This is a genomic window from Paraburkholderia sp. RL17-373-BIF-A, assembly GCF_046030175.1.
Taxonomy (GTDB): Bacteria; Pseudomonadota; Gammaproteobacteria; order Burkholderiales; family Burkholderiaceae; genus Paraburkholderia.
Map to the genome: position 1 here is coordinate 1 of NZ_JARESO010000063.1, position 48,757 is coordinate 48,757.

General features: G+C 59.2%; 49 protein-coding genes and 3 pseudogenes. 27 read left to right on the forward strand and 25 right to left on the reverse strand.

Features of this window, described 5'->3' with window-relative positions; genetic code table 11:
* Positions 1-294: 294 nt before the first annotated feature.
* Complete coding sequence (locus P0D80_RS40910) at positions 295-1,017, forward strand: cytochrome b (protein ID WP_408292247.1); 723 nt, start codon at positions 295-297, stop codon at positions 1,015-1,017.
* A 253-nt stretch (positions 1,018-1,270) separates the two neighbouring features.
* On the opposite strand, the gene P0D80_RS40915 is transcribed toward P0D80_RS40910, so the two are convergent.
* Positions 1,271-2,569: an ISKra4 family transposase gene (locus P0D80_RS40915; protein WP_408292249.1), complete on the reverse strand. Its 1,299-nt coding sequence runs from the start codon at positions 2,567-2,569 to the stop codon at positions 1,271-1,273.
* A 745-nt stretch (positions 2,570-3,314) separates the two neighbouring features.
* On the opposite strand from P0D80_RS40915, the gene P0D80_RS40920 reads away from it, so the two are divergent.
* From P0D80_RS40920 to P0D80_RS40930, 3 genes are all read left to right on the forward strand, one after another.
* Positions 3,315-4,502 (forward strand): ParA family protein, encoded by a 1,188-nt coding sequence (locus P0D80_RS40920; RefSeq protein WP_088176778.1) that lies wholly within the window; start codon positions 3,315-3,317, stop codon positions 4,500-4,502.
* Between the two features lie 2 nt (positions 4,503-4,504).
* Positions 4,505-5,488, forward strand: a complete 984-nt coding sequence (locus P0D80_RS40925) for a ParB/RepB/Spo0J family partition protein (RefSeq protein ID WP_408292252.1) — start codon at positions 4,505-4,507, stop codon at positions 5,486-5,488.
* A gap of 308 nt (positions 5,489-5,796) precedes the next feature.
* Positions 5,797-6,879, forward strand: coding sequence for a Replication protein O (locus P0D80_RS40930; protein ID WP_408292254.1), 1,083 nt, complete (start codon positions 5,797-5,799; stop codon positions 6,877-6,879).
* 79 nt (positions 6,880-6,958) lie between these two features.
* Here P0D80_RS40930 and P0D80_RS40935 read toward each other — a convergent pair whose 3' ends face one another.
* From P0D80_RS40935 to P0D80_RS40950, 4 genes and pseudogenes are all read right to left on the reverse strand, one after another.
* A complete protein-coding gene (locus P0D80_RS40935; RefSeq protein ID WP_408292256.1) occupies positions 6,959-7,411 on the reverse strand; it encodes a hypothetical protein in 453 nt (150 codons plus the stop codon).
* Positions 7,408-7,833, reverse strand: coding sequence for a hypothetical protein (locus tag P0D80_RS40940; RefSeq protein WP_408292258.1), 426 nt, complete (start codon positions 7,831-7,833; stop codon positions 7,408-7,410). The genes P0D80_RS40935 and P0D80_RS40940 overlap by 4 nt, the downstream gene beginning before the upstream one ends.
* Positions 7,834-7,857: 24 nt before the next feature.
* Complete coding sequence (locus P0D80_RS40945) at positions 7,858-8,139, reverse strand: hypothetical protein (protein WP_408292260.1); 282 nt, start codon at positions 8,137-8,139, stop codon at positions 7,858-7,860.
* 180 nt (positions 8,140-8,319) lie between these two features.
* Positions 8,320-8,517: pseudogene (locus P0D80_RS40950) on the reverse strand (transposase domain-containing protein); the annotation flags it as partial.
* A 22-nt stretch (positions 8,518-8,539) separates the two neighbouring features.
* Between P0D80_RS40950 and P0D80_RS40955 the strand changes: the two are divergent.
* Positions 8,540-8,758: pseudogene (locus P0D80_RS40955) on the forward strand (transposase domain-containing protein); the annotation flags it as partial.
* Positions 8,759-9,613: 855 nt separating this feature from the next.
* Here P0D80_RS40955 and P0D80_RS40960 read toward each other — a convergent pair.
* Positions 9,614-10,450, reverse strand: a complete 837-nt coding sequence (locus tag P0D80_RS40960; RefSeq protein ID WP_408292262.1) for a hypothetical protein — start codon at positions 10,448-10,450, stop codon at positions 9,614-9,616.
* 510 nt (positions 10,451-10,960) lie between these two features.
* Here P0D80_RS40960 and P0D80_RS40965 point away from each other — a divergent pair.
* The 14 genes and pseudogenes from P0D80_RS40965 (at position 10,961) to P0D80_RS41030 (ending at position 25,508) form a co-directional block, all read left to right on the forward strand.
* Positions 10,961-11,671, forward strand: a complete 711-nt coding sequence (locus P0D80_RS40965) for a VirB8 family type IV secretion system protein (protein ID WP_408292264.1) — start codon at positions 10,961-10,963, stop codon at positions 11,669-11,671.
* 5 nt (positions 11,672-11,676) lie between these two features.
* Positions 11,677-12,304: pseudogene (locus P0D80_RS40970) on the forward strand (TrbG/VirB9 family P-type conjugative transfer protein).
* 83 nt (positions 12,305-12,387) lie between these two features.
* Positions 12,388-13,566, forward strand: a complete 1,179-nt coding sequence (locus tag P0D80_RS40975) for a TraB/TrbI/VirB10 family type IV secretion system protein (RefSeq protein WP_408292338.1) — start codon at positions 12,388-12,390, stop codon at positions 13,564-13,566.
* Positions 13,559-14,365, forward strand: a complete 807-nt coding sequence (locus P0D80_RS40980; protein ID WP_408292266.1) for a transglycosylase SLT domain-containing protein — start codon at positions 13,559-13,561, stop codon at positions 14,363-14,365. The genes P0D80_RS40975 and P0D80_RS40980 overlap by 8 nt, the downstream gene beginning before the upstream one ends.
* Positions 14,362-15,609 (forward strand): TrbG/VirB9 family P-type conjugative transfer protein, encoded by a 1,248-nt coding sequence (locus P0D80_RS40985; RefSeq protein WP_408292268.1) that lies wholly within the window; start codon positions 14,362-14,364, stop codon positions 15,607-15,609. The genes P0D80_RS40980 and P0D80_RS40985 overlap by 4 nt, the downstream gene beginning before the upstream one ends.
* Complete coding sequence (locus P0D80_RS40990) at positions 15,606-16,031, forward strand: lytic transglycosylase domain-containing protein (protein ID WP_408292270.1); 426 nt, start codon at positions 15,606-15,608, stop codon at positions 16,029-16,031. Before P0D80_RS40985 ends, P0D80_RS40990 begins: the two co-directional genes overlap by 4 nt.
* A 146-nt stretch (positions 16,032-16,177) precedes the next feature.
* Complete coding sequence (locus P0D80_RS40995) at positions 16,178-16,636, forward strand: toxin co-regulated pilus biosynthesis Q family protein (RefSeq protein WP_408292272.1); 459 nt, start codon at positions 16,178-16,180, stop codon at positions 16,634-16,636.
* 3 nt (positions 16,637-16,639) lie between these two features.
* Complete coding sequence (locus P0D80_RS41000; protein ID WP_408292276.1) at positions 16,640-18,244, forward strand: type II secretory pathway protein; 1,605 nt, start codon at positions 16,640-16,642, stop codon at positions 18,242-18,244.
* Positions 18,245-18,251: 7 nt separating this feature from the next.
* Entirely contained in the window at positions 18,252-19,532 is a 1,281-nt protein-coding gene (locus P0D80_RS41005; RefSeq protein WP_408292278.1) for a hypothetical protein, read from the forward strand.
* Positions 19,486-20,100 carry a hypothetical protein gene (locus P0D80_RS41010; protein ID WP_408292280.1) on the forward strand — a complete coding sequence of 205 codons (615 nt, stop codon included), beginning with the start codon at positions 19,486-19,488 and terminating at the stop codon, positions 20,098-20,100. The genes P0D80_RS41005 and P0D80_RS41010 overlap by 47 nt, the downstream gene beginning before the upstream one ends.
* A 2-nt stretch (positions 20,101-20,102) precedes the next feature.
* Entirely contained in the window at positions 20,103-22,487 is a 2,385-nt protein-coding gene (locus P0D80_RS41015) for an ATPase, T2SS/T4P/T4SS family (protein WP_408292282.1), read from the forward strand.
* A 14-nt stretch (positions 22,488-22,501) separates the two neighbouring features.
* The gene (locus P0D80_RS41020) at positions 22,502-23,620 is read left to right on the forward strand and encodes a type II secretion system F family protein (protein ID WP_088176747.1); all 1,119 of its coding nucleotides are present in this window, start codon (positions 22,502-22,504) and stop codon (positions 23,618-23,620) included.
* Positions 23,621-23,681: 61 nt separating this feature from the next.
* The gene (locus P0D80_RS41025) at positions 23,682-24,275 is read left to right on the forward strand and encodes a hypothetical protein (protein ID WP_408236193.1); all 594 of its coding nucleotides are present in this window, start codon (positions 23,682-23,684) and stop codon (positions 24,273-24,275) included.
* A gap of 15 nt (positions 24,276-24,290) precedes the next feature.
* Positions 24,291-25,508, forward strand: coding sequence for a hypothetical protein (locus P0D80_RS41030; RefSeq protein WP_408292284.1), 1,218 nt, complete (start codon positions 24,291-24,293; stop codon positions 25,506-25,508).
* Positions 25,509-27,167: 1,659 nt separating this feature from the next.
* Here P0D80_RS41030 and P0D80_RS41035 read toward each other — a convergent pair.
* From P0D80_RS41035 to P0D80_RS41060, 6 genes are all read right to left on the reverse strand, one after another.
* Positions 27,168-28,202 (reverse strand): CAP domain-containing protein, encoded by a 1,035-nt coding sequence (locus tag P0D80_RS41035; protein ID WP_408292286.1) that lies wholly within the window; start codon positions 28,200-28,202, stop codon positions 27,168-27,170.
* A 200-nt stretch (positions 28,203-28,402) separates the two neighbouring features.
* Entirely contained in the window at positions 28,403-28,771 is a 369-nt protein-coding gene (locus P0D80_RS41040; RefSeq protein ID WP_088176751.1) for a hypothetical protein, read from the reverse strand.
* Between the two features lies 1 nt (position 28,772).
* Positions 28,773-28,943 carry a hypothetical protein gene (locus tag P0D80_RS41045; protein WP_408292289.1) on the reverse strand — a complete coding sequence of 57 codons (171 nt, stop codon included), beginning with the start codon at positions 28,941-28,943 and terminating at the stop codon, positions 28,773-28,775.
* Between the two features lie 13 nt (positions 28,944-28,956).
* Positions 28,957-30,144 (reverse strand): FlhC family transcriptional regulator, encoded by a 1,188-nt coding sequence (locus P0D80_RS41050; protein WP_408292291.1) that lies wholly within the window; start codon positions 30,142-30,144, stop codon positions 28,957-28,959.
* 57 nt (positions 30,145-30,201) lie between these two features.
* The gene (locus P0D80_RS41055) at positions 30,202-31,521 is read right to left on the reverse strand and encodes a hypothetical protein (protein ID WP_408292293.1); all 1,320 of its coding nucleotides are present in this window, start codon (positions 31,519-31,521) and stop codon (positions 30,202-30,204) included.
* Positions 31,522-31,897: 376 nt separating this feature from the next.
* Positions 31,898-32,572: a nuclease-related domain-containing protein gene (locus tag P0D80_RS41060; RefSeq protein ID WP_408292295.1), complete on the reverse strand. Its 675-nt coding sequence runs from the start codon at positions 32,570-32,572 to the stop codon at positions 31,898-31,900.
* A 388-nt stretch (positions 32,573-32,960) separates the two neighbouring features.
* Here P0D80_RS41060 and P0D80_RS41065 point away from each other — a divergent pair, with 388 nt between their 5' ends.
* The 5 genes from P0D80_RS41065 to P0D80_RS41085 all read left to right on the forward strand — a co-directional run bounded on the left by P0D80_RS41065 (position 32,961) and on the right by P0D80_RS41085 (position 36,280).
* A complete protein-coding gene (locus P0D80_RS41065) occupies positions 32,961-33,272 on the forward strand; it encodes a hypothetical protein (RefSeq protein WP_088176754.1) in 312 nt (103 codons plus the stop codon).
* A 108-nt stretch (positions 33,273-33,380) separates the two neighbouring features.
* The gene (locus tag P0D80_RS41070) at positions 33,381-33,815 is read left to right on the forward strand and encodes a hypothetical protein (RefSeq protein WP_408292298.1); all 435 of its coding nucleotides are present in this window, start codon (positions 33,381-33,383) and stop codon (positions 33,813-33,815) included.
* 11 nt (positions 33,816-33,826) lie between these two features.
* Positions 33,827-34,606: a hypothetical protein gene (locus P0D80_RS41075; protein ID WP_408292300.1), complete on the forward strand. Its 780-nt coding sequence runs from the start codon at positions 33,827-33,829 to the stop codon at positions 34,604-34,606.
* A gap of 269 nt (positions 34,607-34,875) precedes the next feature.
* On the forward strand, positions 34,876-35,955 hold the full coding sequence (locus tag P0D80_RS41080; RefSeq protein ID WP_408292302.1) for a primase-helicase zinc-binding domain-containing protein: 1,080 nt from the start codon (positions 34,876-34,878) through the stop codon (positions 35,953-35,955).
* A 103-nt stretch (positions 35,956-36,058) separates the two neighbouring features.
* Positions 36,059-36,280 carry a hypothetical protein gene (locus tag P0D80_RS41085; RefSeq protein WP_408292304.1) on the forward strand — a complete coding sequence of 74 codons (222 nt, stop codon included), beginning with the start codon at positions 36,059-36,061 and terminating at the stop codon, positions 36,278-36,280.
* Between the two features lie 68 nt (positions 36,281-36,348).
* On the opposite strand, the gene P0D80_RS41090 is transcribed toward P0D80_RS41085, so the two are convergent.
* The 3 genes from P0D80_RS41090 to P0D80_RS41100 form a co-directional block, all read right to left on the reverse strand.
* Positions 36,349-36,582 (reverse strand): hypothetical protein, encoded by a 234-nt coding sequence (locus tag P0D80_RS41090; protein ID WP_408292306.1) that lies wholly within the window; start codon positions 36,580-36,582, stop codon positions 36,349-36,351.
* Between the two features lie 232 nt (positions 36,583-36,814).
* Positions 36,815-37,198 carry a hypothetical protein gene (locus tag P0D80_RS41095; protein WP_408292308.1) on the reverse strand — a complete coding sequence of 128 codons (384 nt, stop codon included), beginning with the start codon at positions 37,196-37,198 and terminating at the stop codon, positions 36,815-36,817.
* 8 nt (positions 37,199-37,206) lie between these two features.
* A complete protein-coding gene (locus P0D80_RS41100) occupies positions 37,207-38,220 on the reverse strand; it encodes a PRTRC system protein D (RefSeq protein ID WP_408292310.1) in 1,014 nt (337 codons plus the stop codon).
* A 1,264-nt stretch (positions 38,221-39,484) separates the two neighbouring features.
* Between P0D80_RS41100 and P0D80_RS41105 the strand changes: the two genes are divergently transcribed.
* Positions 39,485-40,612 (forward strand): integrase domain-containing protein, encoded by a 1,128-nt coding sequence (locus tag P0D80_RS41105; RefSeq protein WP_408292312.1) that lies wholly within the window; start codon positions 39,485-39,487, stop codon positions 40,610-40,612.
* A 572-nt stretch (positions 40,613-41,184) separates the two neighbouring features.
* Here the strand turns inward: P0D80_RS41105 and P0D80_RS41110 are convergent.
* The 8 genes from P0D80_RS41110 to P0D80_RS41145 form a co-directional block, all read right to left on the reverse strand.
* A complete protein-coding gene (locus tag P0D80_RS41110) occupies positions 41,185-41,322 on the reverse strand; it encodes a hypothetical protein (RefSeq protein WP_408292314.1) in 138 nt (45 codons plus the stop codon).
* Positions 41,323-41,403: 81 nt separating this feature from the next.
* Positions 41,404-42,072, reverse strand: coding sequence for a hypothetical protein (locus tag P0D80_RS41115; RefSeq protein ID WP_408292316.1), 669 nt, complete (start codon positions 42,070-42,072; stop codon positions 41,404-41,406).
* 98 nt (positions 42,073-42,170) lie between these two features.
* The gene (locus tag P0D80_RS41120) at positions 42,171-42,563 is read right to left on the reverse strand and encodes a DUF7682 family zinc-binding protein (RefSeq protein WP_408292318.1); all 393 of its coding nucleotides are present in this window, start codon (positions 42,561-42,563) and stop codon (positions 42,171-42,173) included.
* A 590-nt stretch (positions 42,564-43,153) separates the two neighbouring features.
* The gene (locus tag P0D80_RS41125) at positions 43,154-43,453 is read right to left on the reverse strand and encodes a hypothetical protein (protein WP_408292320.1); all 300 of its coding nucleotides are present in this window, start codon (positions 43,451-43,453) and stop codon (positions 43,154-43,156) included.
* Positions 43,454-43,508: 55 nt separating this feature from the next.
* A complete protein-coding gene (locus tag P0D80_RS41130) occupies positions 43,509-44,723 on the reverse strand; it encodes a DUF1173 family protein (RefSeq protein ID WP_408292322.1) in 1,215 nt (404 codons plus the stop codon).
* A gap of 3 nt (positions 44,724-44,726) precedes the next feature.
* Entirely contained in the window at positions 44,727-45,017 is a 291-nt protein-coding gene (locus P0D80_RS41135; RefSeq protein ID WP_408292324.1) for a hypothetical protein, read from the reverse strand.
* Positions 45,014-45,283 (reverse strand): hypothetical protein, encoded by a 270-nt coding sequence (locus P0D80_RS41140; RefSeq protein WP_408292326.1) that lies wholly within the window; start codon positions 45,281-45,283, stop codon positions 45,014-45,016. Before P0D80_RS41140 ends, P0D80_RS41135 begins: the two co-directional genes overlap by 4 nt.
* A gap of 5 nt (positions 45,284-45,288) precedes the next feature.
* Positions 45,289-45,717, reverse strand: a complete 429-nt coding sequence (locus P0D80_RS41145) for a hypothetical protein (protein WP_408292328.1) — start codon at positions 45,715-45,717, stop codon at positions 45,289-45,291.
* Positions 45,718-45,957: 240 nt separating this feature from the next.
* Between P0D80_RS41145 and P0D80_RS41150 the strand changes: the two genes are divergently transcribed.
* Positions 45,958-46,383 carry a hypothetical protein gene (locus P0D80_RS41150; RefSeq protein ID WP_408292330.1) on the forward strand — a complete coding sequence of 142 codons (426 nt, stop codon included), beginning with the start codon at positions 45,958-45,960 and terminating at the stop codon, positions 46,381-46,383.
* A gap of 19 nt (positions 46,384-46,402) precedes the next feature.
* On the forward strand, positions 46,403-46,612 hold the full coding sequence (locus tag P0D80_RS41155) for a hypothetical protein (RefSeq protein ID WP_408292332.1): 210 nt from the start codon (positions 46,403-46,405) through the stop codon (positions 46,610-46,612).
* Positions 46,613-46,914: 302 nt separating this feature from the next.
* Here the strand turns inward: P0D80_RS41155 and tnpC are convergent, their stop codons facing one another.
* The gene (tnpC, locus tag P0D80_RS41160; RefSeq protein ID WP_408292334.1) at positions 46,915-48,471 is read right to left on the reverse strand and encodes an IS66 family transposase; all 1,557 of its coding nucleotides are present in this window, start codon (positions 48,469-48,471) and stop codon (positions 46,915-46,917) included.
* A gap of 30 nt (positions 48,472-48,501) precedes the next feature.
* Complete coding sequence (tnpB, locus tag P0D80_RS41165) at positions 48,502-48,720, reverse strand: IS66 family insertion sequence element accessory protein TnpB (protein ID WP_408292336.1); 219 nt, start codon at positions 48,718-48,720, stop codon at positions 48,502-48,504.
* Between the last annotated feature and the right edge of the window lie 37 nt (positions 48,721-48,757).

The window sequence follows — 48,757 nt, forward strand, 5'->3', positions numbered from 1 at the left end:
ATCTGGCCCTCGGCGATCTGAAGGTTGGTGACAGCATCAGAGCAGACTACATCGAAGCGACTGCGGTCCAGGTGACTCGTGACGGCGCTCCATTGCGGTAGCTAACGCTGACTCTGGAGTCGAATACATTTGCGACGCCCGGCGTATCCAGTATGAAGACTCATTGTGGAACATCCGTATTCCCGCCGAAATCTGGCTGCACTGCAGCATGCTAGTCCAGAATGACACGCAAGCCAGTGCTCCCCCGCGAGTTGCGTCGGCGATTCGGCGCCGAAGACGAGGACGAAACCATCCTTGAAACGAATTTTTCTGGAGACGTTGCTAGTCTGCGACGACGGCGAGGTGCCCCCGAAGCAATCCGAGTCAGCCGAACCCGTGCGCCCGTCATTCGTCGTGACGCGACGTCACCTACTTCGCTGGCCAGCCCGTCTGCAGCGCCTGCGGGAATGGCGCATCAATGAATGGAGGGCGTGGTGTGGTGTTCTGGCTACGCGGCTCGTCGTCTGCACTAAAATGCTGATTGCCCATTTGACGCTCGCTGATCAGCAAAGGGGAAGCACCATGGGGAAAATCACTGACACCCGCTACGGTTCGATCGCCCAATTCTTCCACTGGTGTACGGCAATTCTTGTCCTCGTGGCATTCATGTATGGGCCCGGCGGACCTGAGCAGCGCGTGTACTCCTCCGTCCACGAGTTCGACCGGCGACTCCACGAGACATTGGGATTGTGCGTGTTCACGCTGGCCGTTATCCGCTTGCTTTGGCGGACTATCGATGCCCGACCCGAGGCTCCTCCGGTTTCGCGCTGGATGCGTGTCATGGCAACTGTCGTCCAGGGGCTTCTGTATATGCTTCTCCTTGCACTTCCGCTGACCGCCGTCGCTGGCGCGTGGCTCGAAGGACATCCTCTGACGCTCATCGCCGGGGTCGAAATTCCACCGTTACTCGGCGCTTCACATAATGCGGGCGGAACCTTCGCATCGGTCCACAAGTGGCTCGGCGACGCGATCATGTAGGACGACATGATGGTAAAGAGCAGCGAGCGCATGAAGTCCTGCAAGCCACTCAAGGATGACGTCCTGACCACCATGCTTCCGCGCTTGTTTCCAGCAGGACGGGCAAGAACTGACCGGTTAGCCCTGAAACGTGGCTCTCAGAAGCGCCTGGAAAATCCGACAGACGTCAATATGACGACCGGACCAAATGCCATAAGGCATCTGAATGGACTGCGGGTAGTGGAGATGAGTGCAGTCAAAACCGGAGGCAGGGCTAGGCAACACGTCGGCAGCGATCGTCACGTTTCCGCTCTACGGGTAATTGTGGTGGTGGCGGCATTTCCCGCATTTGAAGATCCCCGTTTAGCACGGCGACCCGGACCTGAACGAGCAGGTGCGCGCCCTTATTGGTCCAGCGCATCTGCCGCTTCTTCGCACAGCGCAAGCTCACGACTTCGTTGACCGCCGATTCCGCGATACTGCTGCTGATTGGCATGCCGCGTCGATAGCGCCATCCGTAGTTGACCAGGTATCGGCCATTGGCTTCCAAGTACCAATACGTCCCACGAAGATTCCACCATAACGCCATGTGCGCCGAGTCTTCAGGTACAAGTCCGAACATGTCATGAATTTGCTTGAGCCTTTCGACGGCATTGGAACCCTTGCCGTGCCATGTCAGCCATTTCGCCGACGCGACTTCGTCTTTTACAGGCATCCCGTTTGGCGCCAAGAGATCAGGAAATTTCTGTGCCGATTGCTCGATCGCCCGAAACTTCATGGCAATGTGAAACCAATCTAAAATCCGGCTCAACGGCCTTTTGGATCCATCGACGGCTTTCTCAAATTCGCCTGCGCCGTCAGAGACGATCGTGATTTTCTGATCGCTCGCGACGCCCTGCTCCGAGAGAAAATGATCAAGTCGGGTCGCGGCCGACGTGACTTCGCGATTGACGTATCCATAAACCTTGCAACAGCCATCGTCGCGAACCGCACGGCCCGCGATGATGTTCACGTGTCGACCGGTAGACGGTGGGCGCTTTGAAGGGAAATACTGCCAGAGCTTGGCTTCATCCTGTTCTTTACGAGAAGGCCGGTGGCGCAACCATGCAGAATCCACCGCAAGAGCGGTTATGTTGACGTGGCTATCGGCCGGCGGATAGTCTCGTTCACCGCGAATCGCGCTTTCGGCGCGATCGTCGAGTTCTTGGCCAACCGTTAATACGCGATTCCTCAATCCTGAGGTGGAGATCGCTTTATCGACGGGTAAAGCCTCCTTCAGCAGCGTCGTCGCTACGGCATAGGGAAGATGCGCTGCCCACTTGACTTGCAAGTATTCGAGCTCGGGACTAACGCGCAGCGGCATAGCTAGTGCGAGCGGGCTGAACGATTTTGCGCTTTGGTCTTGAGCGCATTTGCACACGCGCACCTGCGGACTGTCGATCGTTACTTTGCCGAAAACCGTCTTGTATCGGATCGCATGGGTTGCTTTGATCGATAATGCCCTGCCACATTGCGGGCAATTCAGGGAGGCCGAGACAACAACACGGGTGTCTGTGCGCAGACCAATGCACACTGTGCTTCGTGTAACAGGCTTCTGCCTTCAGCCAAGTTTAGGCCCAGTTGCTTCAGATCGCCCTGGAGTCGTTCAAATTCAGCCAATCGTATTGCCTCGCCGCCGCCGACAGCGTCGTCAATTCGCGCCTCAATGATCATCCGCATGACAGCCTCCGCAATTGATCGCAAGGCAACAAATATATCGCTACCCTACCTTGCTAGCTGCCTCCGGTTTTAACTGCACTCGTCTCTACGCATGACTCAATATCACCCTCCTCCTAAAAGACTTCAGTGTACTGCGGTGCTACTGCCCCAGAAAACCAAAGGAACCTGACGGTTAGTTGCGCTCGGATCGGAAACGTAAAAAACACTACGATTCACGTAATGATTAGTACGACACGGTGGTCTTTGCGGCTTCGGTGTCGCACTTATGCCGGTCGGGAGCTGAAATCGTTCTCCGAGCGCGCGATACGCAGGAATGAGCGTGAAACATTCAAGCGGTTTGGCCCTTAAGTGCCCGTCCGAAAAGCTATTTGGTGACGCTTAGATTTGTGAAGGGGATGTTCCACGGACGCCATTTTGTTCCACGACTTGAGGCGCTGTCGAGAAATTCGGCACAAACCACCGGCACACGGGCAATTGCGCAAGGACAACCATCGCAAAGTTAACTTGCGTTTACTTTTAACAGGGACTAATCTGCGAGCAGTTCGACCGGTTGGGTCGAAAACTTCTCAACCGGTCCACTGGACGCTATGGGTAGAACAATGGACACTAAAACGAAGCTCAAGTCGGGTAAAACCACGGGCGAAGACCTCATGCGTCTTGCGCAACTGTCAGACGGCATGCTGCAGAAGATCCGCGACGAAATGCTTGAGCCCTTCCCTCGCAAGGTCCCGCCGATTATCTCATCGGCGCGCCTGCAGGAGATGTGCGGCATCGACAAGCAACGCATGGGCTATGTGCTCAAGAAGGGTGAGCTGCCCGGTGGCACGCAGAGCAAGCCCGGGGCACCTCGTCAGTTCACCGTTGCAGAGAGCATCGCTTGGATTCAATCCGAGCGCAACCTCCTCCCCCGCAAAGGCCCCGCCAAGGTCATCGTCGTCGCCAACTTCAAGGGCGGTGTCACGAAGACCACGACCTCTACCCTACTCGCGCAAGGTCTTGCGATGCGCCGCGGCCGTCGGGTGCTTCACATCGACCTCGACCCTCAGGGCAGTGCAAGCACCCTCTACGGGATCAACCCCCATGCGGAGGTCGATTCCTCACAAACCGTGATGCCCCTGATTGAGGCCTACTTGGCGGGCGAACCGTTTGACATGACCACCCTCCCCGTTCCGACCTACTGGCCGAACGTGGACATCATCCCCTCCTCCACCGAACTTTTCAATGCTGAGTTCATGCTCCCAGCGCGGGCAGCCAGCGATGAGTCGGTGCGCTTCGAGCAGGTGCTGCATGACGGCCTCGCCCAGCTGAAGGATGCGTACGACTACATCATCATCGATACGGCACCCACGCTGAGCTATCTGACAATCAACGCCATCTTCGCCGCGGACGGCGTCCTCGTGCCGGTCGTGCCGGACATGCTTAGCTTTGCCTCCATGGTGCAGTTCTGGCACCTGTTCGGCGATCTGATCAATGGGATGCAAGCTTTCGATGACGGGCGCGCCAAGGAGTTTGACTTCGTGGATGTGCTGGTCACGCGTATGACGTCAAAGCCCGCCGCACAGATCCTACAAGGCTGGATCACCCAGATCTACGGTTCCCGCGTGGTGCCCATCGAGATCCCGGAATCTGATCTGGCGCGCAACACCAACATGCGCTTTTCTACTTTTTACGATCTTGGCCCGAACGACGTTGGGGCGGAGACACTACGCCGCATTCGCACACCCGTTGACCAGCTGGTTGACCGCGTCGATGACAAGGTGTGCGCCATCTGGGCACAGGAGGGATGACGATGGCGAACTGGATGAAAGAGCAGGCTACTAAAGCCAAGAATATTCAGGTCACAGCTGAGGATCAGCAGCGAGCGCTCGATGCGCCGCCCGTTCAGGCTCGCACTGCACCAGGTCAGCTGATGCAGCTGCAGGCAACAGCCGAGCGACAACGCAAAGAGATTGCCGACCTCAAAACCCTCCTAGACAAGGGTGCCCGAGCAAAGCGGCCGATTGCCAAGATGCATGAGGTACCCGGTCGTCGCCGGAAGCTCACAGCTGAGCAATACGCCGAACTGAAAGCGAATCTTGCCCAGTACCCACTGGTGTATCCGGTTGTGCTGGAGGCTCGCGGTGACGGTGAATGGAACATCAACGCTGGTAACAACCGCGTCGCCATCTACGGCGAATTGGGCATCGATGAGATCGATTCCATCGTCTCGGACATCGAACCCGAGCAAGCAGAGCGGCTGGCGTTCTTCTCAAATCTCTTTGCCCCTTCCCTCTCGGACTACGAGAAGTACTGTCACTTCCAACGGTTGCAGGCGACAGCCGACGCTCTCTCCCAGCAGGAATTGGCGACCGCAGTCGGGTTGTCGGAATCGCACGTGAGCAAGATCTTCGCGTTTGACGGGTTACCAACTGATGCGAAGGCAATCCTAGAAACGCGTCCTGAGCGACTGGGTGCTGACGCCGCTGCGCATCTGACTCGGGCGCACATAGAAGGTCGTACGAAGGAAGTGATCGAGGCCGTGAATCGACTGGTGAATGAAGAGCGTTTCACGCAGAAAGAAGCTGTCGCGAGCGTGCAAGCCAAGCCTGCGAAAGCCACACCGACCGGCCAAACACTCATCGTGAAGCAAGGCAAGAAGAACTACTGCGAGATCACCGCGCGCAACGGCATCATCGGTGTGCGACTCAAAGTGGATGCTGAGCGGGCCAATGAGTGGGCAAAAGAGATTCAAGCACTGATCGAATCGAAGCTTACCGAGAAACAGGTTTCGTGAAGAAACCGTAGCGTTTTCAATGACTTAGATTTTAGAAATTTAGACTGGAAACCAACCAAATTTCTAAGTCGTTGTTTTTATTGAACTTTCGTGACGAAACTTGGTGAAGTATATGACACGGTAACGCCAGAAAGACAAAGGCCCCCAGCTGGAAACTGAGGGCCTTTGCGTAAGTGGGCTTGGCTGGAAACCTCGCACCACACTCCCCAGCTGGAAACTGGAAAGGGTACAACGTCAACCCGGAGTGTAGCGCAACGAGATAGCCAGTCAAGCGAATTCAAATCCATTTTTGAGAATGGACGCTCGACATGTCTATCGCGCAACGCTTCGTTGCTGGCGAGGGTGAAACTCACCCCGAAGACTCAACCGCCCTCACCGCCTTCCGTTCTGATGACACCAACTTGCCTTGGATCATCTTCCGCGCCGCATTTCGCGCGTCCCACATCGACGCCCTTCCCCAACGTGCGCGTGCCGTTCTCGCTGCTCTCGCACGAACCGTAGATCAAGCCAAACCGTTCGCAGCCATCTTCGCGCGTCGCGAGCTGCTCACTGGCCGCGCTCTTCAATCGATGCGCACCTTCTATCGCAGCCTGGATGACCTCGAAGCCGCTGGTCTGCTTGAACGTCGCCCTCAGTCCCGCTATGTTGAAGCAGGTCTCTTTGGTCGCGCGTATCTCCACCTCACTCAGCGTGCCGCTGAACTGCTGGGTCTTGTCGAAGCCCCGGTTCCTCACAACCCGGAACCCCAGCCTGACTCCTTGCCCAGTCCGTCTGCCACCGTGGCAGACGGTGGTATATATGAGGATCTTTACCCTGCTTCTTCTCAAAAGAGACAACCCGGGCAAGTGCCTGCTGACCTTCAGCGTCTGCGGTCCCTGGGGTTTCTTGATTTCCTCATTTTCAAATTCATGCGTGAAGCGCGTGAGAACGGCAAGCTCCTCTCCGACGTCGTCGAGGCTACGTGGGAACATCTAAAGGCAGCCGCAAAGCCCATCTGCTACCTAAGCGCTCTGCTCCGCAGCCCGGTCGATTTCCGCTACCAGCTGCGCCGAAAGTCTCAGGCTGCTGTCGAGCAACAGGTCAAGGTAAATGTCGAGGCTCAAGGCAAGCGCGTGGCTCGTGAGAGTGCTGGCCAGACATTCGTAGACGCGAGCGGCGAGACGGCCTACGTCGTGAGTGCGGACGGCGAATCGATGACCGTGTACAAGGCAGGCGAGGGAATTGGGCGTCAGGCAACCAACTGGAAGACTGACTTTGCGCAAGCCAAGGAGCGTGGCTTCATCCGTCCAGCCACGACCTCCCGCCACATTGTCGCCGCGGCGACGCGGTCACACGAAGCGCGGCAGCACATCGCTGGTCTTCGCGACCTTCTGCGGCCGCGTCTCGCTTAAAAAAAAGAGGATTCGGACGATCCTCGTTTATGCTCGTGTCCGGTCCCACCTACGGGCCGCGGGGCCGAGGGCATGCAGGTCAGAGGGGTAAGGTCAGCGAGGTCGAGAAGCCAAGCGGTGCGTCAGTATCAGTCTCGCCGCAGAGCGCGAACTTGACGACGACCATTCGTTCAGCGACCAGCCTGATAGAGAACTCGGTCCCGTATCGACGACCAACGATCAACGGACTCTCCATCTTGCGCCCCACCTCCTGCAGGAACCCTGTAAGTTCTCGCTGGTTGGTCGCTGACACGACAGTGACGCCTTCTGCATTCAGCTCCGTGCCCGGAATGCCGTCCGCGGCGAGCGCCTCCATATACGACTGAAAGTCGAGGAAGTCGGTGCCACTCACATCGAGCGTTCGCTTCTCGCAGTCATAGTAGACCTTGCCGTCCATGTACCCCTCGCCCGAGCCCGTCACGGTCAGCATGGCCTTGTGGATGACGCCGATGAAAGTCGGAAAACCGATCGCGCTCCCTGTCAAATTGCTCATACCTTCACCCCCAACTTCTTCAATACAGCGGCAATCACCTTGATCTCGTGATCGGTCGCGGCTGTCGTGTCCGCAAAAGTTTCCCCGAACGTTTCGTTGATCAGCCGGATCAGAGCCGGACTTGGCTCTTCCGCGCTCTGATCCGGCGCTGCCAGACAGCGCGCGTCGCTGTGGTACTGCTCGATCTGGTATTCCACCCAGTCCCAGTAGCCGATCACGGTGTTCTCACCAGCAACTTGCTGGCGCCACTCCGCGCGACGCAACGGCGTTGCCCGATGCTCGCCATCGCCGTTCGGGTTGTACTTGTTACCCAGTTGAGCAGCGCTCAGATGTTGGTCTTCCACCATGATCGCGTGAAAGCCGGCATTGGCTGCCTGAGCATGTTGGGTATTGAGGTCATGCGTGGTTGGACCGATCGACACGTTTCCTTTCCTTGTGTATGTTCATTAGGATTGCGAAACGAATTCATAGCGCGGGAGTCCCTTGAGCGGCAAGCTACCAATCTGGCGACCCGTGCTGAAGCCTGCGATCTCGCGCAACAGTCGTAGGTAGTTAATATCGATACCCTCAAGTTCGCACCAGTCGAAAAAGTCCGCTGGCGATACGAGACCCTTGGTATCCTCGGAGTGACGCCATTCGCGATGGTCGCGCCGCACGACATGGACGCGCTCGTTGCTGTGACCGATCACGAGCGACTGGATCGTCGTCCGCAATATCGAACGTGACAATCGGCTTCTCGTCGTCCATCGACAGATCAGGCGGGACCACACCGTTGATGAGGTAACACGCCATGACGCCCGTCCAGTAGGTGGACTCGAGGTACCTAGCGAGTGCGAGAATCTGTCTCGCTGCCTTCGACACGTCTGTAAGCGCCCGGCAATGGCACCCTGGGGAGTGCCTACCAGCGCTCAGGCGGTGATCGGCGCCCAGCGATGAGGCAGTAGCTGAGCGATGTCGTCGGCGCGATGCGTTGGTAAGCGATTCAGTACGTCTTTGAGATAGACGTATGGATCATGGCCGTTGAGCTCCGCTTATCGAATCAGGCTCATGATGGCGGCTGCACGTTGCCCCGCACGCAAAGAGCCCGCGAAGAGCCAGTTCGCCCTCTTATGGAATTGCTTCTCTAAGAGGGCCTCATGGCTGTTCAGTGACACGGTTGCCGGAGCGAAAGCGAGCGCAATCGTCTACAGCCTGATGCTCACGTGTCGGGCCTGCAATGTCGAGCCATACGCATACCTCGTGCATGTGCTGACCGAATTGCCGCAGCGCGCACCGGATGCCGATGTCACCGACCTGTTGCCCTTCAACTTCGCGAAGCTCACGGCTGCAGCACGCAAGCCCGCTTGATTCAACCAGGGCATTGGCGCGACGTCATCGATCGACGCGGGTGTCGTGCGGCGCAATCTCTCAACCGTCCCGGGATATCAATTCCGTGCGCTAGATTGCGCGCTTACGAATATATCGACCGCCGCGACCTACAGACATCCTAATTTGTTGCGGTAGATGGCTTGGCGTTTCGGTTCGTACCAAGGTCTCTAGGATCATCTGATTGGCAGTCAAATCAGGGCGCTGCCCCAGTAGGATGGCGCGCATCGTCAGCGTTTCCACGCCTACGACCTTAACAAGTTCCGCCAAAGCCTCTGCGACTCTAAACGAGACATGAGCCTCTGAGCCGAATGCGCGTAAGAGGGCACTCTTGAGCGCTTTGGAGACATGCCCCTCAGGTACGGACAAAGCGATGGACAATTCTCGCTGAGGTGCGAAAACCCGCGCTTCGAGTAGCCGATGGTAGAAGCGGCCGTAGTTCAGGGCTGATGTCTCTCGCTCCCGCAGAAGATGGTGGTATTCGATGGCCTTTTTGGGCGACTCGACGGGGCAAGGCATGTGCGAATTCATTGGTGACCTGATGTGAGATAGCTGAGATATACAACTATCGAATTTTCTCAAACGCACACCCTTGTCAAGCGCTCAGGATCACAGGCGGATACTGCAAAAAACATCGCACCTAGTTGCACCTGCAGGTGTCACTGTTTCGATTTCCCGCAATAGGACCGTCAACCGGTTGACGGTCTTGAGCCTTTGGCGTTTGGCCCAACGTATTGGCCAGAAACAACAAATTCAGTGCGACGCTTCCGCCAAACTGTGAAACCGTGAAACTCTTCGGCCACGATCGTAACGCCAATTCCGGCTTCAGATTCTCCTTCACTCCATGCCAAACCTTGTCTTCAGCATTTCAATCATGAACTCGAGCGCCGCTACGCTGTTAGCGTCGGACTCGTGAAGGTGCAATTCAACGACTAGGCGCCGCTTTGCATTCTTTCCTGGCGCTTTCCTAACCCTCGCATCGACGCCGGGGATATCGATACCCGCCAGGCGGTTCAGTATCAGTTGGGGTGATGGCCTACGCGGCGAGCAGGCCGCCTCGGCTGCGAGCGCGCGAACGTTCTTCGCCCCCTGCAGCGCTATCAGCCTCACTATTTGCTTGGCGGCCGCGAAAGTAAGATCGTCACCCGGAAAAAGCATTTTTACCTCAACGGGCAGCACCTTTTCAATGGCAAGAGCCTCGCTTAGCCGGGATTGCGGTATGCCCATGTGTACCGCCGCGACCCGCTGATTCGGAAATGCGCCTCGCATGTAATACGCTGAAATGGCGAGTGGTCCCTTCAATCCGGGAAGGGCCGCACGTGAGCGTACTTCACCGCCTAATCGTAAGGCGCGCACAATGCCCTTTGCATCCATGCCAGTCGTGTCTATGGTTGCGGCGCTGGCCGCGAGCACGCTTTCTCCGCGTTGACTTGCCAATCTCAGGAGCGCGCGCGCGTTGCCAGTGCTTAAGCCCGGTCTGTCGAACAGTCCTGTAACTACGCGAGGCAATCGCGACACGGCGAGGGCCTCGGCAATCCTCGGAGGCGCGAGGTTGGTCTCAAACAACCTCGACAGCTTCTCTGCTGCTTGACGATATGTCTTCCATTGTGTCCCCACGCCGGCCTTGTAAATTACTGCTAGCCGCAAAGCATCGTCCACGACTTTTTCCGTCATTCGGCTTTCTCAGTAAAGGCGCTGCTAGAAAAGTGCTTCTATCAATTGACTGGCGAAGCCTTCCACTGAAAAGAAGCGGTGGCTGTGCTCTACGATCGCTTCAAATCGACAGTTTTCTGGCAGCGTTCCGATTGCTATTGCCTCTTGCGGCGCAACCACGCGTAGAATTCGCTTTTTTAACCGTGGTTAATTTTTTCGGTAGTGTCATAGTGTTAACTACCTGATTTTTAAGACCAAAAATTAAGCGATCTTGTTCCAAAAATGTAAATTTGTAACAAAAGTTGGAGCGAGAAGAAAGCATTGCAGAACCTGCATGCGCGATGGAGACGAAAGAGTACCGATTTCGTATCTCTTTCCGCCTGAGACCCGTAACCATGGTTAAAGTTTTCAAAAGCCAGCAAGGCTGACAGCCAACCGGCCTGCCCACAAAGGCGCTCAAATCTCTGTGCCTTTTGCCTCAAAACCCTTGTTAGAAATTGTTTCAATGGTACCCATTCATCAAGGGTTGCCATGCGCATTTTCAGGAACAAGCGGCAGGCCGCGCTATCCACGGCCCCCGGCATGTATGCCGAGGAAGATCCATCGAAAGTCATTTTCGAGACAAGCACGCGGCTGAAGGTTGAGAGCAACCGCTGGATGCTCATTGCCTTCGCCTGTGCTGCGGTCGCAGCCAGTGCCGTCTGGACACGGCAGCCGCCGCCTTCGGTCACGCGCGTGGTGGGTGTCTCGGCCGACGTGAGCGGTCACCCGGTCGTGACGGAACTCGTCGCCTACAAGCCGGACTCCCAGGCGCTGCGCACGAGCATGCGCGACATGGCGGTGCGCTGGTTCACGATCGAGCCAGTGCTGACCGACAGCCTGCAGACGTCGCGCATGTCGCCGAACATCAATTCGGTAAAGGCCCAGATGATCGGTGCCGCAACCGACCAGTTCAAGAGCTGGCTGCGCGACGACGCCCCTTTCCAGCAGATCACCGCAAATCCCAAGCTGATCCGCGAAGTGAACGTGCGCAACATCGCGCTGCTTGAAGATCAGACAGTTCTCGTTGAGTTCACAACGACGACCTCGCAGGCGGGCGCGACCGGCAAGCCCGACGTGAAGTCTTATGCGCTGACGCTTCGCTACCAGATCGTGGCGCCAACCGCCGACGCCGCACTCACCGCAAATCCTTTCGGCATTTACATTCCGTTCTTCCGCCTTGAGCGGACCGGTGGAGCTTGACCAGGATGACTTCCCGATATCACCGTCCGACGCTCGGCGTTCTCGTTCTGCTTGCGGCGACGGCATTGCAAATGACGGCGGCGAATGCCAAAAAACCTGCTGACGCTAACTCGTTCAACGCAGCGATGATTGCGGGAGACCCGATGAGTCCCGTCAATCCGTTCAATGGTGGCGCGGACCCGCTAACGATGCCTGGTGACGCAAGGATCGGCGTGTTTCCGTACAGCCGCGACCAGATCTTTCGTGTGCTCACTGCACCGCTGAAACTGACGACCATCGAGCTGGAACCCGGCGAGAAGCTGATTGCCGACCCCGCTATGGGCGACAGTGTCCAGTGGGAGATTGACGACGACAAGATGAACCATGTCTTTATCAAGCCGCACAAGGCAGACCTGGTGAACACTCTGCACCGTATTCGACGACGGCCACTCGATCTGGATGCGCATGCCCGCCAAAGCGCAGACATGGCCAGTGCCCATGTACAAGGATCACGGCGATCGTGTCGTCGGCAACTTCATCCGCCGCGGCGACTTCCTCGTGTTTCAGCGTCTGGCCGACGAGATCGTTCTTGTGTCGGGCAAGGACGAGGTAACGGTGACGCGCGGTCGCCGGCGCATCTTCGGAGTGTTCTGACCGTGGCGAAGAAAACCGAACAGGCGACGCCTAACGCAGAACAGGCAGCACTCGTCAAAGGCAAGACGCCCCGCAATGCGATCATGAGCATTGGCTTGCTGGCCGCCGTCGTGATCGGTGTGCTCGGTTTTTACTACGAGCTGAAGGCAAGCAATCAGGCGCAGGAAGAGGCCCGCCTGAAGAAGGCGTCGGCTCTGAAGAGCAGCACAGAGGCCCCCGGAGCGAGCAACTCCGACATCGACAAGATGATCAAGCAGCAGCAGGAGGCTGCGGCGGCTGAAGCGGCCGCGCGCGCCGCGTCGGATGCATCCGCTGCGCAACGTCCGGGCGTCAAACCAATGCTGACGGGCAATGACTTCCAGCGCGACGTGGGAGCGGACGGTGCCGACACTCGTGCGCTTGCTGCGAGCAACAAGCTCGATGCGATCTATACTTCGTCAGTATTCAAGCAGTCTGGCGCCTCCCGGAATGCCACCCAGCAGGCGTCGGCCGTGCCGGCAGGCGTACCGTCGCTGGACGATTTCCGCGCCGCTCGCGCTGCCGCAACGTCGGGCATGCAGAACCCGGCCGACGCGATGGCGCTCGCGCTCGGCAAACAGGGACAGGCGCCCGAAGACCGCGATCGCGCTTTCCTCAAGGATGCAGCGGGGCAGGGCGGCATCGAGCGGACGACCTTCAACGGACAGGCTAGCGGCTGCACGCTCACACCGCCCCACAACATTCACGTAAAGACCGTCGAAGGCCTGAACTCGGACAAGCCCGGCCGCGTTGCGCTGATGGTCGATCAGGACATCTATGACAGCGTGCGTGGCGACTGTCTGATGATACCGAAGGGTTCGTTCATCAACGGCGCGTATAGCGCGGACGTCAAGGTCGGACAGGAGCGCCTGCTTGTCGCGTCGACCAGTCTGCGGCTGCCCAACGGCAAGAGCGTGCCGATGAACGGCATGCAGGGTGCGGACCAGAATGGCGCCGCCGGCTTTTCGGGCGATGTCAACAACCACTTCCTGGCGATCTTTGGCGCAGGCTTCATTACCGCAGTCCTGCTGAAGAGCTTTGACAATGGCTCAAGTACCTCGACGACGGCAAGCCCGATCGGAATAACGACCACGGGGAGCACAGCAGGGCAGGTTGCCGCGACGACTGCGCAGGCCGTGCTTCAACGTAACCAGAACATTCCGCCGACGATCACAGTGCCGGCCGGGCAGCAGTTCCTGGTCCAGGTGACGCAGGACATCGTCATGGAGCCGTACCATGACTAGGCACGTCGTTGCAGCGCTGCTGCTAACGGTCGCGTACTCGTCGGCGGGCGCCGCAGTGATCGAAACGGTGATCAGTCCGACCCGCTTCGTCGTTGAGGAAAGCGGCGAGCGCACCGTGCTCGAGCTCCCGGGTACGCCCGTGTATGCCTGTGGCCTGCAGCGCTTTCTTACGTGGGCGCAACCCCTGAAAGGACAGAGCATCAACCCGGGGTCGCACGGCTTCGCATCGGTGCTCGTTGATGGCGCGCCTGAAAGCCTTCAAACGATGCTCGTGAAGAATGGCTGGCTGCAACCGGCAGTGCTTGACGACGACGCGCAGGCCGCGTTAGCCGAGCGCCGGGGTGGCTGGGCTTGTGCCTCCGCGCAGGCGCCATTCGACGTCATGCATACGAGCGTCGACGCCAAGATCCTCGCTGGCGTCGCGCTGAATGAGTCGGCTTATAAGGGTCGTGCATGGCCGTGGACGCTCAACGTCGCCGGACGCGGCTTCTTCTTTCGCGCGCGCGATGACGCCTACAAGGCGATCCGCTTTCTTATCTCCGATGGTCGTTGTGATTTTGATGTTGGCCTGATGCAGGTGAACTGGTGCTATCACCGGCAGCGCTTCGCGTCGCCATGGGATGCACTTGCTCCGGCAACGAACATCCACGTGGCCGAAGACATCCTCAACGAGAACTATCGCAAGACGCATTCGGCGATGAAAGCCGTGGCTTACTACCACAGCGCGAACCCACAGCTAGGCCGCGAGTACCTCGCGCGCTTCATCCAGCATCTCTCCCAAATCGACCGCGGTCTATGAAGCAAACGCTAACCCTTATCGCGCTGTCAGTGCTATCACTGTCGGCGTGGGCTGCGAGCACGGATCCCCTTGACTTTGACTATCAGGTCAACGGGAACATGACCGAGCGGCCCGCGCTTATTTTCAACGACGGAACGGACACGTATCTTCAGCCACGAGCCGGCCAGAATCTGAAAGTAGACGGCGGTCACGCTGAAGGCCCATACATCGTTGTGTCAGGGACGCCCGAAGTCGTTTCCTATTCGGTGGGTGGGTCGAGCGCCACGGCCCGATGGAAAAAGGCGAACACCTTCACCTCCGAGGCGAGCAACCGCAGTGGCGACATGCCTGCCGGTTTTGCTGGTTTCTCGAACCGCCTCGCACTGATTGGTCCGCGACCCAGTCTGGAGACGACGCGTCCGATGAGCGCAACGTTGCCGCTTGCACAGATGGTCAAGTCGCTGGTACCGCAAGGTTGGAGCGGTTCGGCGCAAAAAGACGTCGACCTGACGAACGCGCAGAGTTTCGCAACGCGAGACGGCGAGAACTGGATGCAGTCGCTCGACCGCCTGTTGGGGGCAGTGAATCTCTACGCCGACGTTGATTTCACCGCGCACCACGTGACGTTGCGTCGCGCGGCCGCCAAATCGACCGGGGTGAACTATGTGGCAAGCGCCGCGCCTGCGCAGGCTGCAATGCAAACAGCGGCAGCAAGCTTATTGCCCGCGTCGGGGGTAGTTGTCAGCGCGAGCGACAAAGTGCAGCCGCAGGACGGTGGTCTCGCCGCCAAGTTCGGCGCGCTAGCGATCCGGGACGGCGACGACACGCACATCCAGATCCGCTTCTCACAAAGGCCTGCAAAAGAGCTCGTCTTTCGGGACATGGAGGGGCACTCCCTGAGGCCAAAATGGGACGACTCAAGCAATGTCGTGACGATTAACCGGGCGGATCGGTTTGTTGTGTCCAATGGCTCCGATAGCGTCGAAGTGGCGCGCGTTGCCGGCCTCGTCTACGGATTTGACGCGAAGAACACCGCAGGCCTTGAAGCCGTGTTCGACAAGGAAGGATCGACGTACTTCAAATTTGCCGACACGGTCGGCAACGTCAAGGTCTCGGATGTCGCTCACATGGGCTCAGGTGAGCAGCAGGGCCGCTATTACAAGTTCAACGGTACCGCGGACCAGTTTATCGTCAACGCCGACGGCAATGTGGTGAACGTGACGCGTAAGCATGACGTCCGCTTTTTCGACCGGACGAAATCATGAGGCGTCGGGCCGTCGCCGCGTTTGCGGGCGCGCTGCTGTGCGTGCAGCCGGCGCTCGCAGACTGCCTCGATGATGCCGCACGGTTCCATCACGTCAATGTGGTGCTCGTGCGCGCAATCGCGCAGCAGGAGTCAGGCATGCGCGCCAACGCGGTGAACCGGAACACGGATGGTTCTGAGGATATTGGCCTCATGCAGATCAATTCTTCGTGGCTTCCGAAGCTCAGGCGCTATGGCGTCACGCGGGAGTCGCTGTTTAACCCGTGCGTCAACGGATACGTCGGCACATGGATCCTCGCGTCGAATATCAGGCAGTTCGGCCCGACGTGGAAGGCGGTTGGTGCGTACAACGCCGTCTCGACCAACAAGCAACTGGTGTACGCGAACCACATTTATCGGCGCGTTGTGCGCGCGGCCCACTGAATCACATGAAGCCAATGATCATCATGCCCACCCGCCGTCGCGCCTCGCTCCTTGCGAAAGTCTTCGCGTTACTCGCTATGGCGGGTTTGGCGAACGCTGCGTTTCCGCAATCCGACCTGTTGCCGCCTGCGGGTGGCGGCTGGCAGATGCTGAGCGCAGATTCACATCCCGCTGGCGGAGCGGCTTCGCTGGCGATGGTCGAACCTGCTCATGGTGCACCGGCTTCGTCCCACGCATCGCAGCCGCTGCTGACTCCCACACAAGCGGCGTCACCAACCCTAGCGTCGACTGCCGTGACGCCTGTCGTCCTGCCGGGTGCACCGGCTGTTGCGGGCTCCAGTTCCCTGTCGCTGTCAATCACCCCGCAGGACATTAATCTGCGCAACGCGCTTGATCGCTGGCTCCAGCAACAGGGCTGGCAACTGGCCTGGAAAATCGACGATGACCTGCCGCTCGAATTCAATGCGACGTTCAGCGGTGACTTCGATTCCGTACTGACACAAGTCATGCGCGCGACCAACCACATGCGCACCCCGACTCGCGTCTGCGAGCACAGCAACAACGTTATTCGCGTGGTCGCCCGCGCGGCAAATTGTCAGGACTAAACGATGCGAGCAAACCGCTTCCAGGCCGCTGTATCACTCCTTGCTGCAACCATGCTGACGGGTTGCGTTGTGTCGCAATCGGACGTCAATCAGGCCTATGACGCAGCGACACACGACGCAAAGCGGGCGATGGCCGGCATGGGCGATTCGATGCCGCTAGTCGAGCACGTCTCTACCGCGTTTCTCGGCGATCGCCTCGTGCCCGTTGCCTATGAAGCGACGCTGCCTGCAGTGTTCCGGGACAAGAACGTCACGCTTCCGGCGAATCTGCCCATCACGAAAATCGCGACTCTCGTTTCCGATGCGTCGGGTTACCCGGTCCATCTGAGTCCCGATGTCTTCATTCCACGTGAGGCACTGGTCGATCCCGTTACCGGCGGCAAGGCGGGGATGCAGGTACAAAGTGCATCGACGAACATGGAGCCGGTCTACCGCCAGCCGGGCAATGCCCGGATCGGCCAGTACCTTCACAGCGTGACGGAAGACCTGGGCCTTGCTTGGAACTTCGACGGCGCGACCATCAACATTTCGCGCTTCGTCACCCGGACTTTCCAGATAGCGGCGATTCCAGGTGCGGTGAACATCAAGTCGTCCATGTCAAAAGGCACGGACACGTCGACAGGCAACCAGTCAAACGGGGCGGGCGCAACGAGCGCCAATACCGGTTCGTTCGGGGCAGTGACGTCAACTGGTCGGGAAGGTACTTTCGATCAGATCGCATTGATCACGAAGGAACTCGAAAGCCTGAAGACGCCGATGGGGAAGGTGAATGTCAATCCGCATAGCCGTCTGGTAATGGTGCGCGACACCAAGGAAGCCGTCGATCGCATGAACGATGTTCTGACCCGCGAGAACGCCATCTCGACGCGTCAGGTTTCAGTCCGCGTGCGCACGCTACAGATCGCGCTTAACAACGGGTCGCAGGCGGGAGCGAGCGCAGACATTATTTTCAACCGTATTTCGAACGGTTTGTCGCAGTACGCGATCAGCGTGGTCTCGCCTACCTCGCTGGCGACCGCCGCGGGCTCGGTTGGTCTCTCCATCCTGAAGCCCAACGCGCCGCTCACTGGCACGAACGCCGTGATCAACGCACTGAACACCTACGGCAAGACGGTTTCGGACAACACGCAGACCAAGATGACCCTCAACGGCCTGCCGATGTCGATAGGCTCGTTCGAAACGAAGGGCTATCTGGCGGCAACAACGCCCGCCACAGGCTCAATCAGCAGTAGTGCTGGCGCGCCGGGCCTGACGCCGGGCTCGGTCACGGTCGGTGACTTCGTGAACATCCTCCCGTCGGTGAATGATCACAACCAAATCATCCTGTCCTACTGGAGTGACAACTCCAAGCTCAACGGTCCATTCACGACGATCGGTACGGGCTCGGGAGCGTCGGCCCAGCAGATCCAGTTGCCCGACATCGTGGGCAGCAAGGACGATCAGACGATCGCGCTGTCCGACGGTCAGACTGTGGTCATGTACGGCGCTGTAACCAACAACTATGACGGCTCGAGCAACAACGGGATTCTCGGTGCGAGCGGCGCATGGAACAAGGGGAAGACGTTCCAGGTAATTATGCTGACGGCCTCCGTCGTGCCGTCGATGTGAGCGGCGCATGCACTTCGAGACGATTCCCAACGAAAAAAAGGCGCGCCTTGTCTTCGGACTTGACTGGCGGGCCTATGCAACGAAAGGTGCGGCGGGCGAGCGCCGTCGCTACGCCGGCGAGCTCGACGCGACGCACTTTGTAGAGATTAAGGGTAAGGAAGAAACCGTCGCCGGCTTCTGTGCGCCGGAACCTGCCGAGAGAAAAGGGCTGAAGCTGTATTCGGCGGCCGCTCGGGTGGCCGGTCTCGACCGCGTGCGCTCGAAGGCCGCCGTGCTTGTCCTGGTTCAGGACGGCCAGCGGGTGCATCTGATTCTCATTGTCCGCGGCGCAGTGCGCGTCGACCAGACTGTGGCGCTCAATGCACTTGAGGACCGCCGTGACGCGCTCGAGGACGAGTGCGCAAAGGATCGTGTCCGCCTAGTCACAATCGGCTACGGCCCCGACGTCACTGATCTGGACGAGCCCTTCACGCCCGCCGAGTTGTTGCGAGGCAAGAGCGTCGGACTGATCAAGAAGGTACCCGTGAAGGTGCCGAAGATCATTCCGCTGGCTGTCATTGCCGTCACGTCGATCTATCTCGGTAGCGAAGCGCTCACCTATATCAATCCACCGCCGCCACCGCCTGCACCGCCGCCGACCTACATGCAGGACTATCAGGCGGCGATCGAGCGCACCTTCAACGGCGCGCTACCTCTCGCGTCGGCGCTTGCGCCGGCACTGGTCGACACGATGGGGAGGCAGGAAACCAACGTAGCAGGCTGGCAGTTCCAGAAGGCGTCATGCGGTGCAACCGGTTGGTGCTCGATCACCTACAAACGCGAGGGCGGCACCTACAAGGAATTCGACGCACGTGCACCGGCAGAGATGCGGCCAGTGGTGTTCGATCCCAACGGTTTGCTGTTGCAGGTTAAGGGGCCGGCCGTGCCACACGTCCCGAAGCTCGCGCTTACTCAACAGAAGCAGTGGCCGAACGCGCAGGCTCTTATCAAGCAACTTCAGACGGACCCGCAACGGCTGTCGACAAAGCCCGACCAGTTGATGAGTCACGGCTACGTGGTCACGCTGCGCCCGCCCCAGCGTCTGCTCGCCCGCCAGCCGAACGCCGGCGAGATCAACGGACCGATCCTTCAGGCGGGCGATTGGACCATCGAAGGCTATATGTGGCAGAGCCGGTTACTGGGGAAGCTGCCGGACAACATGGCTCTGGACACGCTCGACGTTGAGCTTAAGGACGATGGCAGTGGCGTTCATTTCACCGCGAAGGGTAAATACTATGTTCTCCAATAAGTCCGGCCGCTTCGCGGCAACATCGCTTTTCGTGTTCTGTGCCGCTGGCCTTGCACACGCTGATGAGAAGCATCTGACGCTCGATGACATCGATGGTCTCGCGCGGCAGAACCTCGTCAACTCGATGCGCAAAACCGATGGCGCCCCGCCGCCCGCGGGTGGTATTGCATTGAACGCTCCGATTATGGCTCCGCCCGCTGCGCCTGTCGCCGCGACAACCGTTGTTGCAAAACCTCCGAAGCGTTCAGACTCACCGGCGCGAAAGGCGATACCAGTGTCGTTCGTTGGTGCCTATAGCGACTCGGCAGGCTCGCACGTGCTGTACGAGTATCAGGGCGGCGTCTATTCAGCCGGTCGCGGCGAAAAGCTGCTGAACGGGTGGGTCGTGACGCAAATAGATGGGTATCGGGTGACCGTGGCAGAAGGAAAGCGTACGTGGGCGGATGTGATTTCGGTGCCAGCAGGCGTCGGTTCGGGGGGCGATAACCCCGCCATCCAGGCGATTACGGAGCTTGGTGGCCCACTTCCGGTGGCGACGAACGTTGGCGCGTTTGGTGGAGTTCGGTAAGCATGGGCATTTTTTCAGGTGTTGAGACAGACGACGCTCAGGCGAGCGGTGGATTTCTGAAGCGGTTCCGCGGCGTGAGGCCATCGGCATTCGTTGAAGCTGGGCAGGGGACAGCGCAGCCAGCGGGTCGGCCGGGACAGGAGCCGACGTTCCGCGAACCGACTCGCGCTATCAATCCCACGGTCTCGTTTCTTGGGCGCAAGCTTTCCGGCGACGACGTCGAGGACGTCGAGTCATTCACGGAGTTGGGCGTGTCGGGCGCAGAAGTGGTCGCTGCGGCGGTCATTCAGCCAGCGGTAACGCACGAGCAAACGGATGTGGTGAAGTCGGTGCAGGTTGGCGAGGCCGCACGCATGCCTGCTCAAGATGTGGTGGCTAGCCCGGCCGCGCACGTAGCCAGCGGCCTGGGCAATGCGTACGCCGAAGGCGAAAAGGCTCTGCGCGAATTGGACTCTCTGATTGCGGCGCAACGTCGCTCGGCAGAACAGCCAACCGCCCCTGACGAAGCGCCCGGGACGGTCGCGGCTGCTGAGCCAGACATTGCCGCGCGACCGCAGCCGGCACCGCAACCACAATCGGTACCTGATGGCGTGACGGCAACAGCGCCCCGGAAACAGGCCGCCGAAGCTGTCGCATCGGTGGAAGTGTCCCAAGTCGCCCAGGCACCGGCGCCGACGGAAGAATCAGTCGACGACGAGGACGATGACAGTCAGGAGCCGACCAGCGATCTAAACGGCAGACCCGTTCTGGTGTCCGCCGATGCGCTACCCGACTTCAAACGGATCGTCACAGGTACGGATAGCGACGCAACCTTGAGGCTGTCAGCTGCCGCTCGCAAAGAGTTTGTAGCCGTAGAAATTCAGCCGGGCGTCGCTATTGTTGCCGCGACCGCGCGATTCAGCGAGCGGGCCCAGTTCACGACGTTCGTCAAAGACCTCGCCGCGCGCGACCTGCTCGTCCAGGAAGAGATGATCGCAACCGAGGAAGTGATCGCGGCCATCTACGAAGGAAAGAAGCGCGAAACATCCGGCAACGTCGAGCGTGAGGCGTCGCGCGCCATCGGCAACTTCCGCGATGTTATCGAAGCCGCGCATGGTTATGGCGCAAGCGACATTGCAATTGAGCCGAGAGACTTTCGCGGAGAAGTGGAAGTGCGGTTCCGCGTGAATGGCGACGTGTATACGTATCGCCGGCTGCCGAAGAACATCGTGCGTCGTGCGTTGTCGGCCGCTTATTCTGACCTGGTGCAGAAAAACACTAACTCGGGTAACTCGTTCCAGCCGAGCGCCCCACAGTCCGCAATGATCCCGCTTGTCGTCGGACGCGACACCATCAACCTTCGCTGGCAGTCGGCGCCGACGGTAGGCGGCTACGACGTTGCTCTGCGTTTGCTGGACGGCAACTTCAAGAATTACTCGGTGCTCATGCCTGCGCAGATGGGGCTGGCACCGAGCCAGTTGGCCCTGATCGACACGCTCAACCACGTGAGCGGTGGCATTACCGTCCTGACGGGGGAGACCGGTTCTGGTAAGACAACACTGCTACGCGCCCTGTCGTTCATGCTGCCCGACCGCGAGTTGAAAAAGCAGTTTGCCGTGAGCGAGCCTTCCGAGTATCCGCTGCCGTGGCTCTCAGAGATCTCGATCATCCGCCGGCCGGATGAGTCAGACGACGAAGCCAACCGCAAGTACGCGGAAGTCATCCGTACGCTGATGCGGATGGACCCTGACGATGTGACGATCTCGGAAGTGCGGGATCGCGTGGTCATGGGCCTTGTGTCCGAGCTCGCGCTGACCGGGCACCCGGTACGGTTCTCATTGCACGCAGGCGACATCATTTCTGCCTTCATGCGTATGGCGGGCGGCCGCCTGATGCTGCCTATCGATGAACTCGCTGCTGAAGGGTTTGTGAACGCCGTCGGCAACCAGAAGCTGATTCCGACGCTTTGCCCCCACTGCAAGCTGCCCGCCGATGAGGCAATGCCGCAGGCCGATCTGGAATTGCTGCGATCGAAGTTTGGACTCGACACCTCACGCATGGCATGCCGCAACCATGCCGGTTGCCAGCACTGCCGGCTCGACGGCCTTTTCTCACGGGATGGCAAGGTTGCTGGTGGCACGAAGCGGCCCACGCTAGTAGCCGAGTTGTACCGGCCGACTGAGGCGTTCCGCGAGCGTATCGCGGCTCGCGACTGGGCCGGCGCACGTCTGGTTTGGCGCGGCGAGCGGAAGACCGGTTTCGACAACGAGGACATGACTGGAAAGACGGTATATGAACACGCTCTTTTCAAGGCTTCCCGTGGCGAAATAGACCCACAATTTATCAACCGTTCGATGCAGTCGTTCGGGCAATACCGCGTGTTTCCAGGCGCGGACGGAAAACTTTAAGAGGCTGACGGGTCATGTTTAGTTCGTTGATTGCGCTGCTCCCCGAAGCGACACAGATGCGTATCGCGCGCTGGCGCTTCCAGAGCGTGCGCGAGACGTTCTACAAGGAAACGCGCCTCGACATCGAGAAGAAAGGCCTGCGCGACGTCGAAACGCTGCGCGAGCGGCTCGAGACGTATGAAAACCGCAACCGGAAGCGCGACCGCATCGTATGGAAAGTCTTTGCCAAGGTACGGGAGCGGCTGGTGAAGGGCGACTCGTTCTCGGCCGCAATCAAGCCGTTCATACCGGGTGACGAGTACACGCTGTTCGATATTGCTGACGAGTCGACGCAGAGCGACGCAGTGGTGCGGGGATTCGAGCTTGCTGAAATGGCAGCGTTCGCCAAGCGCACTCTGTCGTCACAGACCGCGCTACAGGTTGCTTATCCGACGTTTCTGCTTGTCTACCTGTACGGCTTCTGCATGATGTTCGGCGGGATGATCTATCCGCAGGTCGTGGAGATCAAGCCGCTGGCGCAGTGGCCTGATGCCGGGCGGCTGCTGTACCACATCGACACATTCGCCTACGACTACTGGTGGTTATCCACGTCGGTCGTCGTCGGAACCATAGCAGCCTACTTCTATACCCTGAAGCGCTGGGTCGGGCCGCTGCGCATCCGGTTCGACGGCTTCCCATTGATGTGGCGCAACCGGCGCGACATGCGCGCAGCGCTGTTGATTGTGTCGCTCGCTGGCCTGTTCGATTCAAACCTGACGTTGCGCGCGGCGATCAACCGGGTCGCCCATACGGCCGATCCATGGATGCGGTGGCATCTGACGACGATGAACAAGCGGCTCACGCAGCGACCCGATCAGCCAATGCGTGCCCTTGACACGGGCATCTTCTCGGAAATGATCGTGGACACCATCACCGATGCCGCCGGTCGGGATCAGTTTGAAGCGGCGATCAAATCGCTCGGGCGCGATTCGCTTGGCAGAGTCGTCGAAGCGGTGAAGCGCAATGCGCGAATGACTCACTACGTGCTTCTTGGATTAGCTGTGGTCGTTTTTCTGACGATTGGAGTGGGCTCGTACGTCGTCACGGGAGCGGTCAACATGAGTGGTGGCATTCCGGTAGCAGGCGCCCAGTAAGCGCTCAACGAGCAGTCATATCTAGGCACGCTGATACGGCGTGATCTTCGGGAGAAATCTGATGCAACAAAAAAACACCAACGCTGTGCGTCGTTTGAGTCTTCTTCGGATGGGCCGACGAAAAAAGCAGTCAGGCGAACTGTCGCTGATCGAGGCGGGGGCATACATGGCGGGCGCTGCGCTGCTGGCCATAGCGGTCATTAAAGGCAGCACATATGTCTACACGCTGATCAAGTCCTCCGAGTTCACCAGTGAAGCGCAGATGTTTCACACCGGCATCCTCAATGCGACGCAGAACGATGCTGACTTTTCTGCTGAGACGCTAACGACGTTGGCGACGAACCGGGCGTTCGACTCGGCCGGAGCGCGTCTGGCTAGCGACAAGTCGTCGCTGAAAGGGATCTTCAATCAGGCCGTCACTGTCAGTGTCGGAACGCTCAGCACGGCGAACGACTCTCTGATTCTTAGCTATCAGGTGCCTGCCGCCGTATGCGCAATGAGCATTGCCGCGTTGACCAACACGTTCTCGCAGGTCGGTGCGAACAGCACGACGCTCTCGGGACCGACCACAACCTTCAGCAGCACTACGGCGGGCACTGCGTGCGCATCTGCGGGCGCCTACGCGACGCTTCAGCTTTACACGTCGCGCACGTAACGGGGCGATAGGACCATGGGCAGCTTGCTCGAAATGATGTTCGTCCTTTTGGGTTCAGCGATCCTGACAGTGCAGGGCATCAAGCTAGACATTGAGCATCAGCGCGCGACGATGCTGGCGCTGGAAGGACAGAACGAAGCGACGTTGGTGACCGCGTTTCAGGGGTACATCTCTGACAACTTTGGGGCGATCCTGACGCAGTACACCGCCTCAGGTAATAACGCGACCATCACGCCTCCGACGATCGCTCAGCTCGTAGCGGCGGGCAATCTCAAACAGGCACACAAAAGCGGGCCGTATTGGGGTGGTGCGTACGTCACAACTATGACGATGGTGCCATCAGGCTGCACGCAGACAGCGGGGAACTGCCACGTCGCCTTCACGATGTATCCGACCACGCAACTTTTGAAGGGCGGGAAGCCGGACGTCGCTGGTGCTGCACAGGTCGCCCTGGCCGGCTCGAAGCTGGCGGGCACGAGCCAGTTTGGCTATTCGAACGCACAGAGCCCAGCGCAGATCACGGGCATCAACGGGTCATTCACGGCAAGCAACCCGCTCGGCTCGAAAGCTGCGTCGATCATGGCGACCAACGGACCTGCGACCGACGGGGACTCGGTCTACATCCGGCGCGACGGTAGCCTGACCTGGACCGGCGATCAGAACGTGAACGGTGTATCGCTGCACAACGTCCAGAATCTGGACGCCACGGGCACGATCAGCACAGGCCGTTTAACCGTTTCTGGCTCATCGAGTCTCGGCACGGCGACGGCCACGACGCTTAACACTACGGGAAATACCACGGTCGGCGGAACGCTCACAGTTGCGCGTACGATCCAGGCCGGGGCCATAGGTGCGCCGCGCGCGTCCTGTAGTCCATTGGGTGCGCTAGCATCGAATAGCGACGGGCGAGGGCAGGCGCTTTCCTGCCAGAACTTGAATGACGGCGCGGGTCCGATCTGGATGCCGGTCGGCGGTCCTACGCAAACCTATAACTTTTATCAGGTTTGGAATGGTTCGGTGGTGCCGTCCCCGTCATGCTTCGCCGGGGGCTATCCGCAAATGCGATTGGTGCCGCAGACTTTCCGGGTCGATACGACTGCGGCGGTGAATTTCGCTGGCCCTGGTTCGGGACCGTGGACGATTTCGATCACAAACGGTTCGGGTTCAGGTACGTCAAATGTGGATGGAGGCGCTATGGGTACAGGCGAAGTTGAAACCTACTGCTCGTACTAAATATCGATTGAACGGTGAGAAAAATACTTAATTTTTTGATCCTGTGCGTGGGTCTTCTTGCTGGATCACACGCATGGGCACAGCGCGAGCATTGCTCGTATGGTTTTCAGGACTCATCTTGCGGGCCAACAATCTCGACTTCGGCACAGACGCCTCCGCAGTGCTCTACTGGCCCAGGTCGGACGACTGGTGCGGCGGCGCTTTGGCAGGGCTCGCGCTTCTCGTCGCCGCAGTGTAATTACCAAGCGCCTCCGCAGTGTCCGAGCGGATGGCAGGAAATGTCTGGTCCGTCATGGACTGGCTCATCGTGGGTCGGTCTGTCATGCCAACCGCCGCCACCGACGCAGGGTACTTGTCAGTACGGATTTCTGAGCGGTCCAACGTGGAATGGCAGTACATGGATTTATAGCTGCAATGCGCCTCCGCCTCCGGTTTCTTCCGATCCCACGGCCCACTGCAAAGCTAACGCTGCCGCGGCTGGGTACAGCGTCCCTGCCGGTTTGACTGCGACGTTGACGAAGATTGGCAGCTACACGCAGGTCGCGATGTGCTACGTCAACGGTCCTTACTATGCGGGCGGTGGACCTAGCGGGGGCACACAGTACGAGTATGCGTGCTTCTTCGACAATGCAACTGGCAATCAGTACATGGCCGACCGGACGATGGTTTGGTCCTTTTGCCAAGGGTATTCCGGTAACTGAGGCTGCAGCATCGGCAATAGAAAAAAGCGCCCGGAGAGGCGCTTTTTCTAATGAGTTTCGAAAATTTGGAGATTTATCGCGATGAAAGAGTTTTTGAAGTTACTAATTGTGTGTGTGGGTCTCTGCATCGGTAGTCACGCATGGGCACAGGCGCAACGTACGCACTGCGCGTACGGCTTTCAGGACTCATCTTGCGGCACCAAGATCGCGACTGCGGCGCAATCGCCTCCCGCGTGTTCTACTGCGCCGGGATGGACGACGATTGCAGGAGCGCGCTGGCAAGGTTCTCATTACTCGTCGCCGCAATGCAATTACCAGGCACCGCCGAGTTGCCCTGCCGGTTGGGCGGTGTTGTCTGGTCCGGCGGGGAACGGTAGTTCGTGGGGCGGTCTCTCATGCCAACCGCCGCCACCGACGCAGGGTACTTGTCAGTACGGATTTCTGAGCGGCCCAACGTGGAACGGGAGTGAATGGATATACACATGCAACGCACCGCCCGCGCCTACGGTAACGTGTGCAAGTGAAGCGCAGGCGCAGGGATATACGTTAACGAATGGTTATGGCAGACAGGGCCCCTTCACCGGATACTATACAAATTTCGATGGCTCGTATGGTCATGGCACCTACTACCAGCAACAGTATGGTGCCACGGGGCCCGTCTGGACCGACACTTGCGGCACGTCTGGCAACACATACATTTTGTACTGTCCTGTCAGTCCAACGGACGGAAGCGCGATGGGACAACTCACGGGAAATACAACGTCGCCGGGGCCTGCGGCTTGTGGCGGGCCAAATTAAACCTGACCTAGACAGGTTGTAGCAGAAAAGGGGTGCAGCCTTTGCGGGTTGCATCCCTTCTTTTTTGGAGCGTGTCAAAAACGATTTTCGGAAATAAAAAACCGCCAGTGTGATGCTGGCGGTTTTCGATCAAGGGCCGCGTGAGCCCTTTGCGATGGCGTTAGCCGACGATATTCCCGGTCGTGAACGTGAACGGCCTCGTGAAAGCAGTGCCGTTCACCGTGCCCGACACGTTCACCGTGTACGTGGTGTTCGGAGCCAAAGGCGTTGCCGGGTAAGCGACCGCTGCATACGGCTGCGTCAGCTTGTTCGGATCGTTGGCCGAATCGATCAATTGCAGGTTGATGATATTGCCGGACGGGTCCGTCATCGTGCCCGAACTCAGTACAAGCGTATCGGTCGCGTTGCCCATGACAATAACCGGCGTGCCCCACGGACCCGAAGTATTGGGCGGCGTCGGGGATTCCGAAACAGCCTTGTACGGAACGCCGGTCGTGCCTTGGCATGGGAACGTAATGGGTCCGCTCGTGGTGAGTTGCTGCATTTCAGTGTTCAGCAGGCTCATCGAGCCCCACACTTCCGGCGAACCGTTGAACGCGGTCTCATACTCACCGATGCCAATCGTCTTAACCGGCGTCAAGATGGCCTGCGAGTGATACACGGTCGAAATCCATTCGTTCACCAACGTCTGGCCGTATTCCGCTTCGGAAAGATTCGACGTGGTGTAGTAGGCAGCGCTCACGCCTGCGCCCACGACGCCGGTAGAGGGAAATCCGAAATGCACGGCACGATCAAGGTAGCTCACGCCGGTAAAGCCTTGCTGACCAGCCGTTTCGTTGTCGGCCACCGTGTTGTTCAATCCTTCCCACATCGCATGCGCTTGCGCAGCTTGATCGAGAACCGTGTTTTGCTGAACTGCCGGGAAACCGCATTGCTGACGATAGGCGTTCACCTGATTAAACATCGCAAGCGTGGCGCTGTTCGCTGCGTATTGCGGGGTGGGTTGAGTGCCCGTTACCGGAGAGCTGGCCGAACTGGGAGCGCTGGCCGAACCCGGAGCGCTTGCGGGTGTGCCCGCAGCGGGCGAGCTGCTTCCACCACCACCACCACCACCACCACCACCACCGCATGCAGCGACGAGGATAGCAGCCGCAACTACGGCGGAAGTCAGTGTAAAAGTGCTTTTGATGGTCATTTTTCTGGCCCTAGTCGTTAGTGCAGTCGCCCCCGCGATCTGCTTACTTTCATCTTATCGAGCGCATTCCAAAGTCAAGGCAGCGTCGGCCGCAACTCTCGGAAAGCGTGAATGCTTACCCCAAATTTCGCGTGCGCTGGCATTGTAAAGAGCGGTAAGCCATTGCGGCGAGAGTGTCGTTGCGTAGGCGCAACCGTTTGCTACCGCCGTCCGGAGCGGTTCCTTCGCCGGTTTATGCGTATTGCAATAAAAAGCGCGGCGAGCAGAGTGCCGGCGACCGCTGGCTGCTGTTGTCCAACCGTCGAGAGCATCAATGAGCCTCCCCAGGCCAGCGCGAGAAAGAACACAAGGTGCTTGAATGCCTTGCTGTCCAGCACGCGCAGAATCCGACCGCCCGATCGCGCGCACTGCTTCGCATACTGCTCGTTGGATCTTTCGAGGTCGAACGTCTCAGGCGTCGCCTGCCGGTCCGCTCTGTAATGCCGCTCGTACTGATTGAAGCGAGCGTCGCCGCGGCCTCTGAGCCAGGCCGCGACGCTGTCGCCAAAGAGATAAGCGAAGTCCTGCATATCAGTGCATCACGTCCGAGCAGAACTCCACCGCGCCAATCACACCCGAGATGCATTGGCCGTCGGCTTCGGCGTGGAACTCGCCAGTCTCAATGTCGCGCCAGCCGAACTGGACCCGGCCATCGTGAGAAAAGACCACCAATCCGATCTGAACCGCGAAATCGTGATGCATGGCGTGACCTCCGTTAGTGTGATTGCTTGCGCTTGGCCACCTGACTCTTCGGCGCGAGAAGGTAGTTGCAACCGGGGCAGCTAAAGTCCTTCGCGAGCTCGATCTTGCCTTCGCCGTTGGACAGAACGTAGTCGGTCCCACAGGCCCGGCACGGCGCCATCGTGAGACGGGAGTCCATGGCCATCGAGCGCGTCAGGTAGTTGGCCCTGTCTGCGGTAATCACCAGGTTCCTGCCGAACATCTTCGCCATGACGTCATTTGCAGCGATCAGCGCCTGCGGAATGTTCGCCTCGTTTTCGAGGCCGTTGCGGTAGAGCCAGACATAGACCGAAGCTTGGAGTCGATGAACGGCTGTCTCGATGAACCAGGTCAGGGAACTCGCCCGACACCCGCACGGTGAACTAACACCGTGGATCTCGCGGTACAAAGCGCGAGCCTTGTTCTGGTTAAGGCCAAACAGGTCGATTGCCGTCGCTGATCGGCAACCTTGAGCCATCATCAGCCGGGCGAAATCTTCACGCTGGCTTCGCTCAAGCCGAAGATCGGTCCACAAATGCTTGTAGGGCAGCGAGCCTGCCCTTACCGGCGAGGTGGCCATGATGTAATGAGCAACGGTTTCCTCGGTCAACCAACCCGCGCTGTATTCGAGCCAGAAGTTCTGATCGTGGAATCGCCACTGGAAAAGCGGAAAGCTGATGGAGCCAACCGCTTTTTCAAGCCGTGCCATGGGCACCTGCTTCAGGTAAGCAGCCATTTCGGTCGAGATGCCTAGCAGCGGCACGGCGACGATGCTCATGTGCAGCACGTCTTTCAGCAGCTGCACGTATGACAGGTTGTAGTGGTAGACGTCACGGCTGGTGACCTGGTCTAGCTTGGGCATCGCCGCGATGAGGCTTTCTACTTTGGGCGAGTACATTACTCCGTCGACAAAGCTTTCCCAGTCTCGCGGATCGTCGAGGACTGGTGACAGCGCGAGGAACGGCATGTTCATCAGGGTGGCCTTTGCCCCGATGTGTTCATCGAATGTCGCGACGTTGTCGAGCGAAAGCGAAAACACGGATTGCATCCGGCCGTTCGCGCCGATCGAACGGCGCATGAAGTCGGTCAGAGCGAAATTGCCGCGCTGCACTTTCTCCGTCAACCAATCGGAGAGAAGAAGGTTTTGCGGCTCACTGTGGCCGTAGAGACTAACTTTAAGCATTTTTCTTTTCGTAATCTATGTGAGCGGCATGACCCGCTCATCCCCGTTAACAGCGTCTTAGCCTTGCGTGCGCTGCAGAGCCGCCTCGATCTCCGACACGTACTTGCGCATCGTCGCGGCGATTGCCTCGAGTGTCGAATTGAATTCGGTCGGGTCAGCCGACGCCTGGACCGCCAGTTGCACGGTCGCCATCTTTGCTGCGATCGATGCCCACGACGTGGTTAGATCTGCTACAGCGTCTTTGACCGCAATACGAGCATCAAGCGCCGCTAGCTTTTCACGCAGGCTGGCCTCAAGTTCCGCGTTCCGCGCGTCCAGCAACTGCTTTTCCCTCACTTTTTCGTCTAACTGGGTCGAGAGACGGGCCAGCGCTTCTTTGAGCGACGTGTACGGTAGGGGGAGCGTCTCAACCGGAACTTCGACTCGCTCTACCTTTGGCGGAGCGCTTTCCAGCGCCATAAACCTGTCAGCCAATTCCTTGTACTCTTTGTTCTTGTCGGCCAACGCCTTCTCAAGGGCCGGATATCCGGCTGAGTTCTTAGCGAGCATCTCGGAGAGAGTGGCTATGCTCTCCCTTTGTTCGAGGATCGCCCGTTCGTGGTCGGCAATCGTGTGCTTCAAATGGCCGTTTTCCCGCGCGCTCTGGTCGAGCGCTAGCTTGCTGTCAGCGAGCAAACCTTCGATGTTAGCCACGTGAGTTTCTTTATCCGCAATCTCTTCTTCTTTCAGCCGGAGCGCTTTTACGAGCTTCGCGACATCCTCGCGGGACATATCCGGCGTCGCCTGCTTCTGCTTAACGACAGCTTCGATCTGCTCGTCCGTTACGTCATCCGCGGCCAGTATCCGTAGCTCGCCAAAGCTAAAAATCTGCACAGCTTCGGCTTTGTCTGCAAACTTCATGTGACAGCGCATGTAGTTGTATGCAGAAGCGCGCGTCAGCTTCATGGCTCGTTCGAAAAAAGCAAAGCACAGTTGCGCGCCTCGTCTCTGACTCTTTGGGCTGTCACCTACCACGCCGGTGTGATGGTTGATCGCTATCGTCATCATTTGCTGGAGATGTCCGCCCAGAATGATCAGTTCTGAGACGACTTTCTCCCGCGACTCGGAGACGGCCATCATGTGTTCGACGAGGTTGCCCACCAGTTCGGTGGTTTCTGCGCCGCCGCCGAATACGTCACGTGCCGCAGCCGCGATCTTGTCGCGGGTAGCGGCTTTCGGGTCCTGCATGCTGAAAACTAATTCGTCCAACGGGTCGAAGGGCACCATTTGCCCAGCGTTGGCGTCGGTCGGAGGCAGTGAGCCCTTGGTTACGAACCCCGGCACCAGCCCGCGCCCATTGGGCCGGCCATCGGGACTGGACGTCTTGCCATTTTGCATTCTTCTCTCCAGAAGTTAATAGGAACGACCACCCTGGTTGTCGTCGTCAGATTGAGCAGATTGCTCGTGAGACTGGACGGCGCAAATGCCGCGCTGTCACTTAATGGGTTGCGCTTGGACCTTTGGCGCTGTTGCCGCCTCGATTCCAGCTCCCCGTGAATGCTTCCCGCGCCATCTCAAATTTGTAAGAGAGAGTAACGCTAACGATTTGAGGTCCAGCCCTTGAAAGGCGCTCATTTTGTACCGCCTTTCGCGAGAGCGACCCGCTTTGGTCGCTCCTTAAAAGAACCTCAAGATTTAGTTATCGGTCGCATTCATGAAACATTTAGTGACATGTGAGGAACATCTACACTAGACAATTTGCGACACGTAAAAATTACCTGGATACGCGGACTCGGTGCGCCTCCATCGCGGCGTGGGACGTGTCGACCAGAAGGGCTATTGCTGCGGTCGCCTTCCCCACGTCCACGGGCGGCATCCCGCCGTAGCTGTCGCGTCTCGCGCGCAGCCAGTGCGAAAGGTCGCCAAGAGAAAGAAGGTCCGAATGCAGCGCCGGGCTGAGATGTGCATCCTCAGAGACAAGCAACCCTGCGCCGGCGACTGGCCACAGCGAGGGAAAGCGGCTGCGGAAAAACGCAACCTTTGTCCGGTTCTGTTCGAGCGGTGATCGACGGTCCTGCGCTTTACCGTCGCGATCTGTCCTCGTCAGGAATCCGGGGGCCGACGCGGGACTGATGTAGCCCGACCAATTTTTGGTCTCGAATACGAAGATGCCGAACGGGGTGACGGCGAGGTGATCGATCTCCGCGGTGGGGAAATCGGTGCCAGGCGCGTGCTCGATGATGATTGGCCCGTTGAAGAGAGAATAGTCGGCGCCGCAGAGTGCGGTCAGGCCGTCGCGCAGCTTAGCCTGAGCTTTGGCTTCGCCAGCCTCGCCGAGCGCCGCGCTGAGGTCCTTTGGCTTGTGCCGGAATAGGTCGCCAATCGACGGACGTTTCTTGCGGGTGAGTAGTTTCCATGCGGCGACGCCCAGAAGGATCTCGAAGAACATTGCTGCCCCAATGCGTTGTTGATGGGACCAGCTTGACACGTCCTCATGGAAGTCAAGGAAGCGAAAGACGTCGAATTCGCAGTGCAACGCGAAAGCGCACATGTTTTTTGGAGCTTTACCCCCGCTGAGTCGCGAGGCGATGCGTAAAGTGATTCCTATCCCCGCGTCTCCGACGCATCGACCTGAGTTTTTGGCCCTTTCTGTACCAGCGGCCGACCTCTACCCATCTGTTTACTTCCGCCGATAGCTGCTTTTGTCACGACTCAACAGAGCCGTGAGGAAAGCGTCTCTCCGCGCGCCCGATTTCCCTGCTCGAATGAGCATCGAAATGGTCCAGTGCCTTCCAGCCTGGACATCCCCTAGTGCGTTAATTTTTCTGGAGAGAAAAATGCCGAAGCTGTTCTTGATGAAGGCGACGCGTTCGCCGATGTGGTTCTTTGCTGTGTGCTTCGGCCTTTGGTTTGCGATGCACTCGTTTTTCGCCGCTCTTTTCGTCGGTTTCGTTGCTTACCAGTGGGTCAAAGCATCCATTCGCAAGACGATGAAAGACGAAAAAGAATCGAGCGACAAAAGTTCAGCAACGCCGGCGACTGCCCAGCCTCAGGCTGAAGCAGTCCCGACGGCGTCTGTAACCCCTATCAAACGACAGTACGCCAAGTCGCCTGTCGTTGTTCCGCTTAAAACCGGCACCGACGAATAGTCGGCCCGCCACTGACCGCAAAGATGCCCTTCGGGGCGTCTTTGCAACTTCACCCCAACGGGAACCGACCCGTTGCGGGCATGGGTTCCCGTTCACCGGAGATACCCCATGGAAACCGAAATCACGGCATGGCAACTCGATATGTTTGGCGGGGAATTGCCAATCCTTTCCAGTCCGCCTCTCAAGCCTGAGCCGCTTCCCGATCCGAAGTTCTGGAGCGAAGCGGTGCGCGAAAAAATGGTCGACGCACTTGTCGGCTTCGCCACTGACAGTCGTCGCGGCGACAACATGCCCGAGTCGCTGATGGATTGCTGCACGCTCCTGAGCGACAGGCTTCGCAACCGCAAAAAGCTTGAACTCGACGACTACCGGGCAACGCTCGGCTGGGTGATGGAGTTCTGGAACGGCGCTCTGCCGTACCGGTACGTTTGCCTCATCAACGGCGTCGACCCCGAGATCCTGCAGGACGTCATCGTCAGTAACCCGCTGCTGAAGCGTGACATGGAAGACGTTCGTCGCTGCTGCTTCGGCTCCTTGCTGTAGGAGAGCCGAAAATGACAACGACCACATTCAGCAAAGTCCTGGGCGGCATCTTTGGCATTGGCGAGCCGGTATCACCGCCGGCAACTCCCGCGCCAGTAGTAGTAGGGCAAGGGGGGCGCAACGAGCGTCAGCTGGTGATCGCTGGCGAAGCCCGGCTTTTTCGCGATGAGGGCGACGTGGTGGTGCAGTTTCGCCCGGCCTTCGATTACGAATTGCGTGACACGCCGGTCGGCATGAAGCTGGTCCCGTCACTCGAACCTCACTGGGCCGTCGTTAGCGAACATCCCGGCCCGCTAAGGGACGCGATCGCTGCAGCGATCATGGCAGCCGCTCCGCCAGTTACCCGGGAGCGTGAGCCTGCGGAGGCAGAGCGTCCCCGTGCACGCGCGCAAGTCAAGCCAGCTACCGCACCGGTCGTGATCGAGAATGCGGTACCGGCGTTGGCATCGCCCACGAAAGCGCCGGGCACCCCTCGCACGGAACGTTCGCATTACGGCGTCGTAACGGAGTGGGGTGAGCGCGAGTTCCCGGATGGCAAGCGACCCGGCAAGACCTATGAGTCGTTCTGCCTGACGCTGGAGCACCGTGGACAGACCCGCGTGTTGCAGGGCGAAGGCCTGCGTGACGCGATCGCGGAGACGCACTGCCGCATTGGAGATCGCGTCGAGGTCCGGCGACTTGGCAAGACGAAGGTGCCCGCAGTCAATTCGCGCGGGGAGCCCATTCTTGATCCGACAGGCGCTCAAGTCTTGTGGGACAAGTGGCTGTGGTCTATCAAGAAGAAATCTTGATCGCCATTCAGCACGTCTGATCCCGAACCTCCTCACCTTTGTTCCTGTATCGGCTCACCTTTTCGCTCCTTGACCATCCCTTACGGGGCGGCAGGGCGCGAAGGGTGAGTTTTCCCTCCTCGCACCTTTCCGTAATCCCAACCGGCAGCGCCGTCCTTGCTGAGAAAAGCCGTTTCGCGTGCCTCGGGCGTGACAGACGGCTTTTCTGAGCAACGGTTTCACCGCCTGTAAAGGCATCGACCTCAACCACACCACTACTGGAGTGACATATGAATGTTAAGGACCTGAAGCTGTCCCCGGAACAGTGGGTAGCGTTGCTCCAGAAGTACGGAGTGCCCGCAACCTCATTGACCGGGAAAGGCGCACCTTGTCCCATCTGCGGCGGCAACGACCGCTTTACTTATGACAACAAGCGCGGCCGCGGCGACTGGGTGTGCCGCAAGTGCAATGAAGGAAGCATGAAGGCCGGAGACGGCTTTGAGCTCATCTGCAAAACAGCCGGGATCACCTTTCGCGAGCTGATGCTGGAGCTCGACGGCGGCATTCCGATGCCGGCGCGTGACACACCGGGTTCCTCGGTGCCTTCGCCCGGCCGCAAGGCCGATCCGGTGTGGGCGCGAAAGCGACTCGAATCGATGTGGGGCAGGGCGGTGGCGCACGGGCGCGGCGATCTCATCTCGGGATATCTGCGCGCGCGCGTGCCCGGCCTTGACCTTTCTCCGTCGCCGGCACTCCGGCTGGCAATGCTCGAGTACCGGCATGAAAAGAAGGTGATCGGCAAGTGGCCTGGCGTTCTCGCCAGATTCACGCTACCGGACGGACGCCTCGGCACACTTCACCGGACGTTCCTTGATCGTTCGAAGCCCGCAAAGGCGGCCATCATCACTAACGATGGGGAAGTACTGCCTTCAAAGATGAACGATGTGACGTTGCACAAGCTGAACGGCGGCGCAGTCCGGCTGATGGAGCCGGTCAACGGCGAGATCGGCGTGGGGGAAGGCCTCGAATCGGTGCTTGGCGCACACATGCTCTTTGGTGTGCCAGTCTGGTACTGCCTTAACCGCGTGCTGCTTTCCGACTTCGTTGTTCCTGATGGCCTTGGAATCCGTGTCGTGCATATCTTTGCTGATTTCGATGCGGTCGATCCGAAAACGCGAAAGTCGCCCGGGATGGCTGATGCGCTGGCGCTTGCCAGGCGCCTGCGCACCGACGGCTACACCGCAATTGTTCATCGCCCAAAAGTCCGCGGGACGGACTTTGCGGACGAATGGCTGACGTTATGTAACAGGCCTCGCGTTCCTGCTGCGCCCGTCGGGAGCGGCGCGACGCGCGAGGCACTGCATGTCTGATTAACGGCGGCCTGGCCCGCCCAGTAGTTCTTCTTAACCGCCCGGTGGGGATTCGTCCCCGCCGGGGCCGCAATCCGTCCGGGCCTTTCCCGTGGAGAGAAGCATGTTCAGGATGATTGTTGGCCGGTTCGACATTGTCGCTACGTCGGGCGTCAAGAATGGTTCGGTACGAGTCGGCAAGTCGGAAGCGCAGGCTTACGATGTGATTGACCGGCGTCGGGCAGTGAATGCGAAGCCTGAGCAGACAGGCATGGAACTGGACGACGCGTGGACTTATTGCGTTCGCTACCAGGGTCGAGCTCGCGGTATCGCCTTATTGCATTGACTCAACCCCATAACGACAAACCCGGCCATTGGCCGGGTTTTTTTTTCGCCCTGAGTCGATGAATTGGTTCACCACGGAGAGGTCTTGATCCGGAAGACGATCTTCAACAGCAGAAACATCATGAAGAGGAAAGGGCGCAGTATGCCAATCGCCCACAGAAATGCGATGCCGCAAATGATAAAGACCGAAACGGTGATATCGCATTTGGGCAATAAAACGTCGATGGCAATGAAGCCGAAAAGCGCGGCGGCAACGATCGCACGGCGCGCGAGGGGATCCAGACTCCAGAATTTGTTAAGCATGATCGCTGTCCTTGTGAAGCCACGACAGCACCGCACCGCGCAGATGATAGGAAGACTCTAAGGCAGCAACGCCCACAGCCACCAGGAGCCAGAAGCGCGCGGCCCGAGTCCAGTCCGCGTTAGTTAGTACGTGCAAGAGGTCCATTGTTCCTACTCCATTGGTAAGGCCCGTCATGCAGGCCGATGACCTATCTTCGCAAATGTACCGCGAAGTCAAGGCCATCGGACTACCCTAGAAGTCGGCGAACTGCTCGCCTATCGCGTCCGAATTCCACCGGCGAACTGCGGGATCAATGGAAGCGCCGTTCGTCAGTTCGCGCGAAGGGGCCTTCTGCTGAACAGGTTCCGTCGCAAGGTCCGGAGAGGAACGCACCAAGTCCCGCCGCCGCTGTTCACCCATCGCGGTTTCCGGAATCGGGGGCATTCCAGTGACAAAGGGCAAAGCTGGCGCCGCTCTGTCCTGTGCCGTCGGGACAGCGTGCAAGCGTTCGCCACGGACGGAAGCACCTGCGGCGGCTTTCAGGACGCCCGCTCGCAATCTTGCGTTGTCGAACTTGGCAAGATGGGCATAGAGGTCAGGGTCCGTTGCTTCGTTGAGCGTCAGCTTGATAATCATCTTCCCATTCACGCGGCTAGCGCCTTCCTTTCGCGCGCAAGGGTGGACTCGCCGACGATCAGGAACCCCTTCGCGTTGGCGAAGCACGGCGAGTCAAGGACATCCAGATCTACGCGCGGGAATGCCGCACGAATGGCTGGTTCGTAGAGACTTGCACCGCCGCCGGTCAGCACGATCGAGCGAAGGTCGGCGGTGCGCCCGACACGGTTCTGTAATTCCTTCACCGTGGCGTTGATGACGGCCTGCGACTGTTCGAGCAGCGGTGCGAGATCAATGTCCTTGCCGTAGAACAGCATCGGCTTCTTCTCGCGAAGGCATTTGTCGATCCGTTCCACGTCGTCGGCCGGCTCGCCCTCCTGCGCAGAGATCAGGGACGCGATGCGCTTGTACACCTGGGATGCGCCACCGGGCGCGCCACCGCTGCGCCGATCGTTCATCGTAAAGCCGTGGGCGACCACCCAGTCAGTCGTGAAGTACCCGACGTCGATGACGAGATGGGCGTTCTCGCGGTCAAAACGCACACCACCATATTCGGAAAAGGAAACGAGTGACCCGAGAGGTTGCGGGATGACCTTGACGGAATGAACCGTGATCGGTCCATTCCCGAAATCAAGGACGCCGGAAAACGCATCGCGCAGATGGGCAGAATATTTCGTGATGCTATGGACCGGCAGGCCGAGCACCATACGTTCGACTTCGGTCACGCCTGCGAAATGCAAGGCGCCCCCGAGCAGCGCCGCGTAGTTCGGCGTTAGACAAAAGTCTTCCGAGAGTGTCCGGCCGGCATTGCCATAGGCTGAGGATAGTTCAACGCCCGGTCCAATTTCGTACGTCGAGCCGTCGACCTCGATCGGCACGACTTTACGGGCGGACAAGACACCCTGACCGTAGCCAGAAACCGCATCGCTTACGGCGAGTGGCGCGAGCGAGGGAAACATGCTCGTTGCGATGTCCGATCCCATGCGGAATGCGCTTTTCGTGTTGCCGTACCCAACGTCTACTGCGAAAACAGAAACTTTCATGACTCTCTCCAGAGTTGTTAAAGATTGCACAGCGCTTCCGGGGCAGAATTGGGGCAGATAAAACCCCAACGACTTCGGGCTGCTCGACGCTGGGGCACTTATCGGGCAGTTGAGTGCCCACGGTGCATGCCAGCGTTTTGCGCCGAAACGTGCTCGGGCACTTGGCGGTCACATAGCTGCCCAACATCTGCCCCAACGCTGCTGTGACGATCCAACTCTATAGGCGCGGGGAAGAAGTCAAGGCCGCAAAAGCTCGCAACATTTACGTAGCTTTCGCGCGGCAACGGACTCGTCGACGCGTTAATCTCTTCGCTACCAACCGCGCGATTGAGCGCATCGACCTCTGAGTTTCACCATTGAAGGGATCGCTTTGCCTGGCGAAATCTCGTCCTGTCACAGGCCGCAAAATGAAGCGGCCTTTTTCTGAATCAAATCAAATACACCGTGGGCCAACTTGAGGACCCCGGACACGCGATATCCATTGGGTTTGCGGGCGGTTTTGCCCGATTTTGCGATTTGAGCTGAGTTGCCGGACACCGGACACTTCCGAAACCGGACGTAACTCACGCTTGAGTCAGCATTGGACGCACCCTTTCAGCACACGAAGCTGGGACCGTTGCATGAAGCCCGACACACAGCGGCGGATTGAACGGACTTGGGGGTGGGGGTATGTGATCGCTATTTACAGCGAACACATCCCTGTACGGAAGACGAACGGCGGGCGCGGCCGGAGAAAAAACAGCGCAAACGGTTTGCCGGACGGTTGGCCACAGTCGTGCGAGTCGAGAGACGGCGCACACGGGCGCGTGAAAACGTGTCACAGGCCGGTCCGGCAGCTAGAGCAGTCGGCGGAGTCGGGATCGCGGAGCGAAAAGCGCTGCGGCCCGACCTGCGAGACAGCGGACCCGATCAACGACGATGGACCCTGCAAAGGCAGGCCCGGTTCGGTGATGGCAGGGAAAGCAGATATCGCAGGCAGGCATCGCGCGCGAGCGTGGTGCCTCGCAGCAGGCAGCAGATGGACAGTCGATGCACGTCTCTTCCACGTGCGGGGCTGAACCGATGGAATCGCTAAAGGACAGGAAGATTGTACCCGGCGGGGAACGCAACGCGCAGCGCGACAGGTTGATGCGGGGATAGGCTCCCAGCGTCTCGCGCGCAGCGCACCGGAGCGAGCCGTAAAAGATCAGGAAAATGTTCGGTCGCGGCGTTTCGGCAAGGCGCTGTACAACGCTTTGACCGTGCCATTCATGGGGTTGTAAGGATGTCAGCTATTTTGAATGTGCGCGCAGTGCTGCGCGATTATCGGTTGCCGCCCGACTTTAAAGGGGTACTCGAAAACCTCTTTCTGGAGAATGTCGAGAAGGTGCACAGTCGCACGCGAATTAGCGCCAAGCCTCTCTCCATCAAAACGCAGATGTATCGGACGCAGCAGATCTGTCGATCTTTTGAAGAGCTTCGGAAAAACGGCTATGCGCTCCAATCGCCGTATGCGCTGAAGCAGAAGCACGTGAAGTTCCTTGTAGACCTGTGGATCAAGTCCGGCCTCAGCGGTGGCACGATTGAGAACAAGTTGACTTATCTACGAGCGCTCGCTGACTGGATGGGAAAGACGAACCTCATCGGAACCCTGTCTGATTATGCGGACAGAGAAGCGAATAATCTCGTGCGCTCTTATGTGGCGCTCGAAGATAAGTCCTGGGTAGGAAACGGCGTCGACGCCTCAGCGAAGATCGAGGAGATTGCAAAAACAGATCCGCGCGTCGCAGTGCAGCTTAAGCTTCAGGCGGCGTTTGGGCTGCGCGTGGAAGAGAGCTTCCTTCTGCGCCCCGCCGAGGCCGTGCGCAACGATGGCCTTTTGAGCGTAACCCGCGGGACAAAAGGCGGCCGTGACCGGGCGGTGCCGATTGACTTCAAATTTTCGGTACTGGAAGAAGCTGCCGCGTTGGCCAACCCTTTTACCGGCTCGACCATCCCGCATGGCATGACCAAACAGCAGTGGAAGTGGCGCTATTACAAGGTGCTGGCCAAACACGGCGTCACCGAATCGGGAATTGGACTGACCAGCCACGGTCTGCGTCACCAGTACCTGCAGGAAATGTACGAACGGATTACTGGCGTTGCAGCGCCGATCAAGATGCCATCAGAGCGCGTGGATCGTGAGGCACACAAGGCGGCGATGCAGCGCGTTGTCGAGGCGGCAGGTCATAGTCGCGCGACTAAAGCAAACGCCTATCTCTCAACGCATGCTGCGTTGGCTGCGAAGAAGACGCGTTCGCTGACAAGGGAAATGGCACTGGAGGCCATCACAACTGCGGGCGGAGTGAAATCACGCGCCGCAGCCGCGATGGGAATCTCGCGTCAAGCGCTGTACAGGCTGTTAGAGAAGTAATGGCGGGCCGCTTTGTCCGGTTGCCTGCCTCACACCGTCCTGGCGGGTAATGAGCCACGGTCTCCGCTACCGGCACATGCAGCAAATGTATGAGCGGATTACGCTGTTCAGGCACCGATCAAGCAACCCACGGAGCCGGTAGATCGCGAGGTGCGAAGGCGGCTATGGAGCGCATTGTCGAAATGGCCCGACACAGCAGGTGCGACGAAGGCAAACGCCTACCTCTCGAGCACAGTCCTGTTGCCGCGAAGAGGATTCGGGCGTTGACGCGGCAAGCAGCGGTCTAGCCAGCTGTCCAGGAGGCGTCGGCCATAAAATTCGAACTGCGGCGGCTCTCGGCATCTCGCTCCCTATGCTTTACCAACTGCTCCCGTCAGAAAGCGGATGACCCGACGAAGCGGGGAATGCTCGGCTGCTGTGGTAAAAGCAGCCGGTCGCTGTTCCAAAAATCTATACAAAATATCCATTTTTGGAACGGAGGTGGGCGGCAAAAAAAGCTGACTAATCAGGCACTTGATGACGTCCGTTTTCGCAAAAAAATAACCATGGTTAATTTTTTGGACTGTTTTTGGCTAATGCAGCCATTCAAGGACCGGGCTGGTCAGTGCGTGATACGTGAAAATCACTCCGAGGGCCAGCACGGTAAGTAGCTGCGGAACGAGCTTTTCGCGATGGCGGTACGCGGCACGAATGTATTCGACTGGGGACATGTTTTTCTCCGACCGGTGGTTGTTCGCTCACCGATGTGGCGAGAGTTCAGTCCAGTATGGCGCCGCTCCCGCGAAGTCAAGTCACCAGCGGTTGCGATCCGGGAGATCGTCAACGGCGGCTGAGACCCGGGTCTCAAAAGAGCAATCCTCGTCACCACTGGTCGCCGGAATGCGTGGGAACTGAACGGACGCCACACCATCGATGTAGACGAAGCGCGCCATCTGCTGCAGCGTGCGATAACGGGCGGCATCCTCGAGCACCGGGTCTATCGGCCAGAAATCGCGCGTGGTGATTTTCCCGTCGACAATCTTCTGCGCGAGCATTGAGAAAATCGGGCCGCGCTTCTCCCAGTCCTCCGTTGTGCGACTAAGTAAATCGAGGATGTACGGCGCGTCGATCGGCGAGATCTCTTTGCGTACGAGATCGAGCAATTCGCCCTCGGCCGCGGCCGGGCGGTTCAATCGCTGATTCCATATCTTTCCGGCCTCATCGAGTGCGGCGTGCCTGTCGTCGCCGACGGGTATCCACGGCGATTGCATCCCGCAGTCGTCGCACAGGATGCAGCAAAGCTTCTCGGTCGGCGGCTCCGACAGCGACCGCGCCTCCATATCGTTCATCACGGGGGCGGAGCTGGAATTGATCTGCAGGAAATCCGTCGAAGGCCTGATGCGGCCACCGATCACTCGTTGGGACCAGCCGAACGCCCAGTTGCCGCCACAGTGTGCGCAGGGGAAAAGTTCATCGGTCATGGCGCTTCCTGGGGACAGTGTATTTATAGTCGAATTGTAATGTCTCCCGACCAGCGCTTCTGGGCAAAACGACAGGGATAAACACAAATTGCGGCAAGTCAGCCGCTCAGGGCGTCAGCTGTGTGGTTGTACGCTTCGTGCGAGAGGAGGCGTAGAGGGCGCAATGACTCACAGTCGAACACCAGGCGGTAGGCGTATCCAACGGGCACCGAGAGGAGCTGCCGGTTCGACGAGCGGATCGGTTTTCCCTTGAGCGCGCACGGGTGAGTGCCGTCCCGCACTTTCGTGAGGATCGATCGAGCCTCTCTCTGAAGGGATGGCAGGTGAGCCACGCAGGACAGGTCGATCGGGTCAGCTGCGGCCAGTTCTTGCTTGGCGAGGCGCTTATGCTGTCGCGCGAGCGCCTCGGCTTCCTTGGCTTTTGTGATGGCGACGCAGGTATGGCAGTACTTGCCTTTGCCCGAGTGCCCGCAAGGGAAGTCTCGCTTCATGGTGATGCCCTTCAGTTAGATGGTTCACCATTCGACCATGGAGCAGCCCTCAGTCAAGGTCAGGTTGAGGAAGGTTTGGACGGGTCTTTCGTGGGCTGCCGGGAATCCAGTTCGGCCGACAGTTCGAGGATGCGCGAGTCCGCCCGCGCGAGCCTCGTTTCCAGGCGCTCTATGTGAGCGAGTGCAACGGCGTACTGGTCAGCGAGCATCGTGAGGGCCCAGAAGGGCGTAAGCGTGGCAGAGCAATCCCGGCAAGTAACGATTCCGCCCCGCGGGTCGAGGCGGATATTGCGATGGGCGCACTCGCCGGGGCGGTGCGTGCGATCGTCTGTGGTGACGCGCATGCGCGCGAACGGGAGGACACTGCTCATGCGCTTCCGGGCGGTAAAGTACGGGTTTATGGGGCGACGGCGCGGGACGCTATGTCAAAAGCGGCGTCGGGCGCAAACAGATTGCGGGAGATCGCTTCGTCGCGCCGGTAGTGCTGCTCGATCGTGTCAAGATAACGACGGAACGCGTCCGTGTCAGAAGGCGCGACGCGGCCGCTGCCGGCGGCAAAGCGCACATCGGTTGGCGTGTTGGCGTGCCGCTCAATGCTTGCGAGCGCAGCGACCTCCGGAAGCCACCACCGATTCCAGCGTGGTGAACTTCAGCCAGCCGCGCGTGGCGCCGTCCATTTCGTCCCACGATGCCTGAAAGTCGAGAATCGCGCCGAGAGAGCTGAAGAAGGCCATCCGCACGGTTGTGTCGTCCGCAGCGGCGACGACGATCTGCTTGCGCCGTTCGTCGACCGGATCGGTCGAGCTTGCCATGCAGAGTGCCGGATAGCTGACGTGCCAGTCAGCACCGCGGGCCAGAGCGCGCTGAAGAAAGAAAGAGTTGGATTCCATTTTGTCGATCCTGTTCGGGCTATATCTGCCTCACCCTATATGCATCGGCAGCAAGTCAAGTCGGCGACGGTAGCACGACCGAGGAGAGCGGCGATGGTGGAACCCATTCGACGCATGGCTCACGGCGCGAAGCGTAGATCGCCTGCTTCTGCAACTTGCGGGCGCGGTATGCGTCGTTAGCTTCCATGCCATAGATCTCGATTGCGGTTGGCCGCGCTGTGTCTGTCAGACGGAAGTCGGGCAGCATGTCGTCGCCCTCGTCCCGCCGTAGCGGCTTTTCGAACCGCCGCCGCTCGTCCACAAGACGGTTCGCCATATCGACCTCGTAGCTCGAGTCGCACGGGATGAACGCGCGGTTGCAAAGCTGCAGGGCGAGATCGACCGCGCGCAGATTGCCGTCCTTCGTGCGTTCAACGACGAGCACGGCGACGACTCGGGCTTCCGGCTGGCCGATCATCGGCCACGCGTGCCGGTAAGAACGGGCAACGCTTTCAACAAGCGCTTTCGATGCATAGAACGTCTCGAACGTCTGACGCAGGCGAACGATGAAGCCATACTTTGAAGGATCGATGGCCTTGATTTCCGCGATCACGACGCCGCGGCGCGACTCTGTCGGCGTGGTCCTGATCCGGCTCAGGAAGGCGTCGAACTCGGCCTTGATGGTCGGCAGTTCACTTTCTTCATAGCGCCGCATGACGTGAACGACGTCCTGAACCGGCTTGCCGTTCATCTTCCCTTCGCCGAGCACCGCGAGGATCTGTGCACTGCAGGTGCCCCAGTTGCGCTGCGCTCCGCCTGACCAATGGTTCAGGCCAGCGTCTTGCCACACGCGCTGCAAAAAACCGAGTAGCGGTGCGGATCGGCGCGACGCAGCGCGCGAATTGTCGCCCGGTGAGCTTTCGCTTCTAACAGTACCGACAGTGCGCACCGTCAGGGACACGTCTAATCTTGCATCGAGTCCCGCATGCGTCGTGCGGATAGCTTCCTGCTCGATGCCAGAAGCGCCACACAATCCGGTTGGTTCGGCGAAGAACGAACAGATGTCCCGCTTGTGATAGACACCTTCGTCTGGCCAGCGCGCGAGATGGAAGAGCGCGCCGTAGCGGCGAACGACCAGTCGAAGCGGCTTGCCCCCGCCCGCGCTCTGGCAAAGGCACTCGGCGTAGCCAGACGTCCGCTTCGCGCGCTCGAGTCGTGTCGCGAAGCGTGCGGGATTGTCCTGCACCTCTTCGAGGGATGTTACCAGGCCATCGAACCGGACGTTTGTCATCTGTCAGTTCTGTAGAAAACCCGGCCACGTGCTGCCTACGTTGCCGCGAAAGGCATGTGTCCCAAGCAGCTTGCTCACCTGACGAACGCTGCTGGCGAACTGGTCGAGGTGGTGCTGGGTCGGAAAGCGCGCAACGATGCGTCGCAGTATGCCGGGTGCAATGTAGTCGCGCTGCTCGACATACCCATCGCCGATGAGTGCGTCCATCCAGCAGTCCGGGAGTCCTAGCGCCGTGGCGCCGCCGACCCCTTGTCCACGCGTTGTATCGACAAATTCGAAGACGATCGTGATCATGGTTGGACATCCGCGGTACGAAGAGCGTCGCCGTGTCTGGCCATCCGCCCGAGCGGGATGATGCGCTCGATGGTCGAGACGTCGATAACGTGGCGGGCGCCTGTCGCGTTCTGAAATTCGAGGAAGGTCACGCCGTCAACGACGTGCTCCCGGATGAAGGTGCGTTCGAGCACGAGGCCGGGGAAATGGCCGTTGGACAGCGCCAACGCGCGGGTCTCGATGCAGTAGCCCGTGGCAGGGCGTAGCTGGTCTGTCGCGTGTTGCATGCGGGTCACGGTCGCGCGTGCCGGTGCTTTGTTCCGTACGCGTCGAAGAGCGAGATCGCGCCGACTGCCATGACGAATGTGTTGAACACGGCCAGGCCAATGAGCCACATTGCGCGCTTGTCGCGCACGGCAATCTCTTCGGCGCGTTCTCTTTCCGCCGCAGCAAGGTTCGCACGCTGTGCGGCAAGTGACTGGGCTAGCGCCTGTTCGGAGCGCACGTCGTGACGGGCGAGCACACCCGAACGGAGTGCGGGCGGCATATCCCGGATCGCATCCGACACGCCCGTGAGTTCAGAGACGATTGCCGTATCAATCACGACGCCCACCGCTGCGCGCTGGGGTTGCAACTGGAATCCAGCGAGGCCGATCGTCGCCGTCGACGTGAGCACGGCGATGGTGAGGATGGACAGCGTGGCGCGTTGACTAAATTTCATGCGGATCGATAGAAGTTCACCCATCAAGGGCGGGCACGGTCTTATTTTCCGACTACTACGTTGTCGCGCGGCTTGCAAAGACACCGCAAATCGCCGTCCTTTCGGCACCGGACTGTTGAAACGACTGGCAGTTCGAAAGTCCAATGTAATGCGACCCTTGAAAAGAGGCAGGAAAACAGCGTCATTCTTCGTTAGTAGTCTGCCCATGGGTAAAAATCTGGCCGAGGTTCGAATGGATAAATGAAGGTAAAGGATGCAATCAGGTGGGTCGCTGTAGCCGTTTCGATCGCCATGCCCTTCACGGTGATCAACATGGTCGAAGCCTACCTGGAGAATGGCTCCGCTCTGACAAGAGCGTCCCTCATTGAAGTAGACATGGTGAGGCTGTCACAGCTCAGCGGTGACGTCCGGAGCCTTCCCGCTGTGGATGGGTCGCTGCTACTGACAAGACACGGCCTGAGTTCGTCCGAAGCTTTGCAGCAGAGGATAAAGCTCGCGCAAACCACCTTTGCGCAGACTCGCGCGGACGTCGAAAACACAGCGCGCCGCGTTTGGCGCAACACAGCTATCGGTTTCTTTTGCGTAGCGATCAGCAGTTGGCTCGCAGTGACGCTGGCTATCGTGTTGCCACGCAAACGCGCGGACGGCTCCGCCGCTTCGGCGTGACGCTCATTCAAAAACCAGCGTGAGTTACCACACCCGCGACTGGGAAGCCGCAGCACAGGAAGCCGCCTTCGACGGGCTCTGCTTCTGCATGCTCAGCGACGGCCGGCTTACCAACCGGCAGGCAATGCCGGATGAGACACCGCACCAGAGTCGCTTTGCCCTAGCCTCTGATTTTTTTGAACAGCACATTGCCCTGATCACCCCTGGGCCGCATCCCTCGCGGATATGACTCAAACAACTACACATCACGTTGAAACGGAGAACCAATATGCAATTCGTACGCAAAACGTTGTTCGCGACGGCAGTCGCAGCAAGCCTAATCGCGAGCGCCCACGGGGCAACGACAGTCCAGACGCTTGACATTACCTGGTACAAGGACGGTCAGGTGATCGGTAAGCACCTCGCGACGGCCGTAGGTGACTTTCGCGCGCGCGTCGATGATGATGGGTTTAACGGAGAGATTGGGGGAGATCCTGTCCGCGATCTCCAATCATGGACAGGATGCATCTGGATCTCCCCGGATTGCCCTCGTTACGTGGCGCCCACTGGTGGGCCGGCCGATTTGCGCAACCTGTCCGCGACGTTCCATGGCAACAGCTCGTCGATGCGGTTGACCTTGTAGTCTGCGATGTGAGTAAGCACGTGGGTCAGGTACGCGCGTGGATCGATGCCGTTGAGTTTGCAGCTCCCGATGAGCGAATACATTGCGGCTGCACGCTCGCCCCCGCAGTCGGAGCCAGCGAACATAAAATTTTTTCGTCCGAGCGCGACGCAGCGCAGGGCATTTTCGGCGAGTACGTTGCTGATCTCGACCCGGCCGTCTTCGCAGTAGAGCGTAAGCGCGTTCCACTGGTTGAGCGAGTAGTTGATCGCCTTGGCCGTCTCCGACTTCTTCGACAGCTTTGCGAGCGTGGCTTTCATCCACGTCTCGATGGTACCGAGCAGAGGCTTGCTTTTCTGCTGTCGCACGCGCAGCCGTTCGTCTGCTGGTCTTCCGCGAATGCTGGCTTCGATGCCGTAGAGCTCGCCGATCATGTCAAGCACCTCCTTCGTTGTCGGCGACGGCGTGCGGACATGGACATCGTAGAGCTTTCTCCTGGCGTGATCCCAGCATGCAGCCTCGCGAACGGTACCATCGGTAAACAGCTCGTTGAAGCCGGCGAAGGCGTCCGCCTGCAGGATGCCCTTGAAGCCGGCCAGATGCGTCTGCGGATGGATGCCTTGCCGGTTCGGCGAGTACGCGAACCAGACCGATGCCGGTTCGGTGGAACCCGAGCGGCGATCATCGCGCACGTAGACCCAGAGGCGTCCCGTCTTCGTCTTCTTGTTGCCGGGCGCGAGCACCGGGATCGGGGTGTCATCCGCGTGCAGCTTGAATGCCGCCATCGTGTTGCGGCGCAGTGCCTCGGTCAGCGGCTCGCACAGCGCCTCGCACTGGCCGACCCACCGGCCCGTGCTGGCCGGATCGAGGTTGACACCATCGCGTGCCGCGATCTGCGATTGCCGGTACAGCGGTTGATGATCCGCGAATTTCGAAACGAGAATGTCGGCCAGCAGGCTCGGGTGAGCGATGCTGCGCTCAATTGGCAAGCCCGGCATCAGTGGCTGCGTGATCTTGTGGCAGCACGGACAGACCATCTTGCGACGGATCGTGCGGATTACCTTGAATGCCGCGGCGACCCGGGCAAGCTGCTCGGACACGTCCTCGCCAAGTGCCTGCATCGGCTGACCGCAATCCGGACACTCCGGTTGCGGCTCGAGCACGTGATCCTCGCGCGACAGATGAGACGGCAGGGCTTCCTTCGAAGCGGCTTCGCCGGTAGCGGTCGACGCGTTCGCACGAGAGTGAGCGCGTCGCATGTCCGCTACACCGCGCGCAGCAGTCAGGTCCTCCAGCTCGGTCTCGAGCCGCGTGATCTGCCGGTCCAGCTGCTCGGACTTGCGGCCGAACTGCATGCGCCTGAGCTTGTCGATCTGGGCCTTGAGCTGCTCGATAACGAGGTCCCGCTCGGCAAGCAATGCCCGGGCCTCGGCCAGCATCGCCTTCAGGGCATCGATGTCGTCAGGAAGCGGCGCAGTATCAGACATGCGTGGGAGTTTACGCACCTCCCGCGCGGTTTACAACATCGACAGTGGCGTGCGCGTTCGGGAAGGCTGCTTCCAGTTGATGCCTTCGAGAAGCATCGACAGTTGAGCCTGCGTCAGGTGGATCTTGCCGCTGTCAGCCTCGGGCCAGACAAAGTGTCCGCTCTCAAGCCGCTTGCTGAACACGCAGAGCCCGTCAGCCATGGCCCAGAGAATCTTGACTGTGTCACCGAGCCACACGACATTCAACATACCGTTCGCAGGTTGCGGTCATCGCATATCCATGGCC

Excerpts from the sequence above, each read along its gene's own strand:
- P0D80_RS41005 (WP_408292278.1), top strand. The coding sequence starts at position 18,252 with ATGCACTTCGAGACGATTCCCAACGAAAAAAAGGCGCGCCTTGTCTTC.
- P0D80_RS40935 (WP_408292256.1), bottom strand. The coding sequence starts at position 7,411 with ATGAGCAATTTGACAGGGAGCGCGATCGGTTTTCCGACTTTCATCGGC.
- tnpB (WP_408292336.1), bottom strand. The coding sequence starts at position 48,720 with ATGTTGAATGTCGTGTGGCTCGGTGACACAGTCAAGATTCTCTGGGCC.
- P0D80_RS40985 (WP_408292268.1), top strand. The coding sequence starts at position 14,362 with ATGAAGCAAACGCTAACCCTTATCGCGCTGTCAGTGCTATCACTGTCG.
- P0D80_RS41055 (WP_408292293.1), bottom strand. The coding sequence starts at position 31,521 with ATGCAAAATGGCAAGACGTCCAGTCCCGATGGCCGGCCCAATGGGCGC.
- P0D80_RS41070 (WP_408292298.1), top strand. The coding sequence starts at position 33,381 with ATGGAAACCGAAATCACGGCATGGCAACTCGATATGTTTGGCGGGGAA.
- P0D80_RS41060 (WP_408292295.1), bottom strand. The coding sequence starts at position 32,572 with ATGTTCTTCGAGATCCTTCTGGGCGTCGCCGCATGGAAACTACTCACC.
- P0D80_RS40990 (WP_408292270.1), top strand. The coding sequence starts at position 15,606 with ATGAGGCGTCGGGCCGTCGCCGCGTTTGCGGGCGCGCTGCTGTGCGTG.
- tnpC (WP_408292334.1), bottom strand. The coding sequence starts at position 48,471 with ATGTCTGATACTGCGCCGCTTCCTGACGACATCGATGCCCTGAAGGCG.
- P0D80_RS41075 (WP_408292300.1), top strand. The coding sequence starts at position 33,827 with ATGACAACGACCACATTCAGCAAAGTCCTGGGCGGCATCTTTGGCATT.
- P0D80_RS40925 (WP_408292252.1), top strand. The coding sequence starts at position 4,505 with ATGGCGAACTGGATGAAAGAGCAGGCTACTAAAGCCAAGAATATTCAG.
- P0D80_RS41115 (WP_408292316.1), bottom strand. The coding sequence starts at position 42,072 with ATGACCGATGAACTTTTCCCCTGCGCACACTGTGGCGGCAACTGGGCG.
- P0D80_RS41085 (WP_408292304.1), top strand. The coding sequence starts at position 36,059 with ATGTTCAGGATGATTGTTGGCCGGTTCGACATTGTCGCTACGTCGGGC.
- P0D80_RS41140 (WP_408292326.1), bottom strand. The coding sequence starts at position 45,283 with ATGCAACACGCGACAGACCAGCTACGCCCTGCCACGGGCTACTGCATC.
- P0D80_RS41100 (WP_408292310.1), bottom strand. The coding sequence starts at position 38,220 with ATGAAAGTTTCTGTTTTCGCAGTAGACGTTGGGTACGGCAACACGAAA.
- P0D80_RS41090 (WP_408292306.1), bottom strand. The coding sequence starts at position 36,582 with ATGCTTAACAAATTCTGGAGTCTGGATCCCCTCGCGCGCCGTGCGATC.
- P0D80_RS41015 (WP_408292282.1), top strand. The coding sequence starts at position 20,103 with ATGGGCATTTTTTCAGGTGTTGAGACAGACGACGCTCAGGCGAGCGGT.
- P0D80_RS41080 (WP_408292302.1), top strand. The coding sequence starts at position 34,876 with ATGAATGTTAAGGACCTGAAGCTGTCCCCGGAACAGTGGGTAGCGTTG.
- P0D80_RS41045 (WP_408292289.1), bottom strand. The coding sequence starts at position 28,943 with ATGCATCACGATTTCGCGGTTCAGATCGGATTGGTGGTCTTTTCTCAC.
- P0D80_RS41065 (WP_088176754.1), top strand. The coding sequence starts at position 32,961 with ATGCCGAAGCTGTTCTTGATGAAGGCGACGCGTTCGCCGATGTGGTTC.
- P0D80_RS41110 (WP_408292314.1), bottom strand. The coding sequence starts at position 41,322 with ATGTCCCCAGTCGAATACATTCGTGCCGCGTACCGCCATCGCGAAAAG.
- P0D80_RS41030 (WP_408292284.1), top strand. The coding sequence starts at position 24,291 with ATGGGCAGCTTGCTCGAAATGATGTTCGTCCTTTTGGGTTCAGCGATC.
- P0D80_RS40930 (WP_408292254.1), top strand. The coding sequence starts at position 5,797 with ATGTCTATCGCGCAACGCTTCGTTGCTGGCGAGGGTGAAACTCACCCC.
- P0D80_RS41025 (WP_408236193.1), top strand. The coding sequence starts at position 23,682 with ATGCAACAAAAAAACACCAACGCTGTGCGTCGTTTGAGTCTTCTTCGG.
- P0D80_RS41000 (WP_408292276.1), top strand. The coding sequence starts at position 16,640 with ATGCGAGCAAACCGCTTCCAGGCCGCTGTATCACTCCTTGCTGCAACC.
- P0D80_RS41050 (WP_408292291.1), bottom strand. The coding sequence starts at position 30,144 with ATGCTTAAAGTTAGTCTCTACGGCCACAGTGAGCCGCAAAACCTTCTT.
- P0D80_RS41125 (WP_408292320.1), bottom strand. The coding sequence starts at position 43,453 with ATGGAATCCAACTCTTTCTTTCTTCAGCGCGCTCTGGCCCGCGGTGCT.
- P0D80_RS40995 (WP_408292272.1), top strand. The coding sequence starts at position 16,178 with ATGCTGAGCGCAGATTCACATCCCGCTGGCGGAGCGGCTTCGCTGGCG.
- P0D80_RS40975 (WP_408292338.1), top strand. The coding sequence starts at position 12,388 with ATGAGCATTGGCTTGCTGGCCGCCGTCGTGATCGGTGTGCTCGGTTTT.
- P0D80_RS40920 (WP_088176778.1), top strand. The coding sequence starts at position 3,315 with ATGGACACTAAAACGAAGCTCAAGTCGGGTAAAACCACGGGCGAAGAC.
- P0D80_RS41130 (WP_408292322.1), bottom strand. The coding sequence starts at position 44,723 with ATGACAAACGTCCGGTTCGATGGCCTGGTAACATCCCTCGAAGAGGTG.
- P0D80_RS40980 (WP_408292266.1), top strand. The coding sequence starts at position 13,559 with ATGACTAGGCACGTCGTTGCAGCGCTGCTGCTAACGGTCGCGTACTCG.
- P0D80_RS41105 (WP_408292312.1), top strand. The coding sequence starts at position 39,485 with ATGTCAGCTATTTTGAATGTGCGCGCAGTGCTGCGCGATTATCGGTTG.
- P0D80_RS41145 (WP_408292328.1), bottom strand. The coding sequence starts at position 45,717 with ATGAAATTTAGTCAACGCGCCACGCTGTCCATCCTCACCATCGCCGTG.
- P0D80_RS41135 (WP_408292324.1), bottom strand. The coding sequence starts at position 45,017 with ATGATCACGATCGTCTTCGAATTTGTCGATACAACGCGTGGACAAGGG.
- P0D80_RS40960 (WP_408292262.1), bottom strand. The coding sequence starts at position 10,450 with ATGACGGAAAAAGTCGTGGACGATGCTTTGCGGCTAGCAGTAATTTAC.
- P0D80_RS41040 (WP_088176751.1), bottom strand. The coding sequence starts at position 28,771 with ATGCAGGACTTCGCTTATCTCTTTGGCGACAGCGTCGCGGCCTGGCTC.
- P0D80_RS40965 (WP_408292264.1), top strand. The coding sequence starts at position 10,961 with ATGCGCATTTTCAGGAACAAGCGGCAGGCCGCGCTATCCACGGCCCCC.
- P0D80_RS41150 (WP_408292330.1), top strand. The coding sequence starts at position 45,958 with ATGAAGGTAAAGGATGCAATCAGGTGGGTCGCTGTAGCCGTTTCGATC.
- P0D80_RS41035 (WP_408292286.1), bottom strand. The coding sequence starts at position 28,202 with ATGACCATCAAAAGCACTTTTACACTGACTTCCGCCGTAGTTGCGGCT.
- P0D80_RS41120 (WP_408292318.1), bottom strand. The coding sequence starts at position 42,563 with ATGAAGCGAGACTTCCCTTGCGGGCACTCGGGCAAAGGCAAGTACTGC.
- P0D80_RS41095 (WP_408292308.1), bottom strand. The coding sequence starts at position 37,198 with ATGATTATCAAGCTGACGCTCAACGAAGCAACGGACCCTGACCTCTAT.
- P0D80_RS41020 (WP_088176747.1), top strand. The coding sequence starts at position 22,502 with ATGTTTAGTTCGTTGATTGCGCTGCTCCCCGAAGCGACACAGATGCGT.